Origin of the sequence: Kitasatospora paranensis (genome assembly GCF_039544005.1) — a bacterium.
Lineage (GTDB): Bacteria > Actinomycetota > Actinomycetes > Streptomycetales > Streptomycetaceae > Kitasatospora > Kitasatospora paranensis.
Genome location: NZ_BAABKV010000001.1, coordinates 5,400,642 through 5,458,312, shown reverse-complemented (window position 1 = coordinate 5,458,312; position 57,671 = coordinate 5,400,642). Strand labels below are relative to the sequence as shown.

Genomic DNA, 57,671 nt, shown 5'->3' with positions numbered 1-57,671 from the left:
TCCCGCTGCGCGAGCTGGTCAGCGCCTCCCGCCCGCTGCCGTTGCAGGTGGATCGTCGGCGGGCGTTGTACGGGGCGTGGTACGAGTTCTTCCCGCGTTCGGAGGGTGCGGTGGTGGACCCGTCCGGGGTGCAGCCGCCGGTGTCGGGGACGCTGCGGACGGCGGCGCTGCGGCTGCCGGCGGTGGCGGCGATGGGCTTCGACGTGGTGTACCTGCCGCCGGTGCACCCGATCGGGCGGGCGCACCGCAAGGGGCCGGACAACACGCTGACGGCCGGTCCGCACGACGTGGGCTCGCCGTGGGCGATCGGCTCGCCGGAGGGCGGCCACGACGCGGTCCACCCGGACCTGGGCACGATCGAGGACTTCGACCACTTCGTGGCCGAGGCCGCCGGGCTGAACCTGGAGGTCGCGCTCGACTTCGCGCTGCAGTGCTCGCCGGACCACCCGTGGGTGAACAAGCACCCGGAGTGGTTCAGCCACCGCGCGGACGGCACCATCGCCTACGCGGAGAACCCCCGAAGAAGTACCAGGACATCCACCCGATCAACTTCGACCAGGACTTCGAGGGCCTGGTCAAGGAGACGGTGCGGATCCTGCGGTTCTGGATGGGCCACGGGGTGCGGATCTTCCGGGTCGACAACCCGCACACCAAGCCGGTGGTGTTCTGGGAGAAGGTCCTCGGCGACATCGCCCGCACCGACCCGGACGTGGTGTTCCTGGCGGAGGCGTTCACCCGGCCCGCGATGATGCACACCCTGGGGAAGATCGGCTTCCACCAGTCGTACACCTACTTCACCTGGCGCACGACCAAGCAGGAGCTGACCGAGTACCTGACCGAGCTGACCGGGGACGCGGCGGCCTGGATGCGGCCGAACTTCTTCGCGAACACCCCGGACATCCTGCACGGCTACCTGCAGCACGGCGGCCGGGGCGCGTTCGCGGTCCGCGCGGTGCTGGCCGCCACCCTCGCCCCCAGCTACGGCGTCTACGCCGGCTACGAACTCGCCGAGAACGAGGCCGCGCACCCCGGCTCGGAGGAGTACCTGCACTCCGAGAAGTACGAACTGCGGCCCCGGGACTGGACGCGCAAGGACACCCTCGCCCCGCTGCTGACCGCCCTCAACCGGCTCCGCCGCCGCCACCCGGCCCTCCAGCAACTGCGCGACCTGCAGTTCCACGAGACCGACAACGACCAGGTCATCGCCTACTCCAAGCGCGCCACCACCGACGACGGCATCGAGGACCACGTCATCACCGTCGTCAACCTCGACCCCCACCACACCCAGGAAGCCACCGTCACCCTCGACACGGAGCTGCCCCTGGCGGTGCACGACGAGCTCACCGGGGCCACCTACCACTGGGGCCGCCACAACTACGTCCGGCTCGACCCCTCGACCGAGCCGGCCCACCTCCTCACCGTCCGGAGGCACCCATAGCGCCTCCGGCGGTCGGGGGCGGCCGCACCGACCGGCCTCCCCCACCCGGACCGCGTCGCCGTCGGCCGCCGGTGCTCCGTACCGGCCACCCTCTCCGCCCTGCCGGACTCGGCTCTCTCCCGGCTCCTCCTCCCACCTTCCGAATGCCGGAGGCTCTCAGTGACAGTCAACGAGCCCGTTCCCGACACCTTCGCCGAGACGCCCGCACGGGACCGGGATCCCGAATGGTTCAAACGCGCGGTCTTCTACGAGGTCCTGGTCCGCTCCTTCCAGGACAGCAACGGCGACGGTGTGGGGGACCTCAAGGGGCTCACCTCGAAGCTCGACTACCTCCAGTGGCTGGGGGTGGACTGCCTCTGGCTGCCGCCGTTCTTCGCCTCCCCGCTCCGGGACGGCGGGTACGACGTCTCCGACTACAAGTCGGTGCTGCCGGAGTTCGGCGACCTCGCCGACTTCGTGGAGTTCGTCGACGCCGCACACCTGCGCGGCATGCGGGTGATCATCGACTTCGTGGTCAACCACACCAGCGACCAGCACCCGTGGTTCCAGGCCTCCCGGAACGACCCCGAGGGGCCGTACGGCGACTTCTACATGTGGGCCGACGACGACAAGCAGTACCCGGACGCCCGGATCATCTTCGTCGACACCGAGAGCTCCAACTGGACGTACGACCCGGTGCGCAAGCAGTACTTCTGGCACCGGTTCTTCTCCCACCAGCCGGACCTCAACTTCGACAACCCGCGGGTGCACGAGGAGGTCATCGCGGCCCTCCGCTTCTGGCTGGACCTCGGCATCGACGGCTTCCGGCTGGACGCCGTGCCGTACCTGTACGCGCGCGAGGGCACCAACTGCGAGAACCTGCCGGAGACCCACGAGTTCCTCCGCAAGCTCCGCAAGGAGATCGACGCCGACTACCCGGACACCGTGCTGCTGGCCGAGGCCAACCAGTGGCCCGAGGACGTGGTCGACTACTTCGGCGACTTCGCCTCCGGCGGCGACGAGTGCCACATGGCGTTCCACTTCCCGGTGATGCCGCGGATCTTCATGGCGGTGCGGCGGGAGTCGCGCTACCCGGTCTCGGAGATCCTGGCGAAGACCCCGGAGATCCCCGGCGGCTGCCAGTGGGGCATCTTCCTGCGCAACCACGACGAGCTGACCCTGGAGATGGTCACCGACGAGGAGCGCGACTACATGTACGCGGAGTACGCGAAGGACCCGCGGATGCGGGCCAACGTGGGCATCCGCCGCCGGCTCGCACCGCTGCTGGAGAACGACCGCAACCAGATCGAGCTCTTCACGGCCCTGCTGCTCTCGCTGCCCGGCTCACCGGTGCTGTACTACGGCGACGAGATCGGCATGGGCGACAACATCTGGCTCGGCGACCGGGACGGCGTGCGCACGCCGATGCAGTGGACGCCGGACCGCAACGCGGGTTTCTCCTCCGCCGACCCGGGCAGGCTCAGTCTGCCGCCCATCATGGATCCGGTGTACGGCTATCAGGTGACCAACGTCGAAGCGCAGCAAAGCAGTTCGAGCTCGCTGCTGCACTGGACGCGTCGCATGATCGAGATCCGCAAGCTCAACCCGGCGTTCGGCCTCGGCAGCTACACCGAACTGCCCTCCAGCAACCCCGCGGTGCTGGCCTTCGTGCGCGAGTACGAGGGAGACCTGGTCATGTGCGTGAACAACTTCTCGCGGTTCGCGCAGCCGACCGAACTTGACCTGCGGAGGTACGGGGGCGGTACCCCGTCGAGCTGATCGGCGGCGTCCGCTTCCCGTCCATCGGGGAGTGGCCCTACCTGCTCACCCTCGCCGGGCACGGCTTCTACTGGTTCCAGCTCAGGAAGCCCGGAATCAAGTAGCGGCGCCCGTCCCGGTCCGAAGTAACGATCCACCACCAGGTCTCCGGGCCAGCAGCCCTCCGGGGCGCGGGAATCACCGCCTGCGCCCCGGAGGGTCTTCGCACCACCGCGTACGGAGAACAGCCCAACGGCCACCCACACGAAGGCGTGACACCCGAGCCCCGCTCGCGTGCCTCCGCCGCCGCGCCGCCGAAATCCGGAAGACTGCAGGCCCGGTCACGACCCGTCGGGCAGCCGGCCCACCTTCCGGGGAAAGGGAGTCATGTCCGAAACCTCCCGTTCTCAAGCCCACGCGCACCGCGACCTACCCGAGGGCGCCCCCGGGCCCCTCGGGACGCGCGGAACCGCGGGCCGGAGAACCACTGCGGGGGTCAGCGAGCTCGTGGGCGCCGCCCTGCCGCTGATCGCCCACTGGCTCCCCACCCAGCGCTGGTACGCCGGCAAGGGGCGGGCCATCACCGGCCTCACCCCCGTGGTCGGCACGCCGCTGCAGGTCGGCGACCCGACCCTGCTGCACCTGCTGCTGCGGGTCGAGCACGGGACCGGCCCGGCCGCCCAGGACGACATCTACCAGCTGCTGCTCGGCATCCGCTCGCAGGAGCCGTCCGGCATCGGTCCCGCCGCCGTCCTCGGCCGGCTCGCCGGCGGCGGCCCGCACGACGGCGCCGTCCTCTACGACGCGGTGCACGACCCGGAGCTCACCGGGCGGCTGCTGGAGCACCTGGCCACCGGCGACCGCTTCGGCGCGCTCTCCTTCCGCCGCACGCCCGGGCCCGGGCTGCCCGGCAACCTGCCCGGCCGGGCCTCCACGGCCGAGCAGTCCAACAGCTCGGTGATCTACGGGACGTCCTTCATCCTGAAGCTGTTCCGCCGGATCTCCCCCGGCACCAATCCGGACCTCGAACTCTCGCTCGCCCTCTCGCGGGCCGGCTCCACCCGGATCCCCCGGGTCGCCGCCTGGTTCGAATCCCGGCTGGAGCGATCGGAACCGGCCACACTCGGCCTGCTCCAGCGCTACCTGCCGGACGCCGAGGACGGCTGGGAGCTCGCCCTGGACCAGGTCGCCCGGCTCAAGGGCGACCCGACCCCCGGCAACTTCGCCATCGAGGCGCACCGGCTCGGCCGGGCCACCGCCGAGGTGCACCGGGTGCTGGCCCGCTCGATGCCGACCGCCCGGCTCGACCGCCCCGAGATCGACCGGCTGGCCGGCGCCATGGCGGACCGGCTCGACTCCGCGGTCGCCGCCGTCCCCGGCCTGCTGCGCTACCGCTCCGCGCTGCGCGGGGCGTTCCAGCAGCTCACCGCCGACCACCTGGAGGGGCTGCCCGTCCAGCGGATCCACGGCGACCTGCACCTCGGCCAGGCGATGCGCACCCCGCACGGCTGGGTGCTGCTCGACTTCGAGGGCGAGCCGGCCAAGCCGCTGGCCGAGCGGCGGCTGCCGCAGCCCGCGCTGCGGGACGTCGCCGCGATGCTCCGCTCCTTCGACTACGCCGCCGCCCACCTCCTCGCCGGCGCGCCCGGCCCCGATCCCGAGCTCGCCCACCTGGCCGCCGCCTGGGCGGCCCGCAACCGGGCCGCGTACTGCGCCGGCTACACCGCCGGCGGAGGCATGGACCCGGCGGGCGCGCCCGAACTGCTGCGCGCGCTGGAGATCGACAAGGCGGTGTACGAGGTCGTCTACGAGGCCCGCCACCGTCCGAGCTGGCTGCCGATCCCGCTGGCGGCCATCAATCGCCTGGCCCTGACCGTCTGACGACCCGCAACCGCAGGAGGACCCGACGTGACCCCGCTCGGCCCCAAGCCCGACCGCTCCACCCCGGCTCTGCCCGCCACCTTCCGGCCGGGCGCGCCGGCCTCCGGCGCCAAGGGCCGGGGGCCCGGCGGCGCGAGCCCGCGGCGCCACCGCGGGCCGAGCAGTCACCGTCCGCCTCGCTGCGGCTGCCGGAGGCACCGCTGCCGCCGGCCGAGGTCGACCGGCTGGTCTCGGGCGAGCACCACGACCCGCACGGCCTGCTCGGCGCGCACGCGGTGCTGGAGGGCACCGCGATCCGGGTGCTGCGGCCGTTCGCGGAGCGGGTCGTGGTGGAGACGGAGTTCGGCCCTGCCGAGCTGACCCACCAGCAGTCCGGTCTGTTCACCGGTCTGCTGGCGGGCCGCGCGTTCCCGCCCTACCGGCTGAAGGTCACCTACCCGGGCGGTGAGCCGCTGGAGCAGGAGGACGGGTACCGGGTGGCGCCGACGCTGGGGGAGCTGGATCTGCATCTGATCGCGGAGGGCCGGCACGAGCAGTTGTGGCGGGTGCTGGGTTCGCACCTGCGGGAGGTGGAGGGGATCGCGGGGGTGTCGTTCGCGGTCTGGGCGCCGAACGCGGCCGGCGTGCGGCTGGTCGGCGACTTCAACCACTGGGACGGCACCGGCCACCCGATGCGCTCCCTCGGCTCCTCCGGCATCTGGGAGCTCTTCGTGCCCGCCCTGCAGGCCGGCGCCGTCTACAAGTACGAGATCCGCTCCCGGCACGGCGACGTCCGCCAGAAGGCCGACCCGCTCGCCCGCGCCGCCCAGTGCCCGCCCGACACCGCCTCCCTGGTCACCGCCTCCACCCACACCTGGAACGACCGGGACTGGATGGAGCGCCGCACCCGCGCCCCCCACCACCGCGCCCCGATGTCCGTCTACGAACTCCACCTCGCCTCCTGGCGCCCCGACCTCACCACCTACCGGCAGATCGCCGACGTCCTGCCCGGCTACCTCACCGCCCTCGGCTTCACCCACGTCGAGTTCATGCCCGTCATGGAACACCCCTTCGGCGGATCCTGGGGCTACCAGGTCTCCGGCTTCTACGCCCCCACCGCCCGCCTCGGCACCCCCGACGACTTCCGCCACCTCGTCGACACCCTCCACCAGGCCGGCATCGGCGTCATCGTCGACTGGGTCCCCGCCCACTTCCCCAAGGACGACTTCGCCCTCGCCCGCTTCGACGGCGAACCCCTCTACGAACCCGCCGACCCACTGCGCGCCGAGCACCCCGACTGGGGCACCCTGGAGTTCGACTACGGCCGCACCGAGGTCCGCAACTTCCTCGTCGCCAACGCCGTCTACTGGTGCGAGGAGTTCCACGTCGACGGCCTGCGGGTCGACGCCGTCGCCTCGATGCTCTACCTCGACTACTCCCGCGAGGGCGGGGCGTGGTCGCCCAACGCGTTCGGCGGCCGGGAGAACCTCGACGCGGCCTCCTTCCTTCAGGAGATGAACGCAACGGTCTACCGGCGCTGCCCCGGGGTGGTCACCATCGCCGAGGAGTCGACCGCCTGGGACGGCGTGACCCGCCCGACCGACAGCGGCGGCCTCGGCTTCGGGCTGAAGTGGAACATGGGCTGGATGCACGACTCGCTGGTCTACATGTCCAAGGAGCCGGTGCACCGCAAGTACCACCACAACGACATCACGTTCTCGATGGTCTACGCCTACTCCGAGAACTACGTGCTGCCGATCTCGCACGACGAGGTGGTGCACGGCAAGCAGTCCCTGGTCTCCAAGATGCCCGGCGACTGGTGGCAGCAGCGCGCGAACCACCGCGCCTACCTGGGCTTCATGTGGGCCCACCCCGGCAAGCAACTCCTCTTCATGGGCCAGGAGTTCGCCCAGGGCGCCGAATGGGACCACGAGCAGGGCCCGCAGTGGTGGGTGCTCGACGAGGGGTGGCCGGCCGCCGCCGACCACCGCGGCGTCCAGCAGCTCGTCGGCGACCTCAACGCCGTCTACCGCACCACCCCCGCCCTCTGGGAGCAGGACACCACCCCCGACGGCTTCCGCTGGCTCGACGGCGGCGCCGCCGACGACAACCTGCTCTCCTTCGTCCGGTACGCCGCCGACGGCACGCCACTGGTCGCGATCTGCAACTTCTCCCCGGTCGTCCGGCACGGCCACCGGGTCGGCCTGCCCCGACTGGCGGGCGCCGACCAGCTCTGGGAGGAGGCCCTCAACACCGACGCCGAGGCCTACGGCGGCGGGGGCATCAGCAACTCCCGTCCGATCAAGGCCGAGGGCACCCCGCACAACGGGCAGCCCGGCAGCGCCGAGGTGATCGTGCCGCCGCTCGCGACGCTCTGGCTGCGCCCGGCCTGACGCCGCCGCACCGCGTACGACGAGGGGGCCGCCCGCAGGCCGGGCGGCCCCCTCGGGCGTGCCCGGGCCGGGGCCCGACTCCCCCGGGTGGGAACACCTGTGCCCAGGTAGGGTCGGCAGTGAATACTGCCTGGACGACGGGACGGAGTGACCCACGTGGCGCGCAGCGTGTACGTGACCGGGATCGACCGGGGGACGGCCGGCAGGCCGTCGAGCTCGGGGTCATGGAACTGCTCACCCGCCAGGTCGACTCCGTCGGGGTGTTCCGCCCGCTGGTTCACGCGCAGGCCCCCGGCGAGCCGGGCTCGGACCACGTCGTCGAACTGCTGCGGGCCCGCTACCGCCTCGACCTGCCGGCCCCGGCGACGTACGGCATGACGTACGAGGAGGCCGCCGCGCTGCAGGCCGCGCAGGGCCAGGACGAACTGGTCTCCACCCTGGTGGACCGGTTCCGCGCGGTGGAGCGCCGCTGCCAGGCCGTGCTGGTGCTGGGCACCGACTTCGCCGACACCAACATCCCGGACGAGCTGGCCTTCAACGCCCGGCTCGCGAACGAGTTCGGGGCCTGGGTGCTGCCGGTGGTCGGCGGCCAGGGCGGCGACGCGCCGGCGGTGGCCGCCGAGGTGCTGAGCGCCCACCGGGCCTACACCGACCTCGGCTGCTCGACGCTGGCCCTGATCGCCAACCGGGTGGCCCCCGCCGTGAAGCAGCCGGTGCAGCGGGCGCTGGCCGCGAAGCTGCCCGTCCCGGCGTACGTGCTGCCCGAGGAGCCGGCGCTGTCCGCGCCGACGGTGGCGCAGCTGGTCGAGGCGACCGGCGCGGAGGTGCTGCTGGGCGACGCGGCGGGCCTGGCCCGGGACGTGCGCTCGTTCGTCTTCGGCGGCGCGATGCTGCCGACCTTCCTGACCGCGCTGACCGAGGGCGCGCTGGTGGTGACCCCGGGCGACCGGGCGGACCTGGTGATCGGGGCGCTGGCCGCGCACGCGGCCGGCGCGCCGCCGATCGCGGGGGTGCTGCTGACGCTCGGGCAGCACCCCGGGCCGAACGTGATGGCGCTGGCCGCCCGGCTCGCCCCGGGCACCCCGGTCGCGGTGGTGCCGGAGGGCAGCTGGCCGACGGCGGCGGCGCTCACCCACCTGGAGGGACGGATCGGCCCGGAGAGTCGGCGGAAGGCCGAGATCGCCCTCGGCCTGTTCGAACTCCACGTGGACACGGCCGAGTTGACCAAGCGGATCGAGCTGGTGCGGTCCGAGCGGGTGACCCCGATGATGTTCGAGCACGAGCTGCTGGAGCGGGCCCGGGCCGACCGGCGGCACATCGTGCTGCCGGAGGGCTCCGAGGAGCGGGTGCTGCGCGCCGCGGAGGTGCTGCTGCGTCGCAACATCTGCGACCTGACCCTCCTCGGCGAGCCCGGGGCGGTGCTGCGCAGGGCGGCGTCGCTGGGCCTCGAACTGCCGCAGCCCGCGGAGGACGCCGCGGACCGCGTCCGACTGCGGATCGTCGACCCGGCGACCAGCCCGCTGCGGGAGCGCTTCGCCGCGCTGTACGCCGAGCTGCGCGCGCACAAGGGCATGACCGTGGAGCGGGCGCTGGACGTGGTCACCGACGTCTCGTACTTCGGGACGCTGATGGTCCAGGAGGGCATCGCCGACGGCATGGTCTCCGGGGCGGTGCACTCCACGGCGGCGACGATCCGGCCGGCCTTCGAGGTGATCAGGACCTCCCCGGGGGCCTCGATCGTCTCCTCGGTGTTCTTCATGTGCCTGGCGGACCGGGTGCTGGTCTACGGCGACTGCGCGGTGAACCCGGATCCGGACGCCCGGCAGCTGGCCGACATCGCCATCCAGTCCGCGGCGACGGCCGCCCAGTTCGGTGTGGAGCCGCGGGTCGCGATGCTCAGCTACTCCACCGGCACCTCGGGCTCCGGAGTGGACGTGGACAAGGTCCGGCAGGCGACCGAGATCGTCCGGCAGGAGCGCCCGGACATCCTGGTCGAGGGGCCGATCCAGTACGACGCGGCGGTGGACGCCCGGGTCGCGGCCACCAAGCTGCCGGGCTCGGCGGTGGCCGGCCGGGCCACCGTGCTGATCTTCCCGGACCTCAACACCGGCAACAACACCTACAAGGCGGTGCAGCGCTCGGCCGGGGCGGTGGCCGTCGGCCCGGTGCTCCAGGGGCTGCGCAAGCCCGTCAACGACCTGTCCCGCGGCGCCCTGGTCGAGGACATCGTGAACACCGTGGCGATCACCGCCGTCCAGTCGCAGCGCGCCCTCGAAGGAGCCGGGAAGTGACCGAAGGGACCCTCGTCCTCGTCCTCAATGCGGGATCGTCCTCCGTCAAGTACCAGCTGATCGACATGCTGGACGGTTCGCGGGCCGCGGCCGGCCTGGTCGAGCGGATCGGCGAGCCGGCCGGCCGGCTGGTGCACACCGCGGCGGACGGTGCCGAGCGGGAGCTGCTCGGGGCCTTCCCGGACCACACGGCGGCCCTGGACGCGGTCGCCGCCGAGCTGGCCGCGGACGGGCTGGGCCTGGACTCGCCGCGGCTGGCCGCGATCGGCCACCGGGTGGTGCACGGCGGGCGGCGGTTCACCGCGCCGACGGTGGTCACCGACGAGGTCCTCGCCGAGGTCCGGCGGCTGATCCCGGTCGCCCCGCTGCACAACCCGGCCAACATCACCGGCATCGAGGTCGCGCGGCGGCTGCGCCCGGACCTTCCGCAGGTCGCCGTCTTCGACACCGCCTTCCACACCACCGTGCCGGAGCACGCGGCCCGGTACGCGATCGACCGCGCGGTGGCCGACGAGCACCGGGTGCGGCGCTACGGCTTCCACGGCACCTCGCACCGGTACGTGTCGCGGGCGACGGCCCGGCTGCTGGGGCGCGACCCGGCCGAGCTGAACGTGATCGTGCTGCACCTCGGCAACGGGGCCTCGGCCTCCGCGGTGGCCGGCGGCGTCTGCGTGGAGACCTCGATGGGGCTGACCCCGCTGGAGGGCCTGGTGATGGGCACCCGGTCGGGCGACGTCGACCCCGGGCTGGTCTTCCACCTGCACCGGGTGGGCGGGCTGACGGTCGATGAGATCGACGACCTGCTGAACCGCCGCAGCGGCCTGCTGGGCCTGTGCGGCGACAACGACATGCGGGAGATCCTGCGCCGGGCCGGGGAGGGCGACCAGGCCGCGCAGCTGGCCTTCGACGCCTACGTGCACCGGCTGCGCAAGTACATCGGGGCGTACTACGCGGTGCTCGGCCGGGTGGACGCGATCGCCTTCACGGCCGGGGTCGGCGAGAACGCGGCGCCCGTCCGGGCGGCGGCCTGTGCGGGGCTGGAGGCGCTGGGCATCGAGATCGACGCGGAGCTGAACTCCGTGCGTTCCCGGGAGGCCCGGGTGGTGTCGCCCGCGTACGCGCGGGTCGCGGTCGCGGTGGTGCCGACCGACGAGGAGCTGGAGATCGCGCAGCAGGCCTTCGCCCTGGTGCGCGGCGACACGTGAGATGACACCCCGTCAGCGTCCCAGTCCGTGGGATGGTTCGTTGGCGATTCCTAACGGTACGAGCGGAATGCAGCGATAACACGAACGGATAGACTGACGGATATGCGCCGAGCGAAAATTGTCTGCACCCTGGGTCCGGCGACGGACTCCTACGAACAGCTGAAGGCCATTGTCGAGGCGGGTATGAACGTCGCCCGACTGAACATGAGCCACGGCTCCCACGCGGAGCACGAGGAGCGGTACCGCAAGGTCCGCCAGGTGTCCGAGGACACCGGCCGCACCATCGGTGTACTGGCCGACCTCCAGGGCCCGAAGATCCGGCTGGCCACCTTCGCCAACGGACCGGTCACCGTCGACAACGGTGACACCTTCACCATCACCACCGAGGATGTGCCCGGGGACCAGCACATCTGCGGCACCACCTACAAGGGCCTGCCGGGCGACGTGAAGCCCGGCGACCCGATCCTGATCAACGACGGCGTCATCGCCCTGGAGGTCGTCAGCGTCGACGGCCCGCGGGTGAAGACCGTGGTCGTCGAGGGCGGCGTGCTCTCGAACAACAAGGGCATCAACCTGCCCGGCGCGGCCGTGAACGTGCCCGCGCTCTCCGAGAAGGACAAGGACGACCTGCGGTTCGCCCTGGAGCTGGGCGTCGACATGGTCGCGCTGTCCTTCGTCCGCAACGCCGCGGACATCGACGACGTGCACAAGGTCATGGACGAGGTCGGCATCCGCGTGCCGGTCATCGCCAAGATCGAGAAGCCGCAGGCCGTCGAGGCGATGGAGGAGATCGTCCTCGCCTTCGACGCGATCATGGTCGCCCGCGGCGACCTCGCGGTGGAGTACCCGCTGGAGCGGGTGCCGCTGGTGCAGAAGCAGCTGATCACGCTGGCCCGCCGGAACGCCAAGCCGGTCATCGTCGCGACCCAGATGATGGAGTCGATGATCCACGCCTCGCGCCCGACCCGCGCCGAGGTCTCCGACGTCGCCAACGCCATCCTGGACGGCACCGACGCGGTCATGCTGTCCGCCGAGTCCAGCGTCGGCAAGTACCCGGTCGAGACCGTGCGCACCATGAGCCGGATCGCCGAGAAGGCCGAGGAGGAGCTGCTCTCGCAGGGCCTCCAGCCGCTCAACCCGGGCCGCAAGCCGCGCACCCAGGGCGGCTCGATCGCCCGCGCCGCGTGCGAGCTGGGCGACTTCCTGAACGGCAAGGCGCTGGTCGCGTTCACCAAGTCCGGCGACACCGCCCGCCGGCTCTCCCGGTACCGCTCGCCGATCCCGGTGGTCGCGTTCACCCCGGACGCCGCCACCCGCAACCAGCTCTCGCTGAGCTGGGGCGTCGACGCCTACGTCACCGAGCAGGTCGAGACCACCGACGAGATGGTCCACCAGGTCGACCGGGAGCTGCTGCGCCTGGGTGAGCTCGCCGAGGGCGACACCGTGATCGTCACCGCCGGCTCGCCCCCGGCGTCCCCGGCAACACCAACATGGTCCAGGTCCACCACCTGGGCAGCCGCGACAACTGACGTCCGGCGCACCGACGCCCGCGGGGCGGCCCCTCCGAGGAGGGTGCCGCCCCGCGGGCGTCGGTGCACACCGGTGGTGGATCAGTCCTGGTAGGGGGTCTGGTCCTGGTAGAGCTTCATGCCGGGGATCTTCAGCGTGCCGCCGAACTGGCCGGCCTGGACGGCCTTGGCGTTGTCCAGGGTGATGTCCAGCGGGATCGGGACGGCGCCGATCAGGTCCCACAGCCACTTGGGCAGGGTGTCCGGGGTGAGGGTGATCTCGCCCAGGTCGATCGGGATCGGCAGGCCGTAGATCGCCGACAGGTGGCCCGAGAGGCTCTCCACGTACATCGTGATGGGCCCGCTGCGCATGGTCGACGTGGTGCCCGGGCCGCCCTTCACGTGGAAGGTGTTGCCCTTGGTCATGATCGTCGACATGTCGAGGTCGCCGATGTCGACCGAGCTGGTGGTGAACTTCAGCACGCGCTTGGTGCCGGTCGGCGTACGGACGTCGTAGACGCCGTTGAAGACCGAGCCGTGCAGCGCCAGCCGGCTGGAGCGCAGTGTCCAGTTCTGGTCCGGCACGACGTCGCCGGTGGCCGCCTTGGCCTTGACCCCGCGGGTGTCCACCACGCAGTTCGGGCCGGTGGCCGACGCGGAGGGCGTCGGGGTGGCCGAGCCGCTCGGGGCCGGGGCCGCCGTGGACGCGCCGCCGCTCGGGGTGGCGCCGGTGGCGCCGCCGGCCGGAGCGGTGGGGGCGGTCGAGGTGGACGGCGTGGGCTGCGGCGTGGCCGCCCGGCCGGTGGGCGCCGGGGTGGACGCGGCGCCGGCCGTCCGGGACGGGGTCGGGGTGGGCGTCGGGGTGGGGTTCCCCGGGTGCAGGATGCCGTCCAGGATGTCGCCGATGATGCCCTGCGAACCGGCGGCCGTCGTGGGGGTCGCGCTCGGGCTCGCCGGGGCGCTCGTCCCCGTCACGGCCTGCGGGACGGCCGCGGCGGTGCCCGCGGCCTGCTGGTGCGGCAGGACGGGGGTGGGCGTCGCGCTCACCACGGGCTTCTTGCCGGTGGGCTTCCGGGTCGCGGTGGGCGCCTTGGTGGAGGCCGTCGGGGCCGGCACGACCTTGATCTGGCTCTTGGGGACGGGCGTCTCCTGGAGCACGGTGTCGGGCGCGCTGGCACAGGCCTTGCCGGACTGGGTGTCGGCCACGGCGATCGTGTTCGGGGTGTAGGCGGCGCCGACGATCAGTGCGGTCGGCACGGCGGCGATGGCCAGGGCCCGACCGCGGATCCGGCTGCGGAGGCTCGACCGGGGCACCGCGTGGCGGGGCCCGGGAGCATCCCGGCTGTGTCGTCCAGGTCGGTCACCGCGGCTCCCCGGGATCGGCGGCCGCGACGGCCTCGTCGGCGGGTGCCTGCTGGGCCGGCACGGCGGGCGCGGCGACCTCGGCGGGCTCCTGGGCGGCGTACTCCGCGGTGGCGGGCTCCGCGGCCGGCTCGTCGGCGTCCGCGGCCCAGCGGCCGGGCTCGACCGGCGCCGGCACCGGGCGCCAGGCCATCAGCAGTCCGCCGGCCACCAGGCCGAGGATCAGGCCGAGGCCGAAGCCGCCGAGGTTCGAGACCGGGATGGAGATCAGCGACAGCAGCGTCACCGCGACGCCGCAGAAGATGCGCACCAGCGGCTGGAACCACGCGGTGACGCCCAGCGCGATCATCAGGATGCCGATGATCAGCGAGCCGGCGCCGGCGGTGGTGGCCATGGAGACCGTCATGCCGCTGAGGTTGAGCTTGGCGTACGGGAAGTACAGGATCGGCAGGCCGGCGATCATGGCCAGCAGGCCGGCCCAGAACGGCCGTGAGCGGCGCCAGTTGCGGAACCGCAGCCGCACGGTGTTACCGCCGTTGTTCTCGGGCCACGCCTGGGCAGTTGCGCTGGACACGATGCAACTCCTCGATGTTTCGCTGCGAGGTGGAGAGGACTCCAGGAGGTGCGGCCGGGAGCGGGCCGAAGCCCGCCCCCGCCGCCGGATCCGCTGTCGCCGCGGTGCGCCGTCGGGGCGCACCGTCAGACAGGGATCAGTAGCACTCCTTGCCGTTGCCGTCGTCACCGACGTACAGCTTGAGGCTCAGGCCGTTCAGCTTGAAGGTGCCGGCCGAGGTGGCCCACGCCGTCTGCTGGACACCGGTGAGGTGGGCGTGCGGGGCGGCCTGCGAGAAGCCGAGGGCGCCGCTGGGCTTGGGGTGGCCCGCGATGTCCTTCCAGCCGCTGGTGGCGGTGGTGTTGAGGGTCGACGCGTCCTGGCCGATGTTGATGTTGGTGAACTCGGCGTCGGCGTTCAGCTGGTCGAGGTCGATCAGCAGGTTCTGGGCGGTGACCGGCTTGGCCGGGTCGTTGCCCGCCTCGAGACGCAGGGTGACCTTGGGCAGCTTGAGACCGAGCAGGCTCGGCTCGCTGACCACGGACTGGCACATCTTCTGGATGGTGGCCGTGTCGAACGCGGAGATCGCGACCGCGTGCGGGGTGCCGTTGGTCTCGAAGTCGTACGAGCCGAACTGGGCGAAGTTCTGACCGTCCAGGTCGGCGGCGGTGACCTTGAAGCGCTGGCCGGACACGTTGAACGAGGCGGCAAGGGCGTTGTTGGCCAGGCCCACGCCGATCGCGGCGGTCGCGGCGATGCCGGGCACCATGGCGACGGCGAAGCGCTTCCAGCTGGTCTTGCCGAACGTCTGGGACATGCAAGTCCTCCTTCTAGGACGTACATCTCCGGCCGTACCGGTGCGTCCCGCACTGGCCCCGGCCCGGGATGGGAGAGAGCTACGTCCTCGGTAGCGGAGAGCGCCTCGACGGCGTCGTGGGACCGACGGTCGCGGCGATCACCCCCGAGCGACAACCGACGGCCGCACGGGATGTGCGACCGCAGGAAGGACAGGAGCCGCTCGTGGGATCTGCGGCTACCCCCTGCCTTCCAGCCACCGGCCGGAACCGGCGGCTACCCGGTGGGGATCCCTTGACGGGACCGGGCGAGGCTGATGCTGCTGGAATCCCCGGCGAAGTACAAGGGGTCGATTACTGACGGGTAATCCAACAAGAGATTGATTGGATCATGGAATCGAAGGCATGATTACGCAGAGTAATATTTTGCCAGGTGAACACTGGCGCAATCCCCAGGAAACCTTGGCGAAACACCCCGGGCGGTCACCGATGGTGACCGCCCGGCCGTGTTGTCAAGATTTGATAAAGCTCGTTGGAATCGACCGTATTGTCGCCAAATCCCCAGCGACACCGCAGGTCATGCGCCGTGCCACCACGCCGCCGGACATACCGGCCGCGGGTGCCCGACGCGCCTGCGGCAGCGCCCGCCGCAGCGAACCGCCGTCAGAAGAGCACCCGGGCCAGCGCCGTCCGGGCGGTGATCACCCGCGGGTCCTCCGGGCCGATCACCTCGAACAGCTCCAGCAGGCGCAGCCGGGCGGTGTCGCGGTCCTCGCCCGCCGTCCGGCCCACCGTGTCGACGAGCCGGCCGAAGGCGTCCTCGACGTGCCCGCCCACCAGGTCGAGGTCGGCCGCCTGCAGCTGGGCCTCGACGTCCTTGGGCGCCGCCGCGGCGGCCGCCCGGACCTGCTGCGGGTCGACGGCCTCCACCCGGCGCAGCAACTGCGCCTGGGCCAGGCCGAGCTTGGCCTCGGCGTTGCCGGGCCGGTCGGTCAGCACGTTCTGGTAGGCCTGCACCGCGCCGCCGAGGTCGCCGCGGTCGAGCGCGTCGTGCGCCGCCTCCAGCGCCGGGTCGACCGGGACGCGCGGAGCCTGCGGCTCCTCGCCCTCGCCCGCGCCGCCCTGCAGGCCGACGATGCCGAAGCGCTGCTCGGCGACGGCGATCAACTGGTCGATGATCTTGCGGACGTTGGCCTCGTTCTCGGCGCCCTGGAAGAGCGGGACGAGCTGGCCGGCCACCACCGCCATCACCGCGGGAATGCCCTGGATGCCGAACTGCTGGGCGATCAGCTGGTTGGCGTCGACGTCGATCTTGGCGAGCACGATCCGGCCGGCGTACTCCTCGGCCAGGCGCTCCAGGATCGGGCTGAGCTGCTTGCACGGGCCGCACCACTCGGCCCAGAAGTCCACCACCACCGGGACTTCGGTCGAGCGCTGCACGACCTCGGCCTCGAAGGTCTCCTCGGTGACATCGAGGACCAGCTCGTAGGGGACGGGTGCCGGCTCGCCGCCGGCGGCCGCCTGGCGGGCCCGGTCGACCCTGGCCTGCTCGGCCTTCTGGGCGGCCTCTCCGGCCGCCTTGACCGCGGCGAGGTCGACCGCGCCGCGGAGGGCGGCACTGTTGAGACGCGAATTCCGTGACTGCATGGCACCATCCTCCCCCGTCCGCGCCGGTGGCGGGCGCCAACCGCCCGGAATGCCGGTCGAGCCGTGCGTGCGCGTGCCGTCCGCCCCCTGCGGAGCGTCCCGCTCCCGTAGCCGCTGCCGGCGCGGATCCCCATCCGCGCCGCGTGCCCACCCGATCCCTGGGGCGTGCACGCCGGTTGCCGCTCTTTCGCTACGAGTCGTAGCGTATCTCCATCCGGGCACCGTCCCGCAAGCCCCTCGCGCCGACCGGCGGCGTGAGCTGCCCCACTTTCCGGGTCGCGTCCGCTGGTGACCTGGGGTCGCGGTCGCTACGGTGGCCCAGTCCCATCAAGTTACCGATCGGTAAATCCAGCAAGGAGGCTCGGTGGCCCCCACCACCCCGCAGCCTGCCGCCCCGGACAGCACGGCCCCGGACAGCACCGTCCCGCCCCGCGGCAAGGGCCGTCCCCGCAGCGCCACCGCCGACCGCGCGATCCTCGACGCCACCCGCGAGGCGCTCGCCGACCTCGGCTGGGGCGGCCTGACGATGGGCGACGTCGCGGCCCGCGCCGGCGTCGCCAAGACCACCCTGTACCGGCGCTGGCCGTCCAAGAACGAGCTGGTGGTGGACGCGGTCGCCAGCCTCTTCGACGAGCTGGAGATGGCCGACCTGGGCAGCCTGCGGGCGGACATCGCCGCCACCGTGAGCCGCTTCGCCGACCTGCTCGCCCGCCCCGAGTCCCAGGCGGCACTGATGGCGCTGTTCGCCGAGGGCAGCCGCGACCCGCACCTGCGCACCCGCATCCGCGAACGCATCGTCGACCCGCAGAAGCACCTGGTGCGCACCGGCCGCAGCCACGCCCAGGCCCGCGGCGAACTGCGCTCGGACCGCGACGAGCGCACCGCCTGCGAGGAGATCGACCTGGTCTTCGACCTGATCGCGGGCGCGGTCGAGCACCGGCTGCTGGTGGCCGGCGAGGCGGTCACGCCGCGGTGGCTGGAGCGCTTCACCACGATGGTGCTCGGCGCGCTCACCAGCCTCGCCGAGGAGTAGGCAGCACGGAGAGGGACGCGGCCCGCCGCGCCCTCTCCGTCCCCGTGATCAGGACCCGGCGGTCAGAACCGGGCGGTCTCCTGGTAGACGCCCCACTCGGCGCGCAGCGTGTTGCAGATCTCGCCCAGCGTCGCCTCGGCCCGCACGGCCTGCAGCATCGGCGGGATCATGTTGTCGCCCGAGCGGGCGGCGGCCAGCATGGCGTCCAGCCCGGCCTTGACCGCGGTCTCGTCGCGGGCCGCCTTGCGGGCGCCCACCACCCGGACCTGCTCGCGCTCGACCTCGTGGCTGACCCGGAGGATCTCCAACTCCTTGGTGACGGTGCCGGGGTGGCAGTTGACGCCCACCACCCGCTTGTCGCCCTTCTCCAGCGAGGTCTGGTACTGGAAGGCGGCCTCGGCGATCTCGCCGGTGAACCAGCCGTCCTCGATGCCGCGCAGGATGCCCGAGGTCATCGGCCCGATCGGGTGGTCGGCGGTGGCCTTGTCGAGGATCCGCTGGAAGATCTCCTCGGCCTGCGCCTCGATCCGGTCGGTGAGCGCCTCCACGTACCAGGAACCGCCGAGCGGGTCGGCGACGTTGGCGACGCCGGTCTCCTCCATCAGCACCTGCTGGGTCCGCAGCGCGATCTCCGCGGCCTGCTCGGAGGGCAGCGCCAGGGTCTCGTCCAGGGCGTTGGTGTGCAGCGAGTTGGTGCCGCCGAGGACGGCGGAGAGCGCCTCCACCGCGGTGCGCACCACGTTGTTGTAGGGCTGCTGCGCGGTGAGCGAGACGCCCGCGGTCTGGGTGTGGAAGCGCAGCCACTGGGCCTTGTCGGTCTTCGCGCCGTAGCGCTCGCGCATCCAGCGGGCCCAGATCCGGCGGGCGGCGCGGAACTTCGCGATCTCCTCGAAGAAGTCGAGGTGGGCGTCGAAGAAGAAGGACAGGCCCGGCGCGAAGACGTCCACGTCCAGGCCGCGGGACAGACCGAGCTCGACGTAGCCGAAGCCGTCCGCGAGGGTGTACGCGAGCTCCTGCGCGGCCGTCGCCCCGGCCTCGCGGATGTGGTACCCGGAGACCGAGAGCGGCTTGTACGCGGGGATGTTCTCGGCGCAGTACGCCATCAGGTCGCCGATCAGGCGCAGGTGCGGCTCGGGGGCGAAGAGCCACTCCTTCTGGGCGATGTACTCCTTGAAGATGTCGGTCTGCAGGGTGCCGTTGAGCACGCCCGGGTCGACGCCCTGGCGCTCGGCGGCCACCAGGTACATGCAGAAGACCGGAACGGCCGGGCCGCTGATGGTCATCGAGGTGGTGACGTCGCCGAGCGGGATCGAGTCGAACAGGACGTCCATGTCGGCGGCCGAGTCGATGGCCACGCCGCAGTGGCCGACCTCGCCGAGCGAGCGGCCGTCGTCGGAGTCGTAGCCCATCAGGGTCGGCATGTCGAAGGCGACCGAGAGGCCGCCGCCGCCCGCGTCGAGGATCATCCGGTAGCGCTCGTTGGTCTGCTGCGCGTTGCCGAAGCCGGCGAACTGCCGGATCGTCCACGTCCGGCCGCGGTAGCCGGTGGCGTGCAGGCCGCGGGTGTAGGGGTACTCGCCGGGCCAGCCGATCCGCTCGAAGCCCGGGTACGACTGGCCGGGGGCCGGCCCGTACACCGGCTCGACCTGGTCACCGGAGAGCGTGGTGAAGTCGGCGTCCCGCTTGCGGGCGCGGTCGTAGCGCTGCTGCCAGCGCGCGCGGCCGGCCTCGATCTCGTCGGCGTCCATCGGCTTCCAGCTCCACTCCGTGCGGCCGCCACGATCGGGTCGGCGGCAGTTACTAGGACGTCCTACCAATTTACTCGGACGTCCTAGTATCTGTCGACGGGCCCGCCCCACGAGCCGCAGGACACGCCGACACCGGGCCGCAAGCACCCGAAGGCGAGCAGCCGACAGCCCCGGCAACCGGCCAGCAGCCCGCCCCGAGCCGAAGGGCGCGCCGGTGCCGAAAGGGAGGCGCGAGGGAGCGACGCAGGAGCGACGGAGCAACGACCATCGGCGCCGGATCAAGAGCGCCCGGAGCCGAGCGGGCGACAACACAGCCCCGAGCCGAAGGGCGCGCCGGTGCCGAAAGGGAGGCGCGAGGGAGCGACGCAGGAGCGACGGAGCAACGACCGTCGGCGCCGGATCAAGAGCGCCCGGAGGCGAGCGGGCGACAACACAGCCCGCCCCGAGCCGGGCGAAAGTACACCAGGCCCCTCACCCGGGACGGGGAGGGGCCTGGTGCGGGCGGGGCGGGTCAGACTCCGGCGGTCTCCGGGGCCTGCTCGGCGGGGACGAGCGCGGCGGCGTCGCGGACCACTGCGCGCTCGGCCACGAAGGACGCGAACGGGATGCAGCCGGCGGCCAGGGTGAAGATCATCCGACCGAGCGGCCACTTGAGCTTCTGGCCGAGCAGGAAGGTCACCACGAAGTAGCCGAGGTAGAGGTAGCCGTGCAGCATCGCCACGTAGGTGGTGATCTCCGCGCCGGTGTCGAAGGCGTACTTCGCGACGATGAAGCCGCAGAACACCAACAGCGCAACACCGGTCGCGATCGCCAGGGCCCGGTACCAGCCCAGCAGGGGGTCGCCTTCATCTCTTTCCTCGCCTCGCTCGGCCCGATCTTGGGCACGCCCCGTCGGGGCACACCGCTCCGACGAGAGTAACCGCCCCTACGCCCCGCCCCCGCCAGGGGCCTCCTGGCTCGGCGGGATGAAGTCCCCGGCGGCGATCCGCAGCGGCCTGAGCACCTCGAAGATCCCGTGGCACTGCTCGGGGTCGTAGCCCTCCAGGCCGAACTCGATGTCCATCAGTTCCCGGGTGGCCTGCTCGACGACGTCGCGGCCGCGGTCGGTGATCTCGGCGAGGACGCCGCGGCCGTCGGCCGGGTTGGGACGCCGGGCGACCAGGCCGTCCCGCTCCAGGCGGTCGACGGTGTTGGTGACGCTCGTCGGGTGCACCATCAGCCGCTCGCCGATCTTGGAGAGCGGCAGCCGCCCGGTGCGGCTGAAGGTGAGCAGCACCAGTGCCTCGTAGCGGGCGAAGGTGAGCCCGTAGGGCTTCACCACCGCGTCCACCCGCGAGAGCAGGATCTGGTGGGCGCGCATCACCGAGGTGATCGCCGCCATCGACGGCACGCCGCCCCAGCGGCGGGTCCAGAGCTCGTCGGCGCGGGCGATCGGGTCGAAGTCGAGTGCGAGGGGCTTGGCCACCCTTCCACCGTACCGGCGGGGCGGACCGGGGGTAGCAGCTGTCCACGATGGTGGACAAGCCCGGGCACTGGCGGGATTCCGCCAGCCCTCGAACAGGTCCGTACCACTGGTCGCCATCCGCGCAACACCCCTGCAACAAACGTACGGATAACGACAGTTGGCGATTTCCGACGGCCATTCAGCCATCGTCCGTACAGAAACCTTGTGCAGGATGGGCGATTTGACCATTTTGCCCGACCTCGCACCGGGCGCCTCCTTGGCGAGCCTTTGCCAACTCTTGCCGCAGACCTGTCATTTCGCGATGTCGATTGTCATGCTTCTGGCCAGCCCCGTTCGACTCCGCCGGCCCACCCCACCGGCAGATGTCGTGTGACCGCACGGAGCAGCACGTCAGCGCCCGTTCCGCCCCAGCAGGCACTAACCCCGGTGCCCCGGAGCGAGGTGCGACCGCGCACACGCGGTTGATCCGGAAGGAATCCGTACGTGAAGCGAAAGCTGACAGTCGGAGCCGTTCTCTCTGCGTCGGCGGTACTCGCCAGCGCGATCCAGGTCAGCGCCGGTATCGCGCAGGCCGTCCCCGCGCCGGCCTACCAGGCCGCACCGAACGCCCGCGCCGCGCTGATGGCGCAGGCCACCGCGGACGCCCCGGCCGCCGCCCACGCCCTCGGCCTGAGCGGCCAGGAGGCCCTGGTCGCCAAGGACGCCGTGGTCGACGCCAACGGCACCCGGCACACCCGGTACGAGCGCACCCTCGGCGGACTTCCCGTCATCGGCGGCGACCTGGTGGTGCACCAGACCGCGAAGGGCGCCGTCACCTCCGTCGACCGCGCGGTGCAGGGCTCGATCGCCCCCGCCTCGCTCACCCCGAAGCTGTCCGCCGGACAGGCCGCGGCCAAGGCCACCGGCGCCGTGCAGGCCACCGTCGGCCGCACGGTGGACGCCGACACGGCCGCGCTCAGCACGGTCTCCGCCGCCCCCGGCGCCGAGCTCGTGGTCTGGGCCGCCTCCGGTACCCCGCGGCTGGCCTACCGCTCCACCGTCACCGGCGTGCGCGCCGACGGCACCCCCAGCCGGCAGATCCTGGTCACCGACGCCGCCAGTGGCGCCGTGCTCTCCAGCCACGAGGAGATCCAGACCGCAGCCGGCACCGGCAAGGGCGTCTTCGTCGGCAGTGTGGCGCTCACCACCACGCTCTCCGGCTCCACGTACCAGCTGAAGGACGCCACCCGTGGCGGCCAGTACACCACCGACCTGGCCCACAAGACCTCGGGCAAGGGCACCCTCTACACCGACGCGGACAACGCCTGGGGCACCGGCACGGTCTCCAGCGGCCAGTCGGCGGCGGTCGACGCCCAGTACGGCGTCGCGGCGACCTGGGACTTCTACAAGAACACCTTCGGCCGCAACGGCATCCGGGGCGACGGGGTCGGCGCGTACAGCCGCGTCCACTACGGCAACAACTACGTGAACGCGTTCTGGGACGACTCCTGCTTCTGCATGACGTACGGCGACGGGGCGAGCAACACCCACCCGCTCACCGAGATCGACGTCGCCGGCCACGAGATGAGCCACGGCGTCACCGCCAACACCGCCGGCCTCAACTACTCCGGCGAGTCCGGCGGCCTCAACGAGGCGACCTCGGACATCTTCGGAACCGGTGTGGAGTTCTACGCCAACCTCGCCTCGGACAAGCCGGACTACCTCATCGGCGAGCTGATCAACATCAACGGCAACGGCACGCCGCTGCGCTACATGGACAAGCCCTCCAAGGACGGCGCCTCCGCCGACTACTGGTCCTCGTCCGTGGGCAGCAAGGACGTCCACTACTCCTCGGGCGTCGCCAACCACTTCTTCTACCTGCTGTCCGAGGGCAGCGGCGCGAAGACGATCAACGGCGTCAGCTACAACAGCCCGACCTACAACGGCGCCACCCTCACCGGCATCGGCCGCGCCAAGGCGCTGCAGGTCTGGTACCGGGCGCTGAGCGTCTACATGACCTCCACCACCAACTACAAGGCCGCCCGCACCGCGACCCTGAACGCGGCCAAGGACCTGTACGGCAGCGGCTCCGCCGAGTACAACGCGGTGGCCGCCACCTGGACCGCGGTCAACGTCAACTGACGTCCCGCACCCCGCGGACGCAGCAGCCGGGCCCTCCGGAGGGGAGGCCCGGCTGCTGCTGCACGTGCGGGGCCGCTCAGGCGGCGACCGGTGCCGCGGGCACCTCGCCGCGCTCCTCGCGGGCGAGCATCCGCTCGGCGAAGAAGCCGCCGGTGGGCAGCACCGAGAGCACGAACAGCAGGACGCCGCGCTTGGCGTCCCAGCGCTGCTGCTGCCAGGCGAGCGCGAGGAAGACCAGGTAGAGGATGAACAGCACGCCGTGCACCGTCCCCATCACCGGCACCGCGTTGAAGCTGGTCGTCCGCTTGAGCACCGAACAGACCAGCAGCAGGAGGAAGGACAGCCCCTCCGGGCCGGAGACGAGGCGCAGGCGGTGCACGGCGGGGCTGGTCTTCACGGGGGTCACCTTCGGGTCGGTCGGCGAGCGGGCTCGTGAACGGGATCACAAGCGCTGTTCATTATCACCGACCGAACAGCCGTACCGGCCCCAGGGGCCGCCCGGGGTGGGCAGCATCACGCACCGGCCCCCTATCCTGCTGCGGCACGGCCCGACGACCGGGCCGACGGACACCGGGGGCTCACGCACATGTTCCGCATCGACTGGAACCGACGGCACTGCTCGCGCAAGGGGCACATCACCTACGCGCCCGACGAGCCCGCGCTGCGTGAGCGGCTGCACGCGCCGACCGCGGTCGGCGAGGCCTGGCGGTGCCTGCGCTGCGGCGACTTCTCGCTCGGCGCCCCGCACGGCTCCGGCCCCGCCGACGACGCCCCGCTGGTGCCGCGCGGCAAGGCGCTGCGGGACCTGTTCATCCTGCGCTTCCTGGCGGTGGAGCGGCTGCTGCGCGGCCTGCTGATCCTGATCGTGGCCTGGGGCGTGTGGAAGTTCTCCAACAGCCAGGACGCGGTGCGCCGGATCTTCGACGAGAACCTGTCCGTGTTCAAGCCGGTGACCGAGCACTTCCACTGGGACCTGGAGCACTCCCCCATCGTCGACACCATCCGCAAGACCTTCGACTACAAGCACTCCACGCTGCTGATCGTGGCCGGCGCGCTGATCGCGTACGCGCTGATCGAGATCGTGGAGGCGGTCGGCCTGTGGATGGGCCGGCGGTGGGCGGAGTACCTGACGGTGGTGGCCACCGCGGCCTTCCTGCCGCTGGAGGTGTACGAACTCACCGAGCGGATCAGCGTCCTGAAGATCGGCACGCTGCTGCTGAACATCGCCGCGGTGCTGTGGATCCTGCTCTCCAAGCGGCTGTTCGGGCTGCGCGGCGGTGTGGTGGCCTTCGAGGCGGAGCGGCACTCGGCCTCGCTGCTGGAGGTGGAGCAGGCCGCCGGCACCGCTCCGGGCATGGTCGGCGGGGCCGTCTGACACTGCGTGATTTGTCGCAGCTCGGTACCAGAGGCCCGCGCCCACTCCCGGTGCGCGGGCCGGGACCGCTACATTCACCCGGTGGCACAGTTTCGACTCCAGGGCTCCAAGGTGCTCGCCGTGGACATGGCGGGCGACTCGGTCAAGGCCCGTAACGGCACCATGGTGGCCTACAACGGCCAGATGAACTTCAAGAAGATGTCCGGCGGCGGTGACGGCCTGCGCGGCATGGTCACGCGTCGGCTGACGGGTGAGCAGATGGAGGTCATGGAGGTGAAGGGGCAGGGCACCTGCTTCTTCGCCGACAAGGCCACCGAGGTGAACCTGGTGCGGTTGAACGGCGAGACGCTCTTCGTCGAGTCGGACAACCTGCTCTGCACCGAGGCGACCCTGCGCACCGGCACCAGCTTCACCGGCCTCAACGGTATGGCGTCGGGCAACGGCCTGTTCACCACCAAGGTCGAGGGGCACGGCTGGGCCGCGCTCACCTCCAAGGGCCCGGCGATCATCCTGCGGGTCTCCCAGGGGATGCCGCTGCGGGTCGACCCGGGGGCGTACGTGGCGCACACCGGCAACCTGAACCGCAGCCTCAAGTCGGGCGCGGGCTGGACGACCCTGATCGGCGAGGGCGGCGGCGAGGCCATGCAGGTCGAGTTCACCGGCGAGGGCCTGGTGTACGTCCAGCCGTCCGAGAAGCTGACCTTCGGGGGCGACGTCTGATGCCGTTCACCAAGATCAACAACAAGATGGTCGAGGCGAAGATCATGCCCGGCCAGCGGGTCTTCAGCCAGCGCGGCTCGATGCTCGCCTACACCGGCGAGGTCAGCTTCACGCCCAACAACATGGGCGGCCAGGGCGGTGTGATGTCGATGATCGGCCGCCGGGTGGCCAACGAGGACACCCCGCTGATGACCGTCGAGGGCCAGGGCAGCGTGATGTTCGGCCACGGCGGCCACAACGTCCAGGTGATCGACCTGACCGGCGACACCCTCTACGTGGAGGCGGACCGCCTCCTCGCCTTCGACGGGACGCTGCAGCAGTCCACCATGTTCATGGGCCAGCAGGGCGGCGTGATGGGCATCGTCCGCGGCCAGGTGACGGGCCAGGGCCTGTTCACGACCAAGCTCGACGGCCACGGCTCGGTGGCCGTGATGGCGCACGGCGGCGTGTTCGAGCTGCCGATCGGCCCCGGCCAGCCGGTGCACGTCGACCCGCAGGCGTACGTGGCGCACCGCGGCCAGGTCACCAACAAGCTGTCGACCGCCCTGGGCTGGCGCGACATGGTCGGCCGCGGCTCGGGCGAGGCGTTCCAGCTGGAGCTGTCCGGCCACGGCGTGGTGTACGTGCAGGCGAGTGAGGAGAAGCTCTGATGTCCTACCCGCCGCAGCAGCCCTACGGGCAGCAGCCGTACGGCCAGCCGCAGCCGGGCTACCCGCAGCAGCCCGGGCAGCCCTACCCGCCGCAGGGCCAGCCCGGCTACCCGCCGCAGCAGCAGCCCGGGTACCAGCAGGCGTACCAGCCGACCCAGGCCGGTCAGCCGCCGTACCCGCCGCAGGGCCAGCCCGCCTACCAGGCCGGCCCGCAGGGCGCGTACGGCGCGCCGCTGCCGCAGGCCGCGGGCGGCGCCGGGCCGGTGGTGCACGACGCCACCAGCCTGCCGGCGAACGACAACGTCAACCCCTACGCCTTCTCGGTCGACCTGAACGGCGCGTACTACCTGCAGAAGGGCAAGATGATCGCCTACTACGGCGACATGCGCTTCTCGGGCATCGGGCGCGGCGTGATCGACCAGATGCTGGAGCGGAACTTCAACTCCCCGCTGCACGCGTCCGACTGGGTGGTGGCCGAGGGCCGCGGCAAGCTGCTGCTGGCCGACCGGGCGTTCGACCTGAACTCCTACGACCTGGAGAACGGCAACCTGACCGTCCGCTCGGGCAACCTGCTGGCGTTCGAGCCGACGCTGAAGCTCAAGCAGTCGATCATCCCGGGCTTCCTGACGCTGATCGGGACGGGCAAGTTCGTCGCCGCCTCCAACGGCCCGGTGCACTTCGTCGAGCCGCCGATCCGGGTCGACCCGCAGGCCCTGGTCGGCTGGGCGGACTGCCCGGCGCCGTGCCACCACTACGACCACGGCTACATGCACGGTCTGATCGGCGGCCTGCGCCACCTGACCGGGCTCGGCGGCGCCTCCGGCGAGGAGCACCAGTTCGAGTTCATCGGGGCCGGTCAGGTACTGCTGCAGTCCACCGAGACGCTGATGGCCGAGCGGTCGGTCGGCCAGGTGCACGCCGAGGCGGGCGTGCCGGGCAGCGGGGTGCCGCACCAGCAGGCCGGGCACGGCGGGCAGCAGCAACAGCTGCCGAACGTGAACATCCCCGGGCTGGGCAACCTGGGCGACCTGGGGCGGCGGTTCGGGCTCTGAGCAGCGGTACGGCGGGGCGCGCCGGGAATTCGTAAGCTTGTACAACATTTAACAACCTCAGGTATGCTGAGGCCATGGACACGCACGTCACCGACGCCCCCGCCGTACCCTCCTCGGCCGCCGCGGCGCAGACGCCGTGGCTCAGTACCCGCGAGCAGCAGTTCTGGCGCGCCCACCTGGAGGTCAGCAAGCTGCTCGAGTACCAGCTCAGCCGCGAACTCCAGCCGCACAACCTGGCCATCAACGACTACGAGATCCTGGTCGTGCTCTCCGAGGCGCCCGAGCGGCGGATGCGGATGACCGACCTGGCCACCGCCACCCTCCAGTCCAAGAGCAGACTCTCGCACCAGATCACCCGGATGGAGGGCGCCGGGCTGGTGCTGCGTCAGGAGTGCCCGGGCGATCGCCGCGGCCTCTACGCCCACCTCACCGAGCAGGGCTGGGACATGCTCCAGCAGGTCGCCCCGGACCACGTGCGCAGCGTCCGCCGGCACTTCGTGGACCGCTTCACCCCGGAGCAGATCGACGCCCTGTACGAGGCGCTCTCCCCCGTCGCCGAGCACCTGCGGGCCCTGCGCGGACGCTCCTGACCCGACCGGCACCCGCGCGCCCGGCCGGGCCGGGCGCGCGGGTGCCGGGACGGGCGGTCAGGATCCGGTGAGGCCGGCCACCAGCAGGTCGGCGGCGCCGTAAGGGTCCAGCTCGCCGCCGGCGACCCTCTCCGCGAGGCCCGCGAGGTGGCGGTCGCCGTGCAGGTCGCCGATCCGGGCGCGCAGCGCGGACAGCGCGATCGCCTCGATCTCGTCGGCGGCCCGGCGCCTGCGGCGCACCGCGAGCTCACCGGTCTCCGCCAGCCAGGCGCGGTGCTTCTCCAGGGCCTCGACGACCTCGTCCACGCCCTCGCCGCGGGCCGCCACCGTCTTCACGATCGGCGGCCGCCAGTCCCCGGCCTGCCGGGCCTCGCCCAGGCCGAGCATGTGGTTGAGCTCCCGGGCGGTCGCGTCCGCGCCGTCCCGGTCGGCCTTGTTGACCACGAACACGTCGCCGATCTCCAGGATGCCCGCCTTGGCGGCCTGGATGCCGTCACCCATGCCCGGTGCCAGCAGCACCACCGAGGTGTCGGCCTGCGCGGCGATCTCCACCTCGGACTGGCCGACGCCGACGGTCTCCACCAGGATCACGTCGCAGCCGGCGCCGTCCAGCACCCGCAGGGCCTGCGGGGCCGCCCAGGACAGGCCGCCGAGGTGGCCGCGGGTGGCCATCGAGCGGATGAACACGTCGGGGTCGGTGGCGTGTTCCTGCATGCGGACCCGGTCGCCGAGCAGCGCCCCGCCGGAGAACGGCGAGGACGGGTCCACGGCGAGGACGCCGACCCGCTTGCCGGCCCGGCGGTAGGCCGAGACCAGCGCCGAGGTCGAGGTGGACTTGCCGACACCGGGCGATCCGGTGAGCCCGACCGTGTAGGCGTGGCCGGTGTACGGCGCCAGGGCCGCCATCGCCTCGCGCAGCTGCGGGGCGGCGTTCTCCACCAGCGAGATCAGCCGTGCCACGGCCCGCGGCCGGCCCTGCCGGGCCTGCTCGACCAGCGTCGCCACATCGACCATGAGTGTGTGCTCCTCGATCCCCGACAGGGGCGCGCACATGGCGTGCGCGCCCCTACGGTAGTGCGTGTGCCGGGTGTCAGCCCTGGGCCGGGACCTTGATGATCAGGGCGTCGCCCTGGCCGCCGCCGCCGCACAGCGCGGCCGCGCCGGTGCCGCCGCCGCGGCGCTGGAGCTCCAGGGCCAGGTGCAGCACCAGACGGGCGCCGGACATCCCGATCGGGTGACCGAGGGCGATGGCGCCGCCGTTGACGTTGACCTTCTCGTCGGTGACGCCGAGGTCCTTCATCGACTGGTGCGCGACGGCCGCGAACGCCTCGTTGATCTCGATCAGGTCGAGGTCCGCGACGGTCAGGCCCTCCTTGGCGAGCGCGTGGGCGATCGCGTTGGACGGCTGCGACTGGAGCGAGTTGTCCGGGCCGGCCACGTTGCCGTGGGCGCCGATCTCGGCGATCCAGCTCAGGCCCAGCTCCTCGGCCTTCGCCCTGCTCATCACGACCACCGCGGCGGCGCCGTCGGAGATCTGCGAGGCGGAGCCGGCCGTGATGGTGCCGTCACGGGTGAAGGCCGGGCGGAGCTTGGCCAGGGTGTCGACCGTGGTCTCGCCGCGGATGCCCTCGTCCTGGCTGAACAGCACCGGGTCGCCCTTGCGCTGCGGGATCTCCACCGGCACGATCTCGGCGTCGAACAGGCCGTTCTTCTGCGCTGCGGCGGCCCGCTGGTGCGAGGCGGCGGCGATCGCGTCCTGCACGTCGCGGCCGATGCCCAGGCGGGTGTTGTGCTTCTCGGTGGACTCGCCCATCGGGATGTTCTCGTACGCGTCGGTGAGGCCGTCGTGGGCCATCGCGTCGAGCATCTCGATCGCGCCGTACTTGAAGCCCTCGCGGGACTTCGGCAGCAGGTGCGGGGCGTTGGTCATGGACTCCTGGCCGCCGGCCACCACGACGTCGAACTCGCCGGCGCGGATCAGCTGGTCGGCGAGGGCGATCGCGTCCAGCCCGGAGAGACAGACCTTGTTGATGGTCAGCGCCGGGACGTTCATCGGGATGCCGGCCTTGACGGCGGCCTGGCGGGCCGGGATCTGACCGGCACCGGCCTGCAGCACCTGGCCCATGATCACGTACTGGACCTGGTCGCCGGTGATGCCCGCCCGCTCGAGCGCCGCCTTGATGGCGACACCGCCGAGGTCGGCACCGGAGAAGCCCTTGAGCGAACCGAGCAGGCGGCCCATCGGGGTGCGAGCACCCGCGACGATCACAGAAGTAGTCATGAGACGAGCCCCTTCGCGCGTCAGGCATGAGGGTGTGGGGATGCGGCTCAATGTACTGACCCGTAACCCGTGCGTCACCGCCGCGACGGTGTGATCAGCGGCACTGTCACCCCCAGTCAACACCGTGTCAGGGCGCGCCGGGTGAAAGTTCGCCCGCCGCGCGCCCCGGCGCGCGGTGTGAGCAGGCTCGCACGCCGCGCGGTGGCGGGCGCCGGACCGGATGCGCTGCACTGGTGGCCACCCTCGTCCTCAGCCAGCCCTTGGAGGCCCCGCCGTGCTGACCCGCATCGACCACATCGGCATCGCCTGTTTCGACCTCGACCGGACGGTCGAGTTCTACCGCGCGACCTACGGCTTCGAGGTCTTCCACAGCGAGGTCAACGAGGAGCAGGGCGTCCGCGAGGCCATGCTCAAGATCAACGACACCGGTGACGGCGGCGCCTCCTACCTGCAGCTGCTGGAGCCCACCCGCGAGGACTCCACCGTCGCCAAGTGGCTCGCCAAGAACGGCGAGGGCGTGCACCACATCGCCTTCGGCACCGCCGACGTGGACGCCGACGCGGCGGACATCCGCGGCAAGGGCGTCCGGGTGCTCTACGACGAGCCGCGGACGGGCTCGATGGGCTCCCGGATCACCTTCCTGCACCCCAAGGACTGCGGCGGCGTGCTGACCGAACTGGTCACCTCGGCCGGCGGCGAGCACTGACCCGAGGGCGCTCCCGGACGGCAAACGGAGGGGTCCGTACCGCAACGGTCCCCTCCGCGACCCGCCGGTAACCTCGGAAAACCTCCACGTGGCCATTCCCCTGCAAGCCGCGCACACTACAATGCCCAGGTGCGCCAGCGCTCCGGTTCGGCCGGGCCGGTGGGCACGGCCGAAGGCAGGACCGGACGGGACGACCCGACCGGTCCGGCCGCAGGGGAGTCCCACTGAGCGGGCACGGCTGAACAGTCGCAGTTCGGATCTGTCACCATTCTCCACTAGGCAAGAGTTCGCCCAGGAGTCCACCCGGACGGGGGAACGCGGCACCGCCGCGCACCACCGGCCGGCGGACTCCGACCGCGGGAGGTGCCGCGGCTGCAAGGACCAGTCGGTCCGGCCCCCAGGACAGGGAGAGGGGCGCCGGCACGGCCGTGTCGAGGACGCGACCAGGAGATGGATGGGACCGCGGAGTGCGGGGCTACGACCGCTACGAGGTTGAGGATCACCTCTCCCAGTTCGAGGCCGAGATGGATCGGACTCGCAAGGAGCGTGACAAGACCGCCGAGCATGCCGAGGACCTCGCCTACCAGGTGGAGGTGCTCAGGGCCAAGCTGCACGAGGCCCGTCGGCAGCTCGCCCAGCCGCGTGCCTTCGATTCCGTCTCCGGGCAGGCCGAGCAGCTCCTGCGCAACGCGGAGATGCAGGCCGAGCAGCTCCGCGCGGACGCCGAGCGCCAGCTCCGCGAGTCGCAGGCCGCCACCCAGCGGATGCTGGCCGAGGCCGCCGAGCGCACCGCCCGCCTCGAAGCCGAGTTCGCGGCCCGCCGGCGGCAGCTGGAGGACGAACTCACCGAGTTCCGCCGCTCCGCCGAGCGCCACGTCAACGAGAATGTCTCCTGGGCCGAGCAGACCCGGGCCGGCACCGAGCACGAGGCCCAGCGCATGCTGGTCGAGGCCCGCGCCGAGGCCGAGCGGATGGTCGCCGCCGCGCGCGCCGAGGCCGCCGCCCTCGCCGACCAGGCCCGCGCCCAGACCGCCGCCGACGTCGACGCCGCCCGCGGCGAGGCCCAGGCCGCTGCCGAAGCCGCCCTCCAGCGCGCCCAGACCGACGCCGAACGCCTGCTGCGCGCCGCCTCCGAGCAGGCCCAGCAGGCCAGCGCCCAGGCCGAGGAAATGCGCGGCACCGCCGCCAGCGAGGCCCAGCACCAGCTCGCCGAGGCGCACGCCGCCGCCGACCAGCGGCTCGCCCTCGCGCAGGCCGAGATCACCGAGCTCAAGCGGCGCGCCCTGGAGGACCAGGACCGCGCCGAGGCCGCCCTCGCCCGGGCCCAGGCCGAGATAGAAAGGCTCCGTGCCGAGGCCATCGCCGAGGCCGAGCGCGCCCGCCAGGAGGCCGCCGACCAGCTCGCCGCCGCCCGCGACGCCGCCGAGCGCCTCCAGGCCGACGCCGCCGTCGCCGCCTCCCGCCGGGTCGCCGACGGCGAGGCCGCCAGCGAGCAGCGCTCGCTGACCGCCAAGGCCGAGATCGCCAAGATGGTGGCCGCCGCCACCCGCGAGGCCGACCTGATCAAGGCCTCCGCCGCCACCGCCAAGGCCGAGGCCGACGCCGCGAAGGCCGCCGCCGCCGAGGAGGGCGAGCGGCTGCGCGGCTCCGCCCAGTCCGTCGCCGCCCAGCTGCGGGCCGAGGCCGAGGCCGCCATCGCCGACCTGCGCGCCGAGGCCGAGGGCGAGCTCGCCGCGCTGCGCGGTGAGGCCGAGGCCGCCGCGCAGGCGCTTCGGGCCGAGGCCGAGGAGCGCGGACGCGCCAACGGTGCCAAGGACGCCGCCGTCCACCTCGCCAAGGCCGCCAAGCAGGCCGAGGAGGTGCTCGCCCGGGCCGGCCGCGACGCCACCACCACCCGCGAGGAGGCCGCCACCGAGGCCGACCGGCTGCGCACGGAGGCCGCCACCGAGGCGGACCGGCTGCGCGCCGAGGCCATGGCCTCCGTCGAGGAGGCGCAGAACGCCGCCCTCGACGACGCCGCCTCCATCCGCGAGCAGATGGAGCGGATGCACGAGGACGCCGCCCGGCTCCGCGCCGAGGCCGAGGAGCTGCGCGCCCAGGCCGCAGCCGAGGCCGACCGGGTCCGCGGCGACGCCCGCCGGCAGGCCGTCGTCCAGATCGAGGAGTCCGCGCGCAGCGCCGAGGAGCTGCTCACCCGCGCCAAGGCCGACGCCGACGACCTGCGGGCCGGCGCCACCACCGAGACCGAGCGGGTGCGCGCCGAGGCCAAAGAGCAGGCGCTGGCCACCCAGGGCCGCGCCGAGCAGACCCTCGCCCGGGCCAGGACCGAGGCCGAGAAGCTCATCGCCGCCGCCGAGCGCGAGCGCGGCGAGTCGCTGGCCGCCGCCCGTGCGGCCGCCGCCGACAACCGGGCCGCAGCCGAGCGCGAGACCGCCGAACTGCGCCGTACGGCCGCCGAGCAGGCCCAGCAGGTCCGGGCGGAGGCCGACACCGACGCCGAGGCCGTGCGCACCGCGGCCGCAGAGGCGGCCGACGCCCTCGCCGCGCAGGCCGCGGCCGCTGCGGAGAAGCTCACCGCCGACGCCGCCGCGGCCGCGGAGCAGCTGGGCGCCGCCGCTGCCCGGGATGCCGACGCGGCCCGCGAGCAGGCCAGGACGGCCGCCGACACGCTGCGCGCCGAGACCGAGGACTGGGCCCGTACGGAGCGCGCCGAGGCCGAGGCCGAGGCCGCCGCACTGCGCGAGGAGGCCCGCCGGGAACGCGAGGCCGCCGCCGCAGACCTGGAGCGGGAGCAGACCGAGACCAGGGAGCAGCTCGCCGCCGCCCGCGCCGCGCGCGAGAGCGCCGAGCGCGAGGCCGCCGAGCTCACCGTGCGCACCGCGGCCGAGACCGCGGCCGCCATGGAGGCGGCCGGGTCCGACGCCGAGCGCCTGCGCACCGAGGCCGCCGACGCGCTGTCCGCGGCCCGCGAGCAGGCCGCGGCGCTCACCGCCGAGGCCACCGCCGACCGCGAGGCCGCCCGCACCGAGGCCGCCGAGACCCTGGAGCAGGCCCGCACCGAGGCCGCGGACGCCCTCTCCACCGCCCGCGAGCAGGCCGCGGCGCTCACCGCCGAGGCCACCGCCGACCGCGAGGCCGCCCGCACCGAGGCCGCCGAGACCCTGGAGCAGGCCCGCACCGAGGCCGCGGACGCCCTCTCCACCGCCCGCGAGCAGGCCGCGGCGCTCACCGCCGAAGCCGAGGACGAGGCTGCGGCCACCCGGCAGTCGGTCGCCGGGCTGCACGAGTCCGCCTCGCAGCAGATCGCCGGCCTGCGGGCCGCGGCCGAGCGCGAGAGCGCCGCGCTGCGGGAGGAGGCCGAGGGCATCCGCCGGAAGGCCGCGGACTTCGCCGAGCAGCAGCGGGCCGAGGCCCAGGAGCAGGCCCGCCGGGTGCTCGCCGACGCCGAGGAGCAGGCCCGCCGGGCCCTCGCCGAGGCCCAGGAGCAGGCCGCGGCCGCCCTCGCGGAGTCCGAGGAGTTCACCGCCGCGCTGCGGGCCGAGGCCGAGGAGTACGCGCTGGCGACCCGCTCGCTCGCGGACGACTACGACGCCGACGCCCGCAGCCGGGCCGACGCCTTCGACCGGGAGACCCGCGAGGCCGCCGAGCAGTTCGACCGGTCCACCCGCGAGCAGGCGACCACCGTCCTGGAGCGCGCCTTCGCCGACGCGGAGCAGCTCGCCGACGACGCGCAGACCACGGCGCTGGCCACTACCGCGGCCGCCGAGGAGCAGGCCGACGCGATGGTGGCGGCCGCCCGCAAGGAGTCCGAGCGGCTGGTCGCCGCCGGCGAGGCCGCCGGCCAGGCCGAGGTGGAGAGGGCCCGCTCCGACGCGGACGCCATGCTCTCCGAGGCCCGCCGGGACGCCACCGCCGTCCGCGAGCGCGCCGAGGAACTGCGCGAGCGCACCGACGCCGAGATCGAGGCGCTGCACGAGCGGGCCCGCAAGGAGAACGCCCAGGCCATGAAGTCGGCCGGCGAGCGGGTCGACACCCTGGTCACCGCCGCGCAGGAGCAGCTCACCGAGGCCGAGGAGCAGGCGGTGGCCGCCGTCGCCGAGGCCGAGGAGCGGGCCGCCAAGCTGGTCGCCGCCGCCGAGGAGCGGGCCGCCGAGCTCACCTCGGAGGCGTCCGCGGAGGCGAGCAAGGTCCGCATCTCCGCCGTCCGCAAGGCCGAGGGCCTGCTGAAGGGCGCCGAGCAGAAGCTCGCCGACTCCACCGACCGCGCCGAGAAGCTCATCGTCAAGGCCGAGGCCAAGCTCAAGGACGCCGAGGAGGAGGCCGGCCGGCAGGTCGAGGAGGCCGCCACCGCGGTGGAGAAGCGCCTGCAGCGGGCCGACGAGTCCGCCGCCGAGCAGCTGCGGCTGGCCGAGGAGGAGGCCGAGCGCCTGCTCGGCGAGGCCCGGGCCGAGGCGCAGCGCCTGACCGACGAGGGCCGACGCGAGCTGGACGAGCTCGTCCGGCGCCGCAAGGACATCAACACCGAGATTTCCAGGGTCCAGGACGTGCTGTCCGCGCTGGAGGCCTTCGAGGCACCGTCACCGGTGCAGCAGGCCAACGGGGGAAACACCAAGAAGGACGGGGCGTCCAAGGCAGGAGCCGGAGTGGGCGCCCAGCGTTCGGGAGGCAATCGTCCCGGAAACGCGCCACCCGATTGAGCGGACATTGTCCGCGCTCCATCGGCATTTCGCCGATGACACTCCGGTAACGTGTCAGGATTCCCTCAACCATCTCAGCGGTTTGACGACAGGAAGCCCAGAACCCCATGAGCGACAGTCACTCCTCACGGCTTCGACCTGGTGCGCCGTGGGTACGAGCGCGCCCAGGTCGACGAGCGGATCACCAAGCTGGTGGCCGATCGTGACAGCGCGTTGGCCCGGATCGGTGCGCTGGAGAAGCGCATCGAGGAGCTGCACCTGGAGACCCAGACCGCGCAGGCCGCGGTGACCGAGGCCGAGCCCTCGTACGCCGGTCTCGGTGCCCGGGTGGAGAAGATCCTCCGTCTCGCCGAGGAGGAGGCCAAGGACCTGCGCGACGAGGCGCACCGCGCCGCCGAGCAGCACCGCGAGCTCGCCGAGGCCGCCGCTCAGCAGGTCCGCACCGAGGCCGAGAGCTACGCCAAGGACCGCAAGGCCAAGGCCGAGGACGAGGGTCTGCGGATCGTCGACAAGGCGAAGAGCGACTCCGCCCAGCTGCGCGCCGAGGCCAACAAGGACGCGCAGAACAAGCGCGAGGAGGCGGACGCCCTCTTCGAGGAGACCCGCACCAAGGCCGCGCAGGCCGCGCTGGAGTTCGAGACCAACCTGGCCAAGCGCCGCGAGCAGTCCGAGCGCGACCTGGCCGCCCGCCAGGCCAAGGCCGAGAAGCGCCTCGCCGAGATCGAGCACCGCGCCGAGCAGCTCCGCCTGGAGGCGGAGAAGCTGCGCACCGACGCCGAGCGCCGGGCCCGCCAGACGGTGGAGACCGCGCAGCGCCAGGCCGAGGACATCGTCGCCGACGCCAACGCCAAGGCCGACCGCGTCCGCAGCGAGTCCGAGCGCGAGCTGGCGGCGCTCACCAACCGCCGCGACTCCATCAACGCCCAGCTGACCAACGTCCGCGAGATGCTGGCCACGCTGACCGGCGCGGCCGTGGCCGCGGCCACCCTGCCGTCCGACGACGGCCTGGGCGTGCCCGCCCAGCAGTCCCGCTGACACCGTAGCGCCCAGGGGCGCGGGTGGCAGGTGCACCAGGAGGAGGCCCGGGCGGCCGCCCTCCGCAGCACCGGCCGTCCGCGCCCCTGCGCGTGCGAGGACCGGCTGTTCACCGAACGGCCCGTCAGCCTTCAGTCCGAATCCGCGCGGCGGACGGTGCGGCGGCCCGATGCTGATCAGCCATGCGACTGACCCGAATCGCCCCGCTCTCGGCCGCCGTCCTGGCGCTGCTCGCCCCGACCGCCGCCTCCGCCTCCGGCGTGCCCGCCCCGACGCACGACGGCGGATGGACCTACCGCAACCCGGCCGCCATCGGCGGCGGCCTGAACCTCGGCGGCTTCAGCGACCTCGTCCCGGCCGACGACTCCGGCCGCGAGTTCTGGACGATCACCGACCGCGGCCCGAACGCCGACGCCCCGGCCGACACCGACAAGATCTTCCTGAAGCCCGACTACACCCCGCAGATCCTGCGCATCCGGCTGACCCGCGACGGCGGCATCGAGATCGTCCGCCGGATCCCGCTGCGCGTCCCGCGCGGGCAGGCCGACCCGGTCACCGGCACCCGCTTCCTGACCGGCCTGCCGCCCGCCGCGCTCACCGCCGAGCGGCCCGTGGACGTCCACGGCGCGGCGCTCCCCAACGACCCGTACGGTGTCGACAGCGAGGGCCTCGTGCGGGCCCCCGACGGCTCGTTCTGGGTCAGCAGCGAGTACGGCTCCAGCGTGCTGCACTTCTCCGCGCAGGGCGTCCTGGACACCGTCCTGGTGCCGGCCGGTTCGACGTTCGGCGCGCCCGGCGCGCGGGTCCTGCCGATCCTGCCCGCGATCGAGGCCAAGCAGAAGAACAACAAGGGCCTGGAGGGCCTCACCATCTCGGCCGACGGCCGGACCCTGTACGCCGCGCAGCAGACCCAGCTGGCCAACCCGGACGCCAAGGCCGCCAAGAAGTCGCTGGTGCAGCGGGTCTTCCGGATCGACATCGGGCACCGCACCCCCTCCGTCACCGGGGAGTTCGCCTTCCTGCGGGAGGCGGACAGCGCCACCGACGGCGGCTGGTCGACCTCCTCGGTGAACTGGCTGGGCACCGACCGGCTGCTCGTCGAGGAGCGGGACGCGCTGCGCCCGACCGCGCACACCCGGCTCTTCGAGGTGGACTTCCGCGCGGCCACCAACCTGCTGGGCACCCGGTGGGACGACCCGGCCACCGTGCCGGCCCTGGAGCTGGACGCCTCCTCGGTGACCGTCGGCACCAAGCGGCTGGTGTTCGACGCCGCCGCGGCGGGTGTGCCCAACGGCAAGCTGGAGGGCATCGCGCTGCGCCCGGCCGGGCACGGCACCGCCGAGCTCTACCTGGTCGACGACAACGACTTCGGCGTCGACTCGTTCAAGGACGGCGCGGTCGTCCCGAACAACGCGGACACCCGCGTCGACCGCTACACCCTGCCCAAGGGCACCGTGCAGATCGACCGGCACTGACCGGCCGGGCCCGCGGGGCGGTCCGCACCGCCCGCCCCGCGGGCCCCGGCCCTCAGTCGTCGCCAGCGGCGTCGTCAGCGGCGGTACGGAACGCCCCGGGCGGCCGCTGGTGGCCGCAGTCCAGCGGGCTGCCGTGCTCGTCCTCGACGGTGCCGAAGAACGAGTTGCAGCACACCTCCACGCTGTCGCCCCCGTGCCTCACGGCGAACACCGGGCCGCTCTGCACGGGGCCGCGGGACACCACCTGGACGACCTCGCCGGGACGGAGCCAGTAGTCCTCGCCGAGCGGCTCCAGCATCAGCAGGAGCAGGTCCTCGCCCTGGTTGGCGACCTCGGTGCGGCCGGTCTCCGGCAGCTGCTCCCAGTGCCATCCGACGGCGTCCGCCTCCGCCATGGCCTCGGCGAGGCCCTGGACCAGGTCGGGCGCGGGCTCCGGTACCGGGGCGCCCTTCAGGAGGGCGACCGTGCGCCGGGCCGCGGTCATCCTCGGACGCGCTTGAGGAGGTCGCGGACGGCCGCGTCGAAGGTCTCCGGCGCCTCCAGGGAACTGAGGTGGCCGACCGCGGGGATGACGGTCAGCTCGGCGTCGGGGAGGGCCTCGGCCATCATCCGGGCCTCGGTCAGCGGCGTGACGGTGTCGGCCTCGCCGACGATCACCGCGGCGGGCACCCGCACCCCGGCCAGCACCTCCAGGGAGTCGCCGCGGGCGGCCATCGCCCGCTGCGCCCAGGCGACCGCCGACGGCGGCGCCTCGGCGATCATGGCGCGGACCCGGGCGGTCAGCGCGGGGTCGGTGGCCGGCCCGAGCAGTCCCTCCTCGATCCGCTCGTCGGCGAGCAGTTGCACGCTCATCCGGGCCTCCACCGCGCGGGCGATCCGCTCCCGGTTGGCGCGCGCCCGGTCGGTGTCCACGGTGGCCTTGGTGTCGGCGAGCAGCAGGCCGGCGAGGCGGTCCCCGTGGCGGCGGGCGAAGGCCATCGCCACGTAGCCGCCCATCGAGAGGCCGCCGACCACGGCGCGCTCCACCCCGCCGTCGTCGAGCAGCCGGGCCAGGTCGTCGGCGACGAGGTCGAGCGAGGGCTCGTCGGCGCCCAGCGGCACGCTGCCGAAGCCGCGCTGGTCGGGTGCGATCACCCGGCAGGTCTCGCCGGCCGCGCCGGGCAGCCGCTCCAGCTGGGCGGCCCACATCCGGGCCGAGAGCGGGAAGGCGTGCAGCAGGACGAGCGGGATGCCGGTGCCGTTCTCGTGCACGGCGGGCGCGCTGGGGTTGGTCATGCAGCCACCGTATTGCGGCTCGCCGATGCGCGGCAGCCATCACCCCGCATTGTCCCTTTTGTCATAGCCTGACGTGGACCGAGGGAGGCGCGCATGATCGAGCTGCACGAACTGACGAAGCGTTACGGCGACACCCTGGCCGTCGACCGGCTGAGCTTCCAGGTCCCCCGCGGCCAGGTCACCGGGTTCCTCGGCCCCAACGGCGCCGGGAAGTCGACCACCATGCGCATGATCCTCGGCCTGGACCGCCCGACCGCGGGCCGGGTCACCCTGGACGGCCGGCACTACGGGGAACTGAACGAACCGCTGCGCTACATCGGGGCGCTGCTGGAGGCCAAGGCGGTGCACCCCGGCCGCACCGCCTACGACCACCTGCTGTGGCTGGCCCAGTCCAACCGGCTGCCGCGCACCCGGGTGGACGAGGTGCTGGAGGCCGTCGGCCTGACCTCGGTGGCGCGCAAACGGGCCCGCGGGTTCTCGCTGGGCATGGGCCAGCGGCTCGGCATCGCCTCGGCGCTGCTCGGCGACCCGGAGATCCTCATGTTCGACGAGCCGGTCAACGGCCTCGACCCCGAGGGCATCCTGTGGATCCGCAATCTGATGAAGGGCCTGGCCGCGGCCGGCCGGACGGTCTTCGTCTCCTCGCACCTGATGAGCGAGATGGCCCTGACCGCCGAGCACCTGGTGGTGATCGGACGCGGCCGGCTGCTGGCCGATCTGTCGATGGCCGAGTTCATCAAGCAGAACTCCCGCTCCGCGGTCCGGATCCGCACGCCGCAGCCGGAACAGCTGCTGGACGCCCTGCGCACCGCCGGGCTGCGGGCCGACCCCGGGCCGGACGGCACGTACGAGGTCGAGGACGGCGACCTGGCGTCGCTGGGCGACCTCGCCGCGGAGCACCGGATCACGCTGCACGAACTCAGCCCGCAGCAGGCCTCGCTGGAGGAGGCCTTCATGCAGATGACGGCGGACTCGGTGCAGTACCACGCCGGTGACGGGCGGCCGGCGGTCGCCGCCGCCCCCGAGCCGGCATGGGGGTCCTCCTGGCAGGCCCGCGGCACGACGAACGGCAAGCAGAAGGAGAACTGAGATGGCCGCCTTCCCGGCGATCCTGCAGTCCGAGTGGACGAAGGTGCGCAGCGTCCGCTCCACCGTGTGGACCCTGGTGCTGGCGTTCGTCGTGACCCTCGGGATCGGCGCGCTGATCAGCACCCTGGCCAACAACAACTTCGCCGACTTCGCGCCGAAGAACGGGCCGTTCGACGCCACCGGCACCGCGTTCTCCGGGATCGCGCTCGGCGAGATCGCCATGGTGGTCTTCGGCGTGATGGCGATCGGCAACGAGTACAGCAGCGGCATGATCCGGGTGTCGCTGGCGGCCGTCCCGCAGCGGGCGACGCTGCTGGCGGGGAAGTACGCGGTGATCGGTGCGGTGGTGCTGGCGGTGTCGCTGCTGACCGCGTTCCTGACGTTCTTCCTCGGGCAGGCGCTGCTGGGCTCGCACAGCACCTCGCTCGGCGACCCGCACGTGCTGCGGGCGGTGTTCGGCGCGGCCGCCTACCTGACGATGATCTGCCTGTTCTCGGCCGGGGTGACGGCGATGCTGCACAACCAGACGCTCGCGCTGGGCGTGCTGGTGCCGTTCTTCTTCCTGCTCTCGCCGATCCTCAGTGCCGTCCCGAAGGTGCGCAACGTGGCCCGGTACTTCCCCGACTACGCGGGCCAGCGGATGCTGCTGGTCTACGAGCAGTCGGGGCAGCCGTACGGGCCGCTGCAGGGCTTCCTGATCTTTCTCGGCTGGACGCTGGCGGCGCTGGCCGGCGGCGCCCTGGTGCTGCGGCGGCGGGACGCCTGACCCGGCCGGCCGGGCGACCGGTGCCCGCCGGTCGGTACGGGCCCGCGGGTCAGTACTTGGGGGCGCCGCGGCCGCGCAGGATGCCCGCGCCGCGGCGCTCGCGCGCGCCCCAGCACGCCCGGTGCCAGTGCCGGCGGTCCTCGACCCCGGACGAGTGGTCGGGCCAGGCCACGACGTGGCCGGTACCCGGCGGGATCTCCTGGTCGCAGCCCGGGCAGCGGTAGAACCGGCCGGGCGACCCGGCGACCGTCTGCACGACCCACTCCTCGCCGCGATAGCTCTCGGTACGGCGCAGCGAACCGCCGAACGGGGCGACGGGACCGTCCTCGCGCTCGGCGGCGCTCTTGTCACGGTTGCGGCGGGGCGACACGTCAATTCCCTCTCGGCCGGGCGCGGTTTCCCTCCAGGGTACGGTGCCCGGAAGCCCCTGGAACGCCCTATCACGGCCTCGGCGGGAGTTCTGGTGTTTTTGCTGAGATCCACCCGATCTCCTGGGAAAATCGTGAAACAACGTGCCGTTGGCACATGACATCGGTTACTCACGAGGTGACACGGCGGGGCTCGCAGTCCCTGCGCGCACCCCAGGAGGCACCGATGACCAAGACCACCCAGCGGCCCGGCACCGACGCACAGGCGAGAGTGACCGCCGTGCCGGCAGCCGTTCCCGGGGGACGCACGACCGGCCCGCGGACACCGACCGGATCAGGGTGGGGGCCTTCCTGCTCTCCGCGCAGTTCCCCGGGCAGGGACACACCGAGGCGCTGGAACGCACCGTGGACGCCGCGGTGGCCGCCGAGCGGGCCGGCCTGGACGCCGTCTGGCTGGCCGAGCACCACTTCGTGCCGTACGGCGTCTGCCCGGACGCGGCGACGCTGGCGGCGATGCTGCTCGGCCGGACACAACGGATCGGGGTGGGCACCGCGGTGAGCGTGCTGTCGACCACCCATCCGGTGGCGCTCGGCGAGCGGGCGGCGATGCTGCACCTGGTCTCCGGCGGCAGGTTCACGCTCGGCGTCGGGCGCGGCGGCCCGTGGATCGACCTGACCGTCTTCGGCACCGGGGTGGACGCCTTCGAACAGGGCTTCCCCGAGCGCCTGGACCTGCTGCTGAGCTGGCTGCGCGGCACCCGGGTGGGCGCCGACGGCCCGCAGTTCCGCTTCCCCGAGGTGGCGGTGGTGCCGCGCGCCGCCGAGCCGGCCCGGCGTCCCGACCTCGCCGGGTGGCTCGGCCTGGAGCACGAACCGGACGCCCTGCGGCACTTCCCGCGGCAACGCCAGGACACCGGCGTCCGCCCGCCGGCCGGACCGCCCGTGGTGGTGGCCTGCACCTCGCCGGGCGGCGTCCGGACGGCCGCCGAGCGCGGCCTGCCGATGCTGCTCGGCATGCACTCCGGGGACGAGGACAAGCAGCAGATGCTGGCCGCCTACCGGGACGCCTGGCGGGCCGCCGGGCGCGGCGAGGAGCAGCTGGCCCGGGTCGAGCGGGAGCACGTCGCGGCCGGCGTCGTCCAGGTCGACGACCGGACGTCCGCGGCCCGCGCCCGGCTGCTCCGGGCCATGCCGGGCTGGTTCGAGCACGGGCTCGGGGCGCACCGCACCGTCGACGGCCGGGAGCGCCGGATGCGCGACCCGCACGCGTACACCGAACTCCTCTGCGACCTGCATGCGGTGGGCACGCCGCGGCAGTGCGCGGACCGGCTGCTGGCCACCGCCGAGCGGACCGGCATCCGCCGGTTCGCCCTGCTCGCCGAGGGCTCTGGCGACCGCGCGGCGACGCTCGACACCATCGCCCGGCTCGGCACCGAGGTGCTGCCGCAGCTCGGCTGACCGGCCGGCCGGGCAACGCCCGCGGGGCCGGCCCGGCGCCGAGCGCCGGCCGGCCCCGCGGGCGGCGGATCAGCAGTCGCGCAGTTCCGGCGACTGGTTGAGCAGCTGGGCGCGGACGGACGTGAAGCGGCGGTAGCGCTCCTCGTTGCTCTCGGACGGCGCGAACACCGCCACCCGGTGGCAGTTCTGGAACGCCAGCCGGACGCCGAAGTGGCGCTGGAGGGCGCCGCGGATCGCATCGCTGGCCATCGCGCGCAGCAGCTGTCCGCGGGCCTGCTCACTGGGCGGCGGCACGTGGTTGTCGGCGAAGTCGGTGCCGTCGACCTTCGTCTGGGCGACCAGCGAGCTGATCAGCTCCCAGGCGTACGGAAGGGAGGTGCGGACGCAGTCGACGAACTCCCTCTCGTCGACCTCGCCTCTCTCGGCCATCTCGAGCAGGGCCGGTGAGACGTCGAGCGACATGGGTTCTCCTCTCGCGGTCCACCCCGGCGCGGCCCGCCGGAGGGGTCTTGCGGTTGGTGCAGGCTGGTGCTCGGTGGGGCGGGGACGGACCGTCGCCGCGACCGGGCGTGACACCCGGTCGGACGGACGGAAGGCCAGAAGTGACCCGCGGGGCCCGCACGGGGCCCGGCGAGTACGTCGACGACGCGCGAACGGCACCCGGGCAGACGGATGACACCCGGGCATGCGTCGGCACCGCAGCGCGGTCTGCTGCGACGACGGCCGTTCACACCAGGGTGACAGGCCATCGCTCAGCGCGACGGCCGAATGCATCGAATACCCTCGGATTCACGGCCCGAGGACCCAGATTGGCCGGAACGTGCCGCAGGGTTCACCTCAACTCCCCCTCCCCGCCGGGCGGAGTGCGACCGGCCGTGCCGGACGGACCGGCCGTGCACGGCGCGTGACCGTGCGGTCACCATGGTCGGGCGTGGCTGCGGATTCTTCACCCCGTCGTCGCGGAATCGCATCAACTGGCCCCGGTGGGCTAGCGTGGTCGACCGTGCGTCTCGTAATTGCCCGCTGCTCCGTCGACTACGCCGGTCGGCTCTCCGCCCATCTCCCGTCCGCCACTCGCCTGATCCTGGTGAAGGCCGACGGGAGCGTCAGCATCCACGCCGACGACCGTGCCTACAAGCCGCTCAACTGGATGTCGCCGCCCTGCACGCTCAAGGAGGCGGACGGCACCTGGACGGTGGTCAACAAGGCCGGCGAGAAGCTGATCATCACCCTCGAAGAGGTGCTGCACGACTCCTCGCACGACCTCGGTGTCGACCCCGGCCTGGTCAAGGACGGCGTCGAGGCCCACCTGCAGGAGCTGCTCGCCGACCGCATGGAGGTGCTCGGCAGCGGCTGGTCGCTGATCCGGCGCGAGTACCCCACCGCGATCGGGCCGGTCGACATCCTGTGCCGCGACTCCGACGGTGCGACGGTCGCGATCGAGATCAAGCGCCGCGGCGAGATCGACGGCGTCGAGCAGCTCACCCGCTACCTCGAACTCCTCAACCGCGACCCGCTGCTGGCCCCGGTCAAGGGCGTCTTCGCCGCGCAGGAGATCAAGCCGCAGGCCCGCGTGCTGGCCACCGACCGCGGGATCGGCTGCGTGGTGCTCGACTACGACGAGCTGCGCGGCATCGACGACGACAAGCTGAAGCTGTTCTAGGCCGGGGCAGCCAGACCCCTAGGGCGTCGCACTGCTGGAGTCGGACGCCGAGGGAGAAGCAGTCGGCGGGCTGCTCGAAGCGCTCGCCGACGGCGACGTCGACGGGGATTTGCTGCCGGTCGGCGAGGGTGAGGACTTGGTCGGCCCTCCGCCCGGGGCGGAGGTGCTCGGCTTCGCCGAGGTGGGCCGACGGCTCGCGCCGCTGCTCCCGCTGGGGTCGGCGTCGGCCGACGGGCTCGCGCTCGCGGACTCGGACGGCGCGTCGGTCGTCGACGGCGACAGCGAGGCGCCGTCGCCCGACGAGGTGTCGTCCGGCAGCGGGGCGTCGTCGACCGAGGTGCCCGAGCTCGGCTTGGGGCCGGCCGCCGGATCCGAGCCGGAGACCGTCAGACCGACCGCGGTGCCCAGCACGCCGAGCGCCAGCACGGCGGCCGAGGCCGCCATCGCCGTCCGCCGGGCATCGCCGTGCCGCAGGCCGCGGAAGCGCCGCGGCACCCGGGCGATGGCCGCCCGGATGACCGGGCGGCGGCCGCCCGCGGGCGCACCGTCCGATCCGGCGGTGAGCTGCCGGGTCTCCGACAGCAGCAGGTCCAGCATCCGCCGGCCCGCGGCGCCCGACCTCGGGTCGCCGAACGCGGCCCGCAGCGCGACCGCCGACTCCAGCTCCGCCAGCGCCCGCGAGTCGGCTCGGCAGCAGAACGCCAGCACACCCAGCTCGTGGTGGAACCAGGCCTCCTCCGGGGTGGCGCCCACGGCGCGGGCGGCCTCCAGCCCGAGCTGCAGGACACGCTCCCAGGCACCCCACCGCATCGACAGGGCCAGCGCGGGCGCCGCCGCCATGGCGAGGCGCAGCACGGCGTAGGGACGGTCCGCCTCGCGGTCCGCGACGAGGGCGCCGATCAGCACCTCCGCCTCGGCGGCGATCTGCTCGACCGTCACCGAGCCGTGCCCGACCCACCAGGAGAAGTGCTCGGCGGCGCCGTACGCGACGGTGCCGGGGTCGAAGCGCGGGGCGAGCAGCTCGGGGACGCCGGTGGTCAGCCGGTGGTGGCCGCCGACGGAGACCGCGAGCCCGGCGTCGACCAGTTCGCGCAGCGCGCTCTCGCCGAGGCCGACGTCGATCAGGGCCGGCAGGTGCGGTGCGGTGGGGCACTCGCCGCCGAACGCGAGGGCCAGCCGCAGGACGGCCTGCGCGGGCTCGCTCAGGCCCTCCGCCAGCCGGACGGCGGGCGCCGCGCTCTCGGCGACGGTCGGCAGCGGTACGGTGCGCCGGAGTTCACCCTCCAGCAGGGCCGGGTCCTCGGGGTCGGGTATCTCCTGGACGAGGCCGAAGACGTGGCTGCGGTCCTCGTACGCGGCGACCAGGGTGTCGACCGCCAGGTCGCGTTGGCGCAGCAGGGCCGCCGCCTGCACGAAGCGCAGCGGCAGGCCCTCGGACTCGAACCAGAGGTCGACGGCCCAGGCCCGCTCGGACTCGTCCAGCTGACGGCCCGCCAGACGCCCGGTGAGGGAGAGGCAGGCGGTGCGGGACAGGCCCGCGACCGGGTGCTCCTCCATCCGGATCCCGAGCGGGAGCTGGCCGCTGCCCGGCGGCACGGTCACCACGAAGGCGCACTCGGGCGCGGTGGTGAGCAGGTCGTCCAGCTCGTCGTCGGAGATGTCGAGGTCGTCGATCACGACCACGGCGCCGACCTGGGCGAGCAGGGACTTCAGGTTCTGCGGGTCGGGCCGGTAGTCGGGGGCCTGGTGGGTCGCGGCGAACAGGCCCTGGAGGAGGTCGGCGGCCGTCCGGTGGTAGCCGCTGAGCCGGACGACGCCGTCGGGGGCGATGTCCGCGGCGGCCTCGGCCACGGCGGCGAGCAGGGTGGAGCGGCCCGAACCGGCCTGGCCGACCAGACGGATCGAGCGGCCCTCGGCGAGACGGCGCACCAGGTGGGCGATGTCCGCCTCGCGGTCGAGCAGCGGGAGCTCCGACGGGGCGCTGCCCATCGCGAGCGGGCCGACCGCAGGGCTGGGGCCGAGCTCCGGCCGGCCCTGGGGCCGGTCGTGGACGCGGCGGGGCTCGGGCAGCCAGCCGTCCGGGCAGGGGCGTGCCTCGGACCCGTCCGGTCCCCCGACGGCCAGCAGCAGGTCACCCGAGACGATCTCCCCGGTGCGGGGGCGCACCCCTCCTGCCCGAAGTCGGTCGGCTGTCCCACGTCGCGCTCCACCCTTGATAGGCCGCCCGGCGTACGTCTGCGTCCGGGGCGCCGGCTGTCCGTCGACCGTTCGACGGACGCCCTTGCGGGCCCGTGCGGCCGTACTTCTGAGCGCAGACTCTCGCACACTCGTGAGCCGGAGCACAGACCGGTCCCCCGTTGGACGTGCGCAGGGGTGCGGAGCGGGCGCCGCGGCGGGTCGGCGGGGTACCGGGAGGGGTGGCCGGCGCGCTCGGCCCGGCGCCATCGTGCGGGTCTCCGCCGGGTGCGGTGCAGGGCCCGCGGAGAACCGAACTGCGGCCTGCAGGCAGCGGATCGGAGCCCCCTGGGGGAGGACCGACGCGGCGCTAGAGGGAAGGCAGGGCCAGCGGCGCGGCGGGGAGGCCGCCGAGAGCGGGCAGTGTGGAGCCGTACGCGTCCGGGACGGTGCCCTCGACGGCGAGGATGCGGTGCAGCCGGGTCGCCACCAGGAGGCGCTGGAGCTGGGCCGGGACATCGCGCAGGACGAGCCGCCGGCCGATCCGGCCGGCCCGGCGGTGGGTGCCCATGATGACGCCGAGGCCGGTGGCGTCCCAGAACTCCAGGCGGCCGAGGTCGAGCACGAGATCCCCCTGGCCGCCGTCGACGGCGGCGTGCAGCAGGGCCCGGGCGTCGGCGGCGCTGCGCACGTCGAGTCGGCCCTCGATGGCCAGACCGGTCTGGTCGCCGGTGATCCGCACGCTCTCCTCCTCCGCTCGCCGATGGGTGGTCCGGGGCTCGGGTCGGCCGGGCGCGGTTGCGCCGCGCGCCGAGGGCCGCGCCGGTCTCCCCTCATCTGACGGTGAACCAACTCCGCAGGTTTCGCCCCTTCGGCGGAGTCCCACTCAACTTCACCCGTCCGAGGGAATATACGCAGGAACTCCCCATACCTACGCGCGATTCCGGCGCAAATCACCCGTCTGCGGCAGCATCGTGAGGAAACTCACCCGCCCGGGCGCCCCGCCGTGAGAACCGGGTCACACGGCGGCCGTACGCCGGACGGAGCACGGCCGCCGCGCGGATCAGCCCTCGTAGGGGTAGAACCCGCGGCCGCTCTTGCGGCCGAGGTCCCCGGCGGTGACCATCCGCGCCATGACCTCCGGCGCGGCGAACTTCTCGTCCTGGGTCTCGGCGTAGATGTTGCGGGCCGCGTGCAGCAGGATGTCGACGCCGGTGAGGTCCGCGGTCTGCAGCGGGCCCATCGGGTGGCCGAAGCCGAGCCGGCAGGCGGTGTCGATGTCCTCGGCGGTGGCGACGCCCGACTCGTAGAGCTTCGCCGCCTCGACGACCAGCGCGGTGATCAGACGCGTGGTGATGAAGCCGGCCACGTCGCGGTTGACCACCACGACCTCCTTGCCGACGCCCTCGGCGAAGGCCCGGGCGACGGCCAGTGCCTCGTCGCTGGTCTTGTAGCCGCGCACCAGCTCGACCAGGCGCATCAGCGGCACCGGCGAGAAGAAGTGCACGCCGACCACGCTCTCCGGACGCGAGGTCGCGGCGGCGATCCGGGTGATCGGGATGGCGGAGGTGTTGGAGGCCAGCACCGCGCCGTCCTTGGCCAGCTTGTCGAGCTCGCGGAAGACGCCCTCCTTGACGTCCAGCTGCTCGAAGACGGCCTCCACCACGATGTCCGCGTCGGCGACCGCGCCGAGGTCGGTGGTGGTGGTGATCCGGCCGAGCGCCGCCTCGGCGTCCTCGGCGGTCATCCGGCCCTTGCCGACGAACTTCTCGTAGGAGGCGCGGATGCCGTCCAGACCGCGCTGCAGCGCGGCGTCCGTGACGTCGCGCAGCACCACCGGGTGGCCGGCCTGCGCCGAGACCTGGGCGATGCCGGCGCCCATCAGGCCCGCGCCGATGACGGCGATCCGCTGGGTGGGTGCGTTGCTCATGGCTTGGTCTCCCGGGTCCGTCCTCAGGGCGGCCCTGGGCAGGGATCACCCCCGGAGCCGCGCCGCTCACGGCCCGGACTCTAATGCCCGCGCGGCCCCCGTGGTGAGATTGGAGGGTGTGATCTGTGCCCGACGGCGAAGGGGTTTCACGCAATGACCGGGGTGCACCCGCTGGAGGTGCTGCTGATCGGCCTGGCCGTGGTCGCGGTGCTGGTCGTCCTGCTGCGCTGGACGTACGGGCGCGGCAGGTCGCTGGTGCAGCGGCGGCCCCGGGCCGGCAATCCGGACGAGTACGGGCTGCTGGTCACGGTCGCCTCGCCCGCCGACCGGGACGAGGCGCGCCGGATGTCGGGCGTGCTGACCGCCGAGGGCGTACGGCACACCCTGGTGGCCACCAGCGCGGGCCCCCGGCTGATGGTCTGGCCGGACGACGCGCTGCGCGCCAGACAGGCGCTGGAGCGCCGCTGACGGCCCGTCATCGGCCCGTCCGGGAGCCCGCCGTGGCGCTACCGGTTCTCGCCGGGGACCCAGAGCACGTCGCCGCGCTCCGCGTTGGCCGCCCGGGCCAGGATGAACAGCAGGTCGGAGAGCCGGTTGAGGTACTTCGCGGTCAGCGGGTTGACGGTGTCGCCGTGCTGGTCGATCGCGGCCCAGGTGGCCCGCTCGGCGCGCCGGACGACGGTGCACGCGAGGTGCAGGTACGCGGCGCCCGGGGTCCCGCCGGGGAGGATGAAGCTGCGCAGCTTCTCCAGGGTCTCCAGGTAGTGGTCGCAGTCCGATTCGAGCCGGTCGATGTAGCCCTGCTCGACCCGCAGCGGCGGGTACTGCGGGTTCTCCACGACGGGCGTGGCCAGGTCGGCGCCGACGTCGAAGAGGTCGTTCTGGATCCGGGTCAGCACCGCGGAGACGTCGGCGGGCAGGGCGCCGGCGGCGATGGCCACTCCGATGGCGGCGTTGGCCTCGTTGGTGTCGGCGTACGCGATCAGCCGCGGATCGGTCTTGGTCGTCCGGCTCATGTCGCCGAGCGCGGTCGTGCCGTCGTCGCCGGTCCGGGTGTAGATACGCGTCAGGTTCACCATGGCGGCAGCCTAGCGCGGCCGGCCGGCCGCGGTTAGGAGACGTTAACCACGCTGCCGAAGGTCTGTCGCTACGCGACGTTCACCTCCCCCACCCTCCGGGCGGGGGACCTCCACGCCCGAGGGTCCCGTCGCTACGCGACGTTCACCCTCTGCCCGGGCGGGGCGGCTTCGAGCCAGGCGAGGAAGCCGGTCAGGGCGTCCTCGCTCATGGCGAGCTCCAGGGGGTGCCGTCGTGCAGACAGCGGAGCACGACGGAGCCGGAGAGCAGTGCCAGCTCCTCCTGGCCCTCCGGGTATCGGCGGCCGAGCACCTCGATCTGGGTGCGCGGCAGCGTCCGGCGGGGCCGGGGCGCGTAGGAGAAGACCCGGAACCACTCGATGGAGTCGCCGCTGTACCGCCCGATACCGAAAACCCACCCCTTGCCGTCGGTCGTGGGGACCGGGGCCGAGGTGGGTTGGCCGTTCTCGTCGAGGTCGGGCTGCGTCGAGGCGTCGGCGGGCATTTTCAGGCGGTAACTGCAGTCGAACGTGCCGCCGACCCGCTGGATCACCCGCCGGCGTACCGCGAACGCCACCAGTCCGATCACCGCGGCCGCCACGACCGCCGCGCACACCACAAGGGCGAGGACCATGCTCACCGACCTCCTCGCTCCCTGCGTCCCCGTGTCGGCCGTGTCACCGACCGCGCTGTCCTACCAACTGATACGACAGTCCCGGGGTCACGCTTCCGCGTCCCCGGGACCGTCGGTCGACCCTACGCGAGGGTCATGGGCTCAGGCGTGGGCCTTGAGTCCGCCCGCCGCCACGAGCCGCACCTCGGCGCGGCGCTCGGCGTGCGCGTCGAGCTCGCTCTGGGCGCTGTCCAGCGCGCGCTGGGCGCGGGCGACGTCGATCTCGTCCGCCAGCTCGGCCACCTCGGCGAGGATGGAGAGCTTGTTGTCGGCGAAGGAGATGAAGCCACCGTGCACCGCCGCGACGACGGTGCCGCCGTCGGTGGTGCGGATGGTGACCGGACCGGTCTCCAGCACGCTCAGCACCGGGGTGTGCCCGGGCATGATGCCGGTGTCACCGGAGGCCGTACGGGCGACAACGATGGTGGCCGCACCGGACCACACCTTGCGGTCGGCTGCGACCAGCTCGACGTGCAGCTCAGCCAACGTGGGCTCCTAGGCTCTTGAAACCGTCGATCACTCGCCGGTTTCGGTAAGAATAACGGGCCCGCACCCCCGGTATGAAACCAAGGACACGGAGATGACCGGGATCACAGCCGGTCGAGGCGTGAGGGGTGGCCCCCAGGGACGGGGACCACCCCTCACGGTCGGTCGGCCATCAGCCGGCCTGATTACTTCTTCGCCAGCTCGGCAGCGTTCTTCTCGAGGTCCTCGATGCCACCGCACATGAAGAAGGCCTGCTCCGGAGTGGAGTCGTACTTGCCGTCCGCGATCGAGTTGAAGGCCTCGATCGTCTCGGCCAGCGGCACGGTCGAGCCCTCGACACCGGTGAACTGCTTCGCCACGTAGGTGTTCTGCGAGAGGAAGCGCTCGATGCGACGGGCGCGGTGGACGGTGATCTTGTCGTCCTCGCTGAGCTCGTCGATACCGAGGATCGCGATGATGTCCTGGAGGTCCTTGTACTTCTGCAGGATCCCCTTGATACGGATGGCCGTGTCGTAGTGGTCCTGCGCGATGTAGCGCGGGTCCAGGATGCGGGACGTGGAGTCCAGCGGGTCGACGGCCGGGTAGATGCCCTTCTCGGAGATCGGACGGGAGAGAACCGTCGTCGCGTCGAGGTGGGCGAAGGTGGTGGCCGGCGCCGGGTCGGTCAGGTCGTCCGCGGGGACGTAGATCGCCTGCATCGAGGTGATCGAGTGACCGCGGGTCGAGGTGATGCGCTCCTGCAGGAGGCCCATCTCGTCGGCCAGGTTCGGCTGGTAACCCACCGCGGAGGGCATGCGGCCGAGCAGGGTCGACACCTCGGAACCGGCCTGGGTGAACCGGAAGATGTTGTCGATGAAGAGCAGAACGTCCTGCTGCTCCACGTCGCGGAAGTACTCCGCCATGGTCAGCGCGGAGAGCGCGACGCGCAGGCGGGTGCCCGGCGGCTCGTCCATCTGGCCGAAGACCAGCGCGGTCTTGTCCAGAACGCCCGAGTCGACCATCTCGTGGATGAGGTCGTTGCCCTCACGGGTGCGCTCGCCGACACCGGCGAACACCGAGACACCACCGAAGTTCTCGGCGACGCGGTAGATCATCTCCTGGATCAGAACGGTCTTGCCGACACCGGCACCACCGAACAGACCGATCTTGCCACCCTGGACGTACGGGGTGAGGAGGTCGATGACCTTGATGCCGGTCTCGAACATCTCGGTCTTGGACTCGAGGTCCTTGAACTCCGGGGCCTTGCGGTGGATCGGCCAGCGGACCTCGACCTGCGACTCGAACTCGGCCTTGTCGACGTTCAGCACCTCACCGAGGGCGTTGAAGACCTTGCCCTTGGTGATCTGGCCGACGGGGACGGAGATGGCCGAGCCGGTGTCGGAGACCTCGGCGCCGCGGACGAGACCGTCGGTCGGCTGCATCGAGATGCCGCGGACCAGGCCGTCGCCGAGGTGCTGGGCAACCTCGAGGGTCAGGATCTTCTTGCCGGTGCCGTCGGGGTTGTCCACCTCGACGTGCAGGGCGTTGAACATGTCCGGAATGGCGTCGACGGGGAACTCCACGTCGACGACCGGGCCGATGACCCGCGCGACGCGGCCCGTCGCCGTGGTCGGCTCAACAGTGGTGGTCATACTCATTCGCTCCCCGCGCTAGCGTCGGCCAGGGCGTTCGCGCCACCGACGATCTCGCTGATTTCCTGGGTGATCTCGGCCTGACGGGCCGAGTTGGCAAGCCGCGTCAGCGACTTGATGAGCTCGCCGGCGTTGTCCGTCGCGCTCTTCATCGCACGCCGGCGGGCGGCGTGCTCGGAGGCGGCCGACTGCAGCAGCGCGTTGTAGATCCGGCTCTCGACGTACCGCGGCAGGAGGGCGTCCAGGACGCCCTCCGCCGACGGCTCGAAGTCGTACAGCGGGAAGATCTCGTGCTTGGCCTTCGACTCGTCGCTCAGCTCGACCTCGTCGAGCTTCAGCGGCAGCAGTCGGGCGTCCACGGCGTTCTGCGTCAGCATCGACACGAACTTGGTCGACACCAGGTGCAGCTCGTCCACGCCACCGGTCTCGGCCGTGAAGGCCTCGATCAGGTCGCTCGCCACGGCCTTCGCGTCACCGTAGGTCGGCTTGTCCGAGAAGCCCGTCCACGACCCCGCGACCTTCAGGTCACGGAAGTTGTAGTACGAGACACCCTTGCGGCCGACGATGTACGTCACCACGTCCTTGCCCTCTGCGCGGAGCCGCTCGCTGAGCGAGACGGCCTGCTTGATGGCGTTGGTCGAGTAGCCGCCCGCCAGACCGCGGTCCGCCGTGATCAGCAGGACGGCGGCCGTGGTGGCGTTCGGGTTCTCGGTGGTGAGCGGGTGCTTGGCGTTGGACCGGGTGGCCACCGCCGTCACCGCCCGGGTGAGCTCATCGGCGTACGGAGTGGAGGCGGCCACCGCGCGCTGCGCCTTGACGATGCGCGACGCGGAGATCATCTCCATCGCCTTGGTGATCTTCTTCGTCGCGGTGACAGAGCGGATCCGGCGCTTGTAGACCCGAAGCTGTGCTCCCATGGGTCGTTACGTCCTTTCCTCGTTACCGGACTCAGGCCTGCTCGGACAGGAGCTTGCCGTCGGCCGTCGTGAAGCCCTGCTTGAAGCCCTCGATCGCGCTGGTCAGCGCGTCGATGGTGCCGTCCTCGAGCTTCTGGGTCTCGACGATGCCGGCCAGGATGCCCTTGTGCTCGAGGCGCAGGTGGTCCAGGAACTCGCGCTCGAAGCGACGGATGTCGGCGACCGGGACCTCGTCCAGCTTGCCGGTGGTGCCGGCCCAGATGGAGACGACCTGCTCCTCGACGGGGAACGGCTGGTACTGGCCCTGCTTCAGCAGCTCGACCATGCGCGCACCGCGCTCCAGCTGGGCCTTGGAGGCCGCGTCCAGGTCGGAACCGAAGGCGGCGAACGCCTCCAGCTCGCGGTACTGGGCGAGGTCCAGGCGCAGCCGGCCGGCGACCGACTTCATGGCCTTGATCTGGGCGGAGCCACCGACGCGGGAGACCGAGATGCCGACGTTCACGGCCGGGCGGATGCCGGCGTTGAACAGGTCGGACTCCAGGAAGCACTGGCCGTCGGTGATGGAGATGACGTTGGTCGGGATGTACGCCGAGACGTCGTTCGCCTTGGTCTCGATGATCGGCAGACCGGTCATCGAGCCCGCGCCCAGCTCGTCGGAGAGCTTCGCGCAGCGCTCCAGCAGGCGGGAGTGCAGGTAGAAGACGTCACCCGGGTAGGCCTCGCGGCCCGGCGGGCGGCGGAGCAGCAGGGAGACGGAGCGGTAGGCCTCGGCCTGCTTCGACAGGTCGTCGAAGATGATCAGGACGTGCTTGCCGTCGTACATCCACTCCTGGCCGATGGCGGAGCCGGTGTACGGGGCGAGGTACTTGAAGCCGGCCGGGTCCGAGGCGGGAGCAGCCACGATGGTGGTGTACTCCAGCGCGCCGGCCTCCTCCAGGGCGCCGCGGACGGACGCGATGGTGGAGCCCTTCTGGCCGATGGCGACGTAGATGCAGCGGACCTGCTTCTTCGGGTCGCCCGAGCGCCAGTTGTCGCGCTGGTTGATGATCGTGTCGATCGCCACCGCGGTCTTGCCGGTCTGGCGGTCGCCGATGATCAGCTGGCGCTGGCCGCGGCCGATCGGGGTCATCGCGTCGATGGCCTTGATGCCGGTCTGCATCGGCTCGTGGACCGACTTGCGGACCATGACGCCGGGGGCCTGCAGCTCCAGGGCGCGGCGGCCGGTGGAGGCGATGTCGCCCAGGCCGTCGATCGGGTTGCCCAGCGGGTCCACGACACGGCCGAGGTAGCCCTCGCCGACCGGGACGGAGAGGACCTCGCCGGTGCGCTGCACCGTCTGGCCCTCCTCGATGCCCGAGAACTCACCGAGGACGACGACACCGATCTCACGGGTGTCGAGGTTCAGCGCGAGGCCGAGGGTGCCGTCCTCGAACTTCAGCAGCTCGTTGGCCATGACCGAGGGCAGGCCCTCGACCTTGGCGATACCGTCCATGGCCTCGGTGACCGTGCCGACCTCTTCACGCGAGGCCGCGTCCGGCTGGTACGACTGGACAAAGTCGGCCAGCGCGTCCCGGATCTCCTCCGGACGGATCGTAAGCTCCGCCATCAGGCTTCCCTGCTCTCCTAGTTTGCGATCCTCGGCCCGCCATTGAGGGCCGCAAGTGCTCGACTCTCGGCCGGGTCGGGTGAACCGGCCGTTCGTTTTGCCGGTCCACTCGTGTGAACCGACGCCCGACCGAGGGTCGGATGATGCTCTGTTGTCAGCCTTCGAGGCCCTGGCGAGCGCCCTCAAGGCGGCTCGACACCGTGCCGTCGATGACCTCGTCGCCGATCTGCACCCGGACGCCGCCGACGACCTGCGGGTCGACGTCGATGTTCAGGTGGACCTGCTTGCCGTACAGCCCGGCCAGGCCCGCGGCGAGCCGCTGCTTCTGGCCGTCCGAGAGCGGAACCGCGCTGGTGACCAGGGCCACCACACGGCCGCGACGGGCGGCTGCGAGCTTGGAGTAGGACTCGAGGCCCTGTTCCAGGCTACGACCACGCGGGGCGGTGACCAGGGAGACGACCAGGCGGACGGTGCCCGCGTCGGCGCGGCCGCCGAGCAGCTTCTTGACCAGCTCCGCCTTGGCGGCGGCACCGGCCTTCGGCTCGGTCAGCGCGGCGCGCAGCTCGTGCGAGCCCGCGACGACGCGGCCGAACCGGAACAGCTCGTCCTCGACGTCGTCCAGCTGACCGGTCTTCTCGGCGGCGATGACCTCGGCGTACGCGGAGAGTTCCTCCACCGCGTCGACCAGGTCACGCGCGCCGGACCAGCGGGACCGGACCAGCCCGGAGACCAGGTCGACGGTCTCGCCGGAGACCTGGCCCGACAGCAGGGTGCCGACGAAGGTCGCCTTGTCCTGGCCGGACCGCGACGGGTCGGTCAGGACACGGCGCAGCGAGACCTCGCGGTCGAGCAGCGCCGTGACGGCGGTGAGTTCCTGGGCGAGCTCGGCCGCGTCCACCGAAGTGTTGTCGGTCAGGCTCTCGAGGTTCTCCCGGCCGGCGGCCAGGGCCTCACGGCTGGCGCCGATCACTTGGCACCCGCCGAGGCGGCGGCCTTGGCCTCGAGCTCGTCGAGGAAGCGGTCGATCACGCCGCTCTGGCGAGCGCTGTCCTCGAGGGACTCGCCCACGATGCGGGAGGCCAGCTGGGAGGCCAGCGAACCCACGTCCTGGCGCAGGGCGGCAGTCGCCTGCTTCTTGTCGGCCTCGATCTGGGCGTGGCCGGCGGCGACGATGGCCTCGCGCTGGCGCTGGCCCTCCTCGCGCATCTCGGCGATCAGGGCAGCGCCCTGCTCACGGGCGTGCTCGGTGATACGAGCGGCCTCGTGACGCGCCTCGGCGAGCTCGGCCCGGTACTGCTCCAGCAGGGCCTGAGCCTCGGCCTGAGCGGTTTCCGCGCGCTCCATGCCGCCCTCGATGGCGTCCCGGCGCTCCGACAGCACCTTCTCGATGCTGGGGAGGAGCTTCTTGCCGAGAAGACCGAAGACGATGAAGAAGCAGAGCAGGCCGATGATGACCTCGGGCCATGCGGGGAGGAGCGGGTTCATCTGCTCCTCGGCCGCAAGGGCGAAACCGGGGTTCATATCAGAACCTTTCGTCGAAAAGGGCTACCGGTGCGCCGGACTTACTTGCCGTAGACGAACGGCATGACGATGCCGATCAGCGCGAGCGCCTCGGTCAGCGCGAAGCCGATGAACATGTTGGAGCGGATCAGGCCGGCAGCCTCGGGCTGACGGGCCATGGCCTGCACACCGTTGCCGAAGATCAGACCAACACCGATGCCGGGGCCGATCGCGGCGAGGCCGTAGCCGATGGAAGCGACGGAACCGGAAACAGCGGCGAGAGCGGACATCTCAGCTCATCCTTTACGGGGTGGAGAACCGGTGGGTGTTGGCCACCGGGAGTTCGGGGCGCAGCCTTCGGGCTGCGGGGCTCAGTGCGCCTCTTCGAGGGCACCGGCGATGTAGCTGCTGGCCAGCATCACGAAGATGTAGGCCTGCAGGAACTGGACCAGCAGCTCGAAGCCGGTCAGCGCGACGGCGACCACGAACGACACCGAGCCGTAGAGGGCGCCGATGCTCGGGCTGAGCAGGTACCAGGAGGCGACCGAGAAGACCACGATCAGCAGGTGACCGGCGAACATGTTCGCGAACGCTCGGACCGCGAGGGTGAACGGGCGCACGAAGATGTTCGAGAAGAACTCGATGGGCACCAGGATGAACATGACCCAGCCGGGGATGCCCGACGGCCAGCAGAGGTTCTTCATGCCGCCGACGAAGCCGTGCTTCTTGAAGGTCAGCCCCATGTAGGTGATCCACACCACCGCCGCCAGGCCCACCGGGAATGCGATCCTCGACATCACCGGGAACTGCGCGAACGGGATGATGGACATGATGTTCATGATCCACACGAAGAAGAACATCGAGACCAGCATCGGGACGTACTTCTCGCCCTTTTTGCCGATGGTCTCCAGCACGATGCTTCGCTTGACGAAGTCGTAGCCGATCTCACCGACCAACTGGAGCTTGCCGGGCAGCAGCTTCGGCTTGGCGAACGCGGCCCAGAAGAACCCGACGACCAGCAGAGCGCAGATCATCGACAGCAGCATCGGCTTGGTGAAGTCGACGCCGCCCACCGTGAAGATCGGCTTGAAGTCGAACTCGTTCAGGCCCGGCGCCGGGAAGCCGCAGCCGGAGTTCAGGTGGCACCCGGCCTCGGAGGCGAGCTGGTACTCAGCACCCACCACAGACTCCTTCGTCATGACGCATGGTTACGGCAACCTCGGTGTGTCGGCGCGGCCTTGGGCCACGGAGCGGCACTGGAACTAGTTGGATATCTCGCGGACCCTGCGCGACGCGTATGTCTGCCGCGCGATCTTCGAAGA

45 protein-coding genes and 5 pseudogenes (1 of these 50 only partly in view) are annotated in these 57,671 nt (G+C 72.3%); 23 read left to right on the top strand and 27 right to left on the bottom strand.

Features of this window, described 5'->3' with window-relative positions; genetic code table 11:
* The 7 genes and pseudogenes from ABEB13_RS26205 to pyk form a co-directional block, all read left to right on the top strand.
* Nucleotides 1-1,438: pseudogene (locus ABEB13_RS26205) on the top strand (alpha-1,4-glucan--maltose-1-phosphate maltosyltransferase); it begins 512 nt to the left of the window's first position.
* A gap of 159 nt (nucleotides 1,439-1,597) precedes the next feature.
* Nucleotides 1,598-3,300, top strand: a pseudogene (treS, locus tag ABEB13_RS26200) (maltose alpha-D-glucosyltransferase).
* Between the two features lie 262 nt (nucleotides 3,301-3,562).
* A complete protein-coding gene (locus ABEB13_RS26195) occupies nucleotides 3,563-5,056 on the top strand; it encodes a maltokinase N-terminal cap-like domain-containing protein (RefSeq protein WP_380233241.1) in 1,494 nt (497 codons plus the stop codon).
* On the top strand, nucleotides 5,053-7,428 hold the full coding sequence (glgB, locus tag ABEB13_RS26190) for a 1,4-alpha-glucan branching enzyme (RefSeq protein ID WP_425559972.1): 2,376 nt from the start codon (nucleotides 5,053-5,055) through the stop codon (nucleotides 7,426-7,428). The genes ABEB13_RS26195 and glgB overlap by 4 nt, the downstream gene beginning before the upstream one ends.
* 156 nt (nucleotides 7,429-7,584) lie before the next feature.
* Nucleotides 7,585-9,719: pseudogene (gene pta, locus ABEB13_RS26185) on the top strand (phosphate acetyltransferase).
* Nucleotides 9,716-10,924 carry an acetate kinase gene (locus ABEB13_RS26180; RefSeq protein WP_345707440.1) on the top strand — a complete coding sequence of 403 codons (1,209 nt, stop codon included), beginning with the start codon at nucleotides 9,716-9,718 and terminating at the stop codon, nucleotides 10,922-10,924. Before pta ends, ABEB13_RS26180 begins: the two are co-directional and overlap by 4 nt.
* A 102-nt stretch (nucleotides 10,925-11,026) precedes the next feature.
* A pseudogene (gene pyk, locus ABEB13_RS26175) lies at nucleotides 11,027-12,453 on the top strand (pyruvate kinase).
* An 81-nt stretch (nucleotides 12,454-12,534) separates the two neighbouring features.
* Here the strand turns inward: pyk and ABEB13_RS26170 are convergent.
* The 4 genes from ABEB13_RS26170 to trxA form a co-directional block, all read right to left on the bottom strand.
* Entirely contained in the window at nucleotides 12,535-13,689 is a 1,155-nt protein-coding gene (locus ABEB13_RS26170) for a hypothetical protein (protein WP_345707439.1), read from the bottom strand.
* 103 nt (nucleotides 13,690-13,792) lie between these two features.
* On the bottom strand, nucleotides 13,793-14,368 hold the full coding sequence (locus ABEB13_RS26165) for a DUF6114 domain-containing protein (RefSeq protein WP_345707438.1): 576 nt from the start codon (nucleotides 14,366-14,368) through the stop codon (nucleotides 13,793-13,795).
* Nucleotides 14,369-14,504: 136 nt separating this feature from the next.
* The gene (locus tag ABEB13_RS26160; protein ID WP_100888486.1) at nucleotides 14,505-15,164 is read right to left on the bottom strand and encodes a DUF6230 family protein; all 660 of its coding nucleotides are present in this window, start codon (nucleotides 15,162-15,164) and stop codon (nucleotides 14,505-14,507) included.
* A gap of 640 nt (nucleotides 15,165-15,804) precedes the next feature.
* The gene (gene trxA, locus ABEB13_RS26155) at nucleotides 15,805-16,788 is read right to left on the bottom strand and encodes a thioredoxin (RefSeq protein ID WP_345707437.1); all 984 of its coding nucleotides are present in this window, start codon (nucleotides 16,786-16,788) and stop codon (nucleotides 15,805-15,807) included.
* A 364-nt stretch (nucleotides 16,789-17,152) separates the two neighbouring features.
* On the opposite strand from trxA, the gene ABEB13_RS26150 reads away from it, so the two are divergent.
* Nucleotides 17,153-17,821 carry a TetR/AcrR family transcriptional regulator gene (locus ABEB13_RS26150; RefSeq protein ID WP_380233041.1) on the top strand — a complete coding sequence of 223 codons (669 nt, stop codon included), beginning with the start codon at nucleotides 17,153-17,155 and terminating at the stop codon, nucleotides 17,819-17,821.
* A gap of 62 nt (nucleotides 17,822-17,883) precedes the next feature.
* Here ABEB13_RS26150 and icmA read toward each other — a convergent pair whose 3' ends face one another.
* The 3 genes from icmA to ABEB13_RS26135 form a co-directional block, all read right to left on the bottom strand.
* Nucleotides 17,884-19,569, bottom strand: a complete 1,686-nt coding sequence (gene icmA / locus ABEB13_RS26145; protein ID WP_100888489.1) for a coenzyme B12-dependent isobutyryl-CoA mutase large subunit — start codon at nucleotides 19,567-19,569, stop codon at nucleotides 17,884-17,886.
* Nucleotides 19,570-20,080: 511 nt separating this feature from the next.
* Complete coding sequence (locus ABEB13_RS26140; protein WP_345709828.1) at nucleotides 20,081-20,401, bottom strand: DUF3817 domain-containing protein; 321 nt, start codon at nucleotides 20,399-20,401, stop codon at nucleotides 20,081-20,083.
* Nucleotides 20,402-20,494: 93 nt separating this feature from the next.
* Nucleotides 20,495-21,034, bottom strand: a complete 540-nt coding sequence (locus tag ABEB13_RS26135) for a MarR family winged helix-turn-helix transcriptional regulator (protein WP_345707436.1) — start codon at nucleotides 21,032-21,034, stop codon at nucleotides 20,495-20,497.
* Between the two features lie 483 nt (nucleotides 21,035-21,517).
* On the opposite strand from ABEB13_RS26135, the gene ABEB13_RS26130 reads away from it, so the two are divergent.
* Entirely contained in the window at nucleotides 21,518-23,155 is a 1,638-nt protein-coding gene (locus ABEB13_RS26130) for a M4 family metallopeptidase (protein ID WP_345707435.1), read from the top strand.
* A gap of 76 nt (nucleotides 23,156-23,231) precedes the next feature.
* Here the strand turns inward: ABEB13_RS26130 and ABEB13_RS26125 are convergent, their stop codons facing one another.
* Nucleotides 23,232-23,552, bottom strand: a complete 321-nt coding sequence (locus ABEB13_RS26125; protein ID WP_345707434.1) for a DUF3817 domain-containing protein — start codon at nucleotides 23,550-23,552, stop codon at nucleotides 23,232-23,234.
* A 189-nt stretch (nucleotides 23,553-23,741) separates the two neighbouring features.
* On the opposite strand from ABEB13_RS26125, the gene ABEB13_RS26120 reads away from it, so the two are divergent.
* The 5 genes from ABEB13_RS26120 (at nucleotide 23,742) to ABEB13_RS26100 (ending at nucleotide 27,542) form a co-directional block, all read left to right on the top strand.
* A complete protein-coding gene (locus tag ABEB13_RS26120) occupies nucleotides 23,742-24,530 on the top strand; it encodes a DUF2127 domain-containing protein (protein WP_345707433.1) in 789 nt (262 codons plus the stop codon).
* An 81-nt stretch (nucleotides 24,531-24,611) separates the two neighbouring features.
* Nucleotides 24,612-25,250: an AIM24 family protein gene (locus tag ABEB13_RS26115; RefSeq protein WP_345707432.1), complete on the top strand. Its 639-nt coding sequence runs from the start codon at nucleotides 24,612-24,614 to the stop codon at nucleotides 25,248-25,250.
* The gene (locus ABEB13_RS26110; RefSeq protein ID WP_100888495.1) at nucleotides 25,250-25,900 is read left to right on the top strand and encodes an AIM24 family protein; all 651 of its coding nucleotides are present in this window, start codon (nucleotides 25,250-25,252) and stop codon (nucleotides 25,898-25,900) included. Before ABEB13_RS26115 ends, ABEB13_RS26110 begins: the two co-directional genes overlap by 1 nt.
* Before the next feature lie 233 nt (nucleotides 25,901-26,133).
* Nucleotides 26,134-26,952, top strand: coding sequence for an AIM24 family protein (locus ABEB13_RS26105; protein ID WP_345709827.1), 819 nt, complete (start codon nucleotides 26,134-26,136; stop codon nucleotides 26,950-26,952).
* 74 nt (nucleotides 26,953-27,026) lie between these two features.
* A complete protein-coding gene (locus tag ABEB13_RS26100) occupies nucleotides 27,027-27,542 on the top strand; it encodes a MarR family winged helix-turn-helix transcriptional regulator (protein ID WP_100888496.1) in 516 nt (171 codons plus the stop codon).
* A 57-nt stretch (nucleotides 27,543-27,599) separates the two neighbouring features.
* Here ABEB13_RS26100 and meaB read toward each other — a convergent pair whose 3' ends face one another.
* Both meaB and ABEB13_RS26090 read right to left on the bottom strand, forming a co-directional pair.
* Nucleotides 27,600-28,556: a methylmalonyl Co-A mutase-associated GTPase MeaB gene (gene meaB, locus ABEB13_RS26095; protein WP_345707431.1), complete on the bottom strand. Its 957-nt coding sequence runs from the start codon at nucleotides 28,554-28,556 to the stop codon at nucleotides 27,600-27,602.
* Nucleotides 28,557-28,632: 76 nt separating this feature from the next.
* Nucleotides 28,633-29,811, bottom strand: coding sequence for an acetyl-CoA C-acetyltransferase (locus ABEB13_RS26090; RefSeq protein ID WP_345709826.1), 1,179 nt, complete (start codon nucleotides 29,809-29,811; stop codon nucleotides 28,633-28,635).
* 286 nt (nucleotides 29,812-30,097) lie between these two features.
* On the opposite strand from ABEB13_RS26090, the gene mce reads away from it, so the two are divergent.
* The 4 genes from mce to ABEB13_RS26070 all read left to right on the top strand — a co-directional run bounded on the left by mce (nucleotide 30,098) and on the right by ABEB13_RS26070 (nucleotide 37,736).
* Nucleotides 30,098-30,529 carry a methylmalonyl-CoA epimerase gene (mce, locus tag ABEB13_RS26085; protein ID WP_100888499.1) on the top strand — a complete coding sequence of 144 codons (432 nt, stop codon included), beginning with the start codon at nucleotides 30,098-30,100 and terminating at the stop codon, nucleotides 30,527-30,529.
* Nucleotides 30,530-30,996: 467 nt separating this feature from the next.
* The gene (locus tag ABEB13_RS26080) at nucleotides 30,997-35,226 is read left to right on the top strand and encodes a hypothetical protein (protein ID WP_345707430.1); all 4,230 of its coding nucleotides are present in this window, start codon (nucleotides 30,997-30,999) and stop codon (nucleotides 35,224-35,226) included.
* 138 nt (nucleotides 35,227-35,364) lie between these two features.
* Nucleotides 35,365-36,261, top strand: coding sequence for a coiled-coil domain-containing protein (locus tag ABEB13_RS26075; protein ID WP_345709825.1), 897 nt, complete (start codon nucleotides 35,365-35,367; stop codon nucleotides 36,259-36,261).
* A gap of 182 nt (nucleotides 36,262-36,443) precedes the next feature.
* Nucleotides 36,444-37,736 (top strand): esterase-like activity of phytase family protein, encoded by a 1,293-nt coding sequence (locus tag ABEB13_RS26070; protein ID WP_345707429.1) that lies wholly within the window; start codon nucleotides 36,444-36,446, stop codon nucleotides 37,734-37,736.
* A 52-nt stretch (nucleotides 37,737-37,788) separates the two neighbouring features.
* Here the strand turns inward: ABEB13_RS26070 and ABEB13_RS26065 are convergent, their stop codons facing one another.
* Nucleotides 37,789-38,220 (bottom strand): hypothetical protein, encoded by a 432-nt coding sequence (locus tag ABEB13_RS26065; protein WP_345707428.1) that lies wholly within the window; start codon nucleotides 38,218-38,220, stop codon nucleotides 37,789-37,791.
* On the bottom strand, nucleotides 38,217-39,011 hold the full coding sequence (locus ABEB13_RS26060; protein WP_345707427.1) for an alpha/beta fold hydrolase: 795 nt from the start codon (nucleotides 39,009-39,011) through the stop codon (nucleotides 38,217-38,219). The genes ABEB13_RS26065 and ABEB13_RS26060 overlap by 4 nt, the downstream gene beginning before the upstream one ends.
* Nucleotides 39,012-39,104: 93 nt before the next feature.
* Between ABEB13_RS26060 and ABEB13_RS26055 the strand changes: the two genes are divergently transcribed.
* Nucleotides 39,105-40,100, top strand: coding sequence for an ABC transporter ATP-binding protein (locus tag ABEB13_RS26055; RefSeq protein WP_345707426.1), 996 nt, complete (start codon nucleotides 39,105-39,107; stop codon nucleotides 40,098-40,100).
* A 1-nt stretch (nucleotide 40,101) separates the two neighbouring features.
* Nucleotides 40,102-40,866 (top strand): ABC transporter permease, encoded by a 765-nt coding sequence (locus ABEB13_RS26050; protein WP_345707425.1) that lies wholly within the window; start codon nucleotides 40,102-40,104, stop codon nucleotides 40,864-40,866.
* A 49-nt stretch (nucleotides 40,867-40,915) separates the two neighbouring features.
* Here the strand turns inward: ABEB13_RS26050 and ABEB13_RS26045 are convergent, their stop codons facing one another.
* A complete protein-coding gene (locus tag ABEB13_RS26045; RefSeq protein ID WP_100888506.1) occupies nucleotides 40,916-41,236 on the bottom strand; it encodes an ATP/GTP-binding protein in 321 nt (106 codons plus the stop codon).
* Nucleotides 41,237-41,567: 331 nt separating this feature from the next.
* On the opposite strand from ABEB13_RS26045, the gene ABEB13_RS26040 reads away from it, so the two are divergent.
* Nucleotides 41,568-42,692 (top strand): LLM class flavin-dependent oxidoreductase, encoded by a 1,125-nt coding sequence (locus tag ABEB13_RS26040; RefSeq protein WP_345709824.1) that lies wholly within the window; start codon nucleotides 41,568-41,570, stop codon nucleotides 42,690-42,692.
* Nucleotides 42,693-42,761: 69 nt separating this feature from the next.
* On the opposite strand, the gene ABEB13_RS26035 is transcribed toward ABEB13_RS26040, so the two are convergent.
* A complete protein-coding gene (locus tag ABEB13_RS26035) occupies nucleotides 42,762-43,154 on the bottom strand; it encodes an SCO5389 family protein (RefSeq protein WP_345707424.1) in 393 nt (130 codons plus the stop codon).
* Nucleotides 43,155-43,695: 541 nt separating this feature from the next.
* Between ABEB13_RS26035 and nucS the strand changes: the two genes are divergently transcribed.
* Entirely contained in the window at nucleotides 43,696-44,355 is a 660-nt protein-coding gene (gene nucS / locus ABEB13_RS26030; RefSeq protein WP_100888508.1) for an endonuclease NucS, read from the top strand.
* Nucleotides 44,356-44,373: 18 nt separating this feature from the next.
* Here nucS and ABEB13_RS26025 read toward each other — a convergent pair whose 3' ends face one another.
* From ABEB13_RS26025 to ABEB13_RS26015, 3 genes are all read right to left on the bottom strand, one after another.
* The gene (locus ABEB13_RS26025; protein WP_345707423.1) at nucleotides 44,374-46,521 is read right to left on the bottom strand and encodes an ATP-binding protein; all 2,148 of its coding nucleotides are present in this window, start codon (nucleotides 46,519-46,521) and stop codon (nucleotides 44,374-44,376) included.
* A gap of 379 nt (nucleotides 46,522-46,900) precedes the next feature.
* The gene (locus ABEB13_RS26020) at nucleotides 46,901-47,272 is read right to left on the bottom strand and encodes an STAS domain-containing protein (protein ID WP_345707422.1); all 372 of its coding nucleotides are present in this window, start codon (nucleotides 47,270-47,272) and stop codon (nucleotides 46,901-46,903) included.
* Between the two features lie 321 nt (nucleotides 47,273-47,593).
* Nucleotides 47,594-48,460 (bottom strand): 3-hydroxyacyl-CoA dehydrogenase family protein, encoded by an 867-nt coding sequence (locus ABEB13_RS26015; protein ID WP_100888511.1) that lies wholly within the window; start codon nucleotides 48,458-48,460, stop codon nucleotides 47,594-47,596.
* A gap of 153 nt (nucleotides 48,461-48,613) precedes the next feature.
* Here ABEB13_RS26015 and ABEB13_RS26010 point away from each other — a divergent pair, with 153 nt between their 5' ends.
* Nucleotides 48,614-48,928, top strand: coding sequence for a hypothetical protein (locus ABEB13_RS26010; RefSeq protein ID WP_345707421.1), 315 nt, complete (start codon nucleotides 48,614-48,616; stop codon nucleotides 48,926-48,928).
* A gap of 38 nt (nucleotides 48,929-48,966) precedes the next feature.
* Here ABEB13_RS26010 and ABEB13_RS26005 read toward each other — a convergent pair whose 3' ends face one another.
* The 10 genes and pseudogenes from ABEB13_RS26005 to atpB form a co-directional block, all read right to left on the bottom strand.
* Nucleotides 48,967-49,539, bottom strand: a complete 573-nt coding sequence (locus tag ABEB13_RS26005) for a cob(I)yrinic acid a,c-diamide adenosyltransferase (protein WP_100888513.1) — start codon at nucleotides 49,537-49,539, stop codon at nucleotides 48,967-48,969.
* A gap of 131 nt (nucleotides 49,540-49,670) precedes the next feature.
* Nucleotides 49,671-50,170: pseudogene (locus ABEB13_RS26000) on the bottom strand (DUF2550 domain-containing protein).
* A gap of 141 nt (nucleotides 50,171-50,311) precedes the next feature.
* The gene (locus ABEB13_RS25995; protein ID WP_100888515.1) at nucleotides 50,312-50,695 is read right to left on the bottom strand and encodes a F0F1 ATP synthase subunit epsilon; all 384 of its coding nucleotides are present in this window, start codon (nucleotides 50,693-50,695) and stop codon (nucleotides 50,312-50,314) included.
* A gap of 185 nt (nucleotides 50,696-50,880) precedes the next feature.
* Nucleotides 50,881-52,326, bottom strand: a complete 1,446-nt coding sequence (atpD, locus tag ABEB13_RS25990; RefSeq protein WP_345707420.1) for a F0F1 ATP synthase subunit beta — start codon at nucleotides 52,324-52,326, stop codon at nucleotides 50,881-50,883.
* A 2-nt stretch (nucleotides 52,327-52,328) separates the two neighbouring features.
* The gene (locus ABEB13_RS25985; protein ID WP_345707419.1) at nucleotides 52,329-53,243 is read right to left on the bottom strand and encodes a F0F1 ATP synthase subunit gamma; all 915 of its coding nucleotides are present in this window, start codon (nucleotides 53,241-53,243) and stop codon (nucleotides 52,329-52,331) included.
* A gap of 31 nt (nucleotides 53,244-53,274) precedes the next feature.
* On the bottom strand, nucleotides 53,275-54,849 hold the full coding sequence (atpA, locus tag ABEB13_RS25980) for a F0F1 ATP synthase subunit alpha (protein WP_345707418.1): 1,575 nt from the start codon (nucleotides 54,847-54,849) through the stop codon (nucleotides 53,275-53,277).
* A 154-nt stretch (nucleotides 54,850-55,003) separates the two neighbouring features.
* Nucleotides 55,004-55,819 (bottom strand): F0F1 ATP synthase subunit delta, encoded by an 816-nt coding sequence (locus ABEB13_RS25975; RefSeq protein WP_345707417.1) that lies wholly within the window; start codon nucleotides 55,817-55,819, stop codon nucleotides 55,004-55,006.
* Complete coding sequence (locus ABEB13_RS25970; protein WP_100888520.1) at nucleotides 55,816-56,370, bottom strand: F0F1 ATP synthase subunit B; 555 nt, start codon at nucleotides 56,368-56,370, stop codon at nucleotides 55,816-55,818. Before ABEB13_RS25970 ends, ABEB13_RS25975 begins: the two co-directional genes overlap by 4 nt.
* Nucleotides 56,371-56,411: 41 nt before the next feature.
* On the bottom strand, nucleotides 56,412-56,639 hold the full coding sequence (gene atpE, locus ABEB13_RS25965; protein ID WP_100888521.1) for an ATP synthase F0 subunit C: 228 nt from the start codon (nucleotides 56,637-56,639) through the stop codon (nucleotides 56,412-56,414).
* Nucleotides 56,640-56,720: 81 nt separating this feature from the next.
* Nucleotides 56,721-57,530, bottom strand: coding sequence for a F0F1 ATP synthase subunit A (gene atpB / locus ABEB13_RS25960; RefSeq protein WP_486335367.1), 810 nt, complete (start codon nucleotides 57,528-57,530; stop codon nucleotides 56,721-56,723).
* Nucleotides 57,531-57,671 lie beyond the last annotated feature (141 nt).

What these genes read in the sequence shown, in the direction of transcription:
- ABEB13_RS26060 (WP_345707427.1), bottom strand. Translation starts at nt 39,011, where the DNA reads ATGACCAACCCCAGCGCGCCCGCCGTGCACGAGAACGGCACCGGCATC.
- trxA (WP_345707437.1), bottom strand. Translation starts at nt 16,788, where the DNA reads ATGCAGTCACGGAATTCGCGTCTCAACAGTGCCGCCCTCCGCGGCGCG.
- ABEB13_RS26055 (WP_345707426.1), top strand. Translation starts at nt 39,105, where the DNA reads ATGATCGAGCTGCACGAACTGACGAAGCGTTACGGCGACACCCTGGCC.
- ABEB13_RS26110 (WP_100888495.1), top strand. Translation starts at nt 25,250, where the DNA reads ATGCCGTTCACCAAGATCAACAACAAGATGGTCGAGGCGAAGATCATG.
- ABEB13_RS26070 (WP_345707429.1), top strand. Translation starts at nt 36,444, where the DNA reads ATGCGACTGACCCGAATCGCCCCGCTCTCGGCCGCCGTCCTGGCGCTG.
- ABEB13_RS26005 (WP_100888513.1), bottom strand. Translation starts at nt 49,539, where the DNA reads ATGGTGAACCTGACGCGTATCTACACCCGGACCGGCGACGACGGCACG.
- ABEB13_RS26120 (WP_345707433.1), top strand. Translation starts at nt 23,742, where the DNA reads ATGTTCCGCATCGACTGGAACCGACGGCACTGCTCGCGCAAGGGGCAC.
- ABEB13_RS26160 (WP_100888486.1), bottom strand. Translation starts at nt 15,164, where the DNA reads ATGTCCCAGACGTTCGGCAAGACCAGCTGGAAGCGCTTCGCCGTCGCC.
- atpA (WP_345707418.1), bottom strand. Translation starts at nt 54,849, where the DNA reads ATGGCGGAGCTTACGATCCGTCCGGAGGAGATCCGGGACGCGCTGGCC.
- ABEB13_RS26015 (WP_100888511.1), bottom strand. Translation starts at nt 48,460, where the DNA reads ATGAGCAACGCACCCACCCAGCGGATCGCCGTCATCGGCGCGGGCCTG.
- ABEB13_RS26195 (WP_380233241.1), top strand. Translation starts at nt 3,563, where the DNA reads ATGTCCGAAACCTCCCGTTCTCAAGCCCACGCGCACCGCGACCTACCC.
- atpE (WP_100888521.1), bottom strand. Translation starts at nt 56,639, where the DNA reads ATGTCCGCTCTCGCCGCTGTTTCCGGTTCCGTCGCTTCCATCGGCTAC.
- meaB (WP_345707431.1), bottom strand. Translation starts at nt 28,556, where the DNA reads ATGGTCGATGTGGCGACGCTGGTCGAGCAGGCCCGGCAGGGCCGGCCG.
- ABEB13_RS25985 (WP_345707419.1), bottom strand. Translation starts at nt 53,243, where the DNA reads ATGGGAGCACAGCTTCGGGTCTACAAGCGCCGGATCCGCTCTGTCACC.
- atpD (WP_345707420.1), bottom strand. Translation starts at nt 52,326, where the DNA reads ATGACCACCACTGTTGAGCCGACCACGGCGACGGGCCGCGTCGCGCGG.
- icmA (WP_100888489.1), bottom strand. Translation starts at nt 19,569, where the DNA reads ATGGACGCCGACGAGATCGAGGCCGGCCGCGCGCGCTGGCAGCAGCGC.
- ABEB13_RS26035 (WP_345707424.1), bottom strand. Translation starts at nt 43,154, where the DNA reads ATGTCGCTCGACGTCTCACCGGCCCTGCTCGAGATGGCCGAGAGAGGC.
- ABEB13_RS26100 (WP_100888496.1), top strand. Translation starts at nt 27,027, where the DNA reads ATGGACACGCACGTCACCGACGCCCCCGCCGTACCCTCCTCGGCCGCC.
- ABEB13_RS26050 (WP_345707425.1), top strand. Translation starts at nt 40,102, where the DNA reads ATGGCCGCCTTCCCGGCGATCCTGCAGTCCGAGTGGACGAAGGTGCGC.
- ABEB13_RS26010 (WP_345707421.1), top strand. Translation starts at nt 48,614, where the DNA reads ATGACCGGGGTGCACCCGCTGGAGGTGCTGCTGATCGGCCTGGCCGTG.
- ABEB13_RS25970 (WP_100888520.1), bottom strand. Translation starts at nt 56,370, where the DNA reads ATGAACCCCGGTTTCGCCCTTGCGGCCGAGGAGCAGATGAACCCGCTC.
- ABEB13_RS26065 (WP_345707428.1), bottom strand. Translation starts at nt 38,220, where the DNA reads ATGACCGCGGCCCGGCGCACGGTCGCCCTCCTGAAGGGCGCCCCGGTA.